The sequence below is a fragment of the Marinilactibacillus sp. GCM10026970 genome (assembly GCF_042660675.1).
Taxonomy (GTDB): Bacteria; Bacillota; Bacilli; order Lactobacillales; family Carnobacteriaceae_A; genus Marinilactibacillus.
On the sequence record NZ_JBHSUL010000031.1, the window covers coordinates 256838 to 298437 of the forward strand.

The window sequence follows — 41600 nt, forward strand, 5'->3', positions numbered from 1 at the left end:
AAAACACTTATGCCATTGAAGATATTCTAGCCGTTGCTTTACAAGATTATCTTAATGGATCAGATTTAAACGACGTGTTAGAAAGTGCGCAACAACAAGCTGAGTCTTCATTGCAATAAAAGGATTATTAGAGCCAGACTCCTTTCAATGTTTGAACGAGAGGGGTCTGAATCTTTTTGAGGAGGAAAAAGGATGACAGAACAACCCACAGTTAAAAAGAAAAAGGTTGGAAAACTTGAGAAAAAAAGAAGAGTAATGAGTTGGGCTTTTGTAATTATACCGACGATTTTTATTGTCGTATTTTATTTTTACCCAATGGTTCAATCTTTATGGTTATCTCTACATTCAGGCGCTGGAATTGCTCTGGATTTTGTAGGAATCAACAATTACAGAAGACTTTTAAGTGATCAGGCTTTTCTCACTGCAGTGAGAAATACCTTTATATTCTTTATCTTTCAAATCCCACTAATGATTTTTTTAGCTTTAGTTTTCTCAGTTATATTGAACAACAAAGCACTTAAATTTAAAGGGCTATTTAGAACGTTAGTGTTTTTACCATCTATTACATCCTTAGTTGCATACTCATTGATCTTCAAATATCTTTTTGCAAACAATGGAATTGTGAATCAAGTATTAATGTTCTTGAACCTGATCAATGATCCAATTCTTTGGTTAGGAGATCCATTCTGGGCTAAAGTTTTGATTGTTCTCGCAATCACTTGGAGATGGACCGGATATAATATGATCTTCTATTTGTCAGCACTGCAAAATGTGGATCCAAGTATTTATGAAGCAGCTAGAATTGATGGGGCTTCATCCATCCAACAGTTCTTTAAGATTACAATACCAATGTTACGTCCGGTTATTTTATTTACTTCTATTACTTCCACAATTGGTACTCTACAACTGTTCGATGAGCCGATGAACTTAACTGGTGGAGGGCCTGGTAATGCTACTACAACGATTTCGCAGTATATTTACAACCTATCTTTCCAATATACACCAAATTTTGGATATGCAGCAGCTGTTTCGTATAGTATTGTATTCTTCGTTATTATCTTAACGATCATTCAATTCAGATTGGGGAGAGAGAAAAAATGAAAAACCAAATTTTAATGAAAAAAATTCTTATGTATGCTTTTATTATCGTAACATGTGCTATGTTCTTCTTTCCATTCTACTTCTTGATGGTCAGTGTAACGAATCCTTCCATTGATGTTACAAGAGGTCAATTACTCCCTGGATCTCATTTTATGGAAAACTTGAGAACCGTACTCAACACAACTGATATTGTTAATGCGATTGGAAATTCTTCTATCGTAGCGATCGGACAAACGTTTATTGCAATCTTTATATCTTCACTAGCGGGATATGGGTTTGAAGTACATCCGTCTAAAGGTAAAGAGATTGTTTATACTTTGATTTTAGGGTCAATGATGATTCCCTTTGCAGCACTGATGGTTCCGTTATTCAGACTTTTTGGAATGATTTCAAACGTGGCACCAAGCATCGGAATTGATACCTTGGCTGGGGTTATGCTGCCTTACTTCTCAACAGCTTTTTTGATTTTCTTCTTTAGACAAAATGCCAAAATGTTTTCTAAAGAACTTTTGGAAGCTGGAAGAATCGACGGATTGTCAGAGATTGGACTTTTCTTTAGAGTCTTTATGCCAACAATGAAGACGACTTATGCTGCTGCAGGAATTGTTACTTTCATGAATTCATGGAACAATTACTTATGGCCGCTCGTAATCTTACAAAATCCTAGAAATTATACTGTACCATTAGTGATTTCTGCTCTTGGATCAGGATACACACCAGATTATGGTGCGATTATGCTGGCAATCTTAATCACTACAATTCCAACAGCATTGATTTTCTTCCTATTACAAAAATATTTTGTAGCTGGAATGATTGGATCAATCAAATAAAGGAGCTTATCAGTGAATATTTATTTCGACGAAAACACAAGTGTATTCCATTTATCGAATTCAAAAATCAGCTATCAGATTTCAATTGAAGAGCAGAAGTATTTAGCTCATCGATACTTTGGCAAAAACTTAAAACAGCATACTTTTAAGGGTGATTATCCTGTGGTTTATCGCTCTTTTGGACCAAATCCAATAGATGCTCAGCAAGCAGGATTCTCATTGAATAATCAATTACTAGAATATTCTGGAAATGACAATGGAGACTTCAGAGAATCAAGTTTCCAGATTAATTTTTCTGATGGATCCTATGTAAGTCAATTCAGATATAAGGGGTTTGAAATACTTGAAGGCAAACCAGAATTAAAAGGCCTACCGCAGTCCTTTACAAATTCAGATAATGAAGCAAAAACATTAAAAATCACTTTAGAGGATACAAGAAATAAAGTGCAGATCATCTTAATCTATACAATATTTTCTGATTACGGTATCATCGTTAGATCTACTGTGTTTAAGAATTTAAATCACGAAAGTGTCTTTTTGGATAAAGCTTTAAGCATGTCCATGGACTTTCCTCATTCGAACTTTGATCTAATTCAATTATCTGGATCGTGGGCGAGAGAAAGAGAAATGATTCGTCATAAAATCAATCGAGGCGTTACTAAGGTAGACTCCAAAAGAGGCACTACCAGTCATAACTATCAGCCTTTTGTTGCATTAGCAGATCCAAATACAACAGAACATAAAGGAGAAGTTTTTGGCGTACACCTAGTTTATACAGGGGAATTTGTCAGCAATATAGAAGTGGATGAATATAACCAGACCAGAATACAAATGGGAATCAATCCAGCCCATTTCAATTGGGAAGTTTTATCAGGAGAAGAATTTCAGACTCCTGAAACTGTTATGGTTTACAGCCCCGATGGTCTGAATGGGATGAGTCAAGAGTATCACCGATTCTATCAAAATCAGTTAATCCGTTCAAAATACACTAAAGAAGAAAGACCTGTTTTAATCAATAATTGGGAAGCAACATATTTTGATTTCAAAGAAGAAAAGTTACATGCTTTAATTGATGAAGCTGCAGTCTCAGGAGTAGAACTATTTGTACTGGATGACGGATGGTTTGGAAAAAGAGACGACGATCGCACTTCTCTCGGAGACTGGAAAGTTTATGAAGAAAAATTACCAAGTGGTTTGAAGGCTCTTTCTGATTACGTCCATGAAAAAGGTATGAAATTTGGGTTGTGGTTCGAACCAGAAATGATTTCGGAAGATAGTGATCTCTATCGAAGTCATCCTGATTGGGTATTAGGTGCTAAAAATAGACAATCTTCTGTGAGTCGAAACCAATTTGTACTTGATTTCAGTCGGCCGGAAGTTAGGGAAAATATCCTTGAGCAGATGCGCAAAGTTTTGGATGAAGTTCCTATTGATTATATTAAGTGGGACTTTAATCGAAATATGTCAGAAATCGGATCTAGAAATTCTTCTGTGCGAGATGGAGAAATCCTTCACCGTTACATTTTGGGACTATATGACATGCTAGAGACGCTTGTAACAGAATATCCCGATATTTTATGGGAGAGTTGTTCCGGAGGCGGCGGTAGATATGATCCTGGAATGCTTTATTACATGCCGCAGACATGGACAAGTGATAACACAGATGCTGCTTCAAGATTGGATATCCAGTATGGTACGAGTCTAGTTATGCCAATCAGTAGTATGGGGGCGCATGTATCCGCAACACCCAATCATCAAGTTGGACGCTCCATCTCAATGGAGATGAGAGGTCACGCAGCTATGGCTGGTAATTTAGGATATGAACTTGATTTAACAGAGCTTTCCGCAGATGAAAAAGAACAAGTTAAAACACAAATTGAGTGGTACAAAAAGCATAGAAAACTTATCCAATATGGTGAATTTACGAGACTTATCAGTCCATTTGATAAAAATCACAAAGCAGCCTGGATGTTTACAAATGAGTCCAAGTCGCAAGCTGTTCTCTTTTTCTATCAGACGATGGCAAGAGCAAATGATTCCTTTGATCAGATCCGTCTTGTTGGTTTAGATAGCGACAAGCAGTATAAACTGAGTCACACGGGTGAAGTTTACTATGGAGATGAATTGATGTATCGGGGTGTCTATATCAACCATGACCTTCATGGAGACTACCAAAGTAAAGTGATAGAAATTAATGAAGTAAAGTAAACTGAAAAAGAAACCCTGAACGTTGATTTTAAGGTTCAGGGTTTTTAAATACAGTTAAACATAAAAGCTGATCTATAGAGATTGCTGCATATAGGAGATTTTCTCTCATCATACAATGATATGATTTTATTTCTAAATTTTGTTCTGGTAAAGTTAAGTAAGAATAAAAATTTGAAAGGAGTTTTTTGATGACAAAGTATGTATTTAGGTCTCCAAGCAGATATATCCAAGGTGCGGGTGTCATTGCGGATTTGGCTAAAGAAACAGAAGCTATTGGGAAGAGTCCGTTACTCATTGCGGATGAAGTTGTTTGGGAAATCACTGAAGAGTCGATAAAAGAAAGCTACAAAGATTCAGAGATTGAATTTGATTTCGAACAGTTCAATGGCGAAGCCTCTACAAAAGAAATTGATCGGTTAGCAGATGCTGGTAAAGAACACTCTTCTGACTTGGTTATTGGTGTAGGTGGTGGAAAGACATTGGATACTGCCAAGGCCGTTTCTGATGAACTAGGAATACCTGTAGTTATCGTGCCTACTACAGCTTCAACGGATGCGCCTACTAGTGCACTTTCCGTTATTTATTCTGATGACGGTGTTTTTGAAGGGTACAAATTTTATGATAAAAATCCGGAACTTGTTATTGTAGATACAGCGATTGTGGTCAATGCTCCTTTAAAATTGTTTGCTTCAGGAATTTGTGATGCTATGGCTACTTTAATTGAAGTCAAAGCAACACTAAAGAGAAATGGAAATGCTATGGCTGGAGGAAAACCAACTTTAGCTTCTTTGGCGATTGCAGAAATGGCTGAGAAAACTTTATTTGATCATGGCTATAGTGCCTATAAATCAGTTAAAGAAGGCGTAGTAACACCCGCAGTTGATGCGATTGTAGAAGCTAATACATTATTATCTGGACTAGGGTTTGAAAATGGTGGTCTAGCCGGTGCACATGCAATTCATAATGGTTTCACAGCCATTGATGGTAAGATACATGATTTAACCCACGGAGAAAAAGTAGCATATGGTACACTCGTTCAATTAGTTCTGGAACGTAAAACTGAAAAAGAAATCTTAAAGTATATCGAATTCTTCAAAAAAATTGATATGCCAACAACATTGAAAGATATGCATCTAGAAGAGAAATCTTTTGAAGATCTAATAGAAGTTGGGAAACTTGCTACAGCTGACGGAGAAACCATGGAAAACTTGGACCCGGAAATCACTGCTGAACAGGTAGCCAATGCGATTCTGGCAGTCGATGCTTTGAGCAAGTAAGATTTATCATTAAGTAAGATGAATTAGTATATTGAATTTTTTTGAAATTAATGTTGACGTTTCCATAAACAGATGATATAGTAAATTTAAATAACAGGCATGTGACTGGTAATGCAGGCAGGACCTAATGATTCAGAATCTCACGGGGAAACCCTAGGAAATTCTATCATTATGTCCTGCCTTTTTGATTATCCTGGCCAGATAATTAAAAAAACAAATAAGGGAGATGTCAGTATGGATTATCAAAAAACCGCTAGTGAAGTTGTTGAAAATATTGGTGGAAAAGACAATGTTGCTCACTTAGAGCACTGTTCTACGAGACTTAGATTTACATTAAAAGATGATAGTAAAGCCAATATGGATAAACTTGAATTGATTGACGGCGTTATGGGCGTTAGAAAAAATGTTCAGATGCAAGTCATTATAGGTAATGAAGTTGTAGAAGTATACGACAAAGTTAAAGAAATTGTTGGGGATGTAGCGAGTTCTAGTGAGAAATCAGGCGGTCCAAAACAAAAATGGAGTGCCGTAGTACTTGATTTTATTATTGGTGTATTTCAACCAACCATACCAGCCGTAGCTGGCGGGGGTGTTCTAAAGTCTCTACTACTTTTATTTAATATGTTTGGCTGGATGAATCCAGAATCGCAAACTTATCAAGTGCTCGACTTAATCGGATCAGCCCCGCTGTACTTTTTACCAGTTATAGTTGCAATTACTGCAGCGAACAAATTAAAAGTCAATGCTGTAGTAGCTGCATCAGCAGTCGGAGCGTTACTCTTACCTGGTATGACGACGCTTCTGGGTGAAGGCGCTAGCTTATTTGGAATTGGGATTCAAGAAATTGCTTATTCTTCTCAAGTTTTCCCTGCACTTTTATTAGTATTGTTTTATGCTGTATGTGAAAGATTTTTCACAAAAATATCGCCTAAAGCGATTCGAATCTTTTTTGTACCTTTAATGTCTTTAGCGATTTCAGTTAGTGTTACGCTATTATTTTTAGGACCAATCGGTTATGTTGTTGGTGAACAATTATCTGCCCTTATCTTATTCATCTATGGTAACGTAGGATGGGTAGCTACAGGTTTATTAGCAGCTGTATTACCATTCATGGTCGTTACGGGAATGCATAAAGCCATGATTCCTTATGCAGTATCATCAATGAGTGGAATTGGACGCGAAGTCTTGTACTTGCCGGCTTCTCTAGCGCATAATATTTCAGAATCAGGCGCATGTTTTGCGGTGGCGATTAAAACAAAAGATGAAAAGTTAAGAGCGACAGCAATTTCTGCTGGAATTTCAGCTTTCTTTGGAATTACTGAACCAGCATTATACGGTGTGACGATTCTTCATAAACGTGTTTTATATAGTGTCATCATTAGTAGTTTAATTAGTGGATCATTTATCGGAATTATGGCTGTTGAAGCTTTCGCGCTGGTTGGACCTGGTTTAGCTAGTATTACAATGTTTGCTAGTCCAGATAATCCAATGAATCTTACTTGGGCTTTTGTAACTTTTGCTTTATCTCTATGTCTTTCATTTATTGCTACATTAATCTTATGGAAAGACGAAACCGAGCATGTCGAAGAAGAAAAAGAAGTATTCAACACTAATCAACGTAAACCAGAATTGATGAACAGTCCTGTTGAGGGAACAATCATCCCGTTATCAGAAGTAAAAGATGAAGTTTTTTCTAAAGGAATGGTCGGAGCAGGATTTGGAGTGAAACCATCTGTGGGTGAGTTGAGAGCGCCAGCAGACGGCACAATTAGTATGGTGTTTGAGACAAAACATGCAGTTGGTATGGAAATGAATAACGGTGCGGAAGTGTTATTCCATATCGGTATTGATACAGTTCAGCTAGAAGGTAAATATTTCGAAGCACATGTTCAAAAAGGCGATAACGTTTCTGCTGGGGATTTGCTTGTCACGTTTGATATTCAAGCTATCGAAGCAGCAGGCTTTGATACAACCGTTATCTCTGTTGTCACAAACCAAGATGACTTCGCTGTATCACAAGATGTAACAAATGAACCCGTATCAACAAATCAATCAGTAATGACAGTTTCACCAATAGGAGGATAATGAAAATGAATAAAGGATTTCCAGAAGGATTTATGTGGGGTGGCGCTATTGCTGCCAATCAAGCTGAAGGTGCATGGAACATTGATGGAAAAGGATTGTCAGTTGCAGATATTGCTACTTATAAACCAAAAGTAGATGTGAAAGACTATGCAACGCACATGAGTATAGATTTAGAAACAGTAAAGAAGGCTGCCGAAGATCCATCAGATGATATTTACCCTAAAAGAAGAGGGATCGATTTCTATCACCGTTATAAAGAGGACCTAGCGTTATTTGCAGAAATGGGTTTCAAAACATTAAGAGTATCTATAGCGTGGTCTAGAATTTTCCCAACAGGAGAAGAACTAGAACCAAACGAAAAAGGCTTACAGTTTTATGAAGACTTATTTACTGAGATGAAAAGACTAAACATTGAACCAATCGTAACCTTATCTCATTACGAGATGCCTCTATCATTGAGCTTGAAATATAATGGATGGGTTGATAGACGCGTAGTCGATGATTTCGTAAGATTTTCAAAAGCTTGTTTCAATAGATTCAAAAATCTAGTAAAATACTGGTTAACTTTCAACGAAGTGGATAGTATTCACAGACATCCATTCACTACAGCAGGAATACTTGTAGACCAATGTGCTCCGGGAAAAGCTGAACAAGAAACCTATCAAGCACTGCATCACCAATTCGTAGCTTCTGCAATGGTTACAAAAGACTGTCACGAGATTATCGAAGGTAGTCAAGTGGGTTGCATGATAACCAAGCTGACGACGTATCCAAGAACTTGTCATCCAACTGATGTTGAGTTAACGCTGAAAAAGAACCTTGAAAATAATTTCTACGCAGACGTCCATGTATTTGGAGAATATCCTAAATTGATTTTAAGAGATCTTGAATTAAGAGGGATTGAATTACACTTTGAAGATGGCGATTTAGAAGTAATGAAAAATCACACTGTAGATTTCGTATCATTCAGCTATTATATGTCATTGACAGAATCACACGACGAAAACGCAGAACGCACACCAGGAAATACCATTCTTGGCGTTAAGAATCCATATCTGGAAGCGACAGACTGGGGCTGGCAAATAGATCCTCAAGGACTGAAAATTTCTTTGCTTGAATTATATGACCGTTACAACGTTCCGTTAATGATTGTAGAAAATGGAATGGGTGCAAAAGATGAGTTAGTAGATGGCAAGATCCACGATCCATATAGAGTAGCTTACTTTGAGAGTCACTTCAAAGCGATGAAAGAAGCCATCAATGAAGGAGTTGACCTCATTGCTTATACGAGTTGGGGTGCGATTGATATTGTAAGTGCAAGTACTTCTCAAATGTCTAAGCGATATGGTTTCATCTATGTTGATGCGGATGATGAAGGAAATGGCACATATGATAGAATCAAAAAAGATTCTTTCTATTGGTATAAAGATGTTATTGAAACAAATGGTAGCGAACTTTAATAAAAATTTGAAACTGTCTGAGGAAGGGGGATTAGATTGGCATTAATAAAAAAGGTATTGAACACAAGTGTCGTGCTAATTGAAAAAGATGGAAAAGAAATTGTTGTATTTGGAAAAGGTATTGGGTTCGGTGCGAAGCCGGGAGACTCCGTTGACCAATCAAAAGTAGATCAAGTATTTTTTTCAGCTGAAAATATTCGTATGCAACAAGTGCTTGAACTACTCAGTAACATTCCTGAAATTTATTTGAATATGGTTCAAGAGATCGTTGAGTATTCCAATATTCACTTAGATACAGAATTACAGCAGAGTATTTATTTCACATTGATGGATCATATGCATTTCGCAGTGGAACGTGCTCAAAAAGGAATGAACATATCCAATCGGGTGTATTGGGAAGTAAAAAGTTACTATCCTAAAGAGTTTTTAGTCGGTGAATATGCTAGAAAACTAATTAATGAAAACCTTAAAGTCGATTTACCTAAAGAAGAATCAGCTAACATTGCTTTCCATTTAATTAACGCGCAAAGTTCTGATAATGAAAATGCAGATAGTATGAAAGTTGCTAAAATGCTCGGAAGTATTGTGAACCTAGTTCGCTATAATCTAAAAGCCAATCTTCAGACAGATTCGATTCATTATAATCGATTTATTACACACGTAAAGTTCTTTGTAGAACGATATTTATCAGACAAATTGATGGAAGAAACGGATGAAGAACTTTTTGAACAAATTTCAACGTTGTATCCAGAATCTATGAATATCTCTTTTAAAATCAAAGAATATATGCAGGAAGTCCATCACAAACCAATCCCAAAAGATGAATTAACGTATCTTGCTGTTCATATTAATAGATTATTAAAGTATTCAGAATTAAACGAATAGGAAAAAGCACATATCTTTCTATAGGTATGTGCTTTTTGATATGGAGTGTTTTCTTTGATTTTATAGATTATTATCGTTAAGCTAATTTTAAATAAATCAATATAAATTAAAGGAGACACATTAAATGAGATTAGAGAATAAAGTAGCTTTTGTAATCGGAGGAACTTCTGGAATCGGTGAAGCAACAGCGAAGAAATTTGCTGAAGAAGGGGCTAAAGTCATTGTCGGAGGCAGAAATGAAGACGAAGGAAACCGCATCGTAAATGAAATAAAAGAACAGAATAATGAAGCCATCTACAAGCATACGGATACGACAGATTTTGAAGAAATAAAAACAGTTGTTCAAGAAATCATTGATGCTTATGGAACAATTGATATTCTTTATAATGGTGCTGGTATTCATGATAGCTATAAAACGATTCTAGATACAGATGAATCTGATTATGACAAAATCATGGATGTAAATGTTAAAGGACCTTATTTAGCTTCGAAAGCAGTTTTGCCAATCTTTATTGAAAAAGGAAAAGGTACCATTATCAATGTAGGTTCGCAAGCAAGCTTTGTAGCAGGTCCTGGTGGATCAACTTACGTTACTTCTAAGCATGCATTAGAAGGGTTCACGAAGCAACTGGCGTATGACTTTGGCCGCAAAGGCATTAAAGTTAACTTATTAGCACCAGGATTTGTTGTGACACCAATGACAGAAGGTATTGATGACGAAAGACTCAAAGATATTCCTGATCAAAGAGCGGGAGAACCAGAAGAAATTGCTTCTGCAGCTGCTTTCTTAGCTTCAGATGAGTCAAACTACATGCAAGGTACATCGTTAGTCATAGACGGTGGATGGAATGTAGGTCGCTAAAAATTATAGACAGAAAAGGCTGAAAAGATTTTCAGTCTTTTTATTTTGGTCTATTTGTGAATTAAGATACATGATCAGGGTGGAAATCAGTAATGTTCAGAAAAAAACAATAATTTAAGCTTTATTTTTTATGATTAATTTGTTAAACTATTCACAAATAGAAGAGGAGGAATTAAAATGAAAAAGATGATGTCAGCGTTGAAATTTGTATTTAGAAATGGTGAAACATGGACAATTGAGAGAAGACATATTGGGGATTTATGGATTAAGCAAGTCACCACAAGTTATGGAAGAATTGGAGAAGATGATTTTCAAGAAATTCATCCTTGTGAATCTTTGAAAATAGAAATCGATAGAGAAGCTGATGCGGTTAATTCTTCAGATATTAATTTAGGCGGATTAGAAGCAGGAATGTTTGACCGTGTTAAGAAATTTCAGGATATCGAAATGATGGATATTTTATATAGAGATACTCCCAACGGACAAAAAGAATTTTGTACGGAGAAAGATCGTATCTATTTTCCTTATAAAGCAGCTGATAGTGATGGACACGATAACGAGTATCAATCTAGTCTAGTATCTCGTAATGATCAGTTGTATATCGTCATAGACCCTAAAAAGACTGTACAAGATATCTATCCTGAAAAAGGTTAAGATCAAATAAATACCATTTAAAAAAGTTTGTTCTGAAAGTTAGAACAGGCTTTTTTGTCGAAAATCGTTTAATAAGTCACTACTATTGTATTTATCCGCATAAGCAGTTACAATAAGTAAGTAGAATAAATGTGAGAGGAAGTTTTGATGAACAATTTAGGAGATTCGGTACAACTTAAACGCGGTGTTACTTTAAAAAATAGAGCAATCATGGCGCCAATGACAAACATGATGAGCTTTTTTGATGGCACAATAACGGATAATGAACTTGCGTATTATGCACTTCGAAGTGGAGAATTAGGCGCTGTAATAACAGCAGCAGCAAATGTTCAAGCTATCGGTAAAGGTTGGGAAGGCGAATTAGGTGTTCACGATGATCAGCATATTCCTGGACTAGCCAAGTTAGCTTCTTCTATAAAGAAATCTGGTACAAAAGCTATCTTGCAAATTTTCCATGGTGGTAGAATGTCTCCTAGTTCTGCACTAAGAGGAGAGCAGCCCGTTTCTGCAAGTGCTATTAAAGCAGAAAGGCCAGATGCTGTTGAACCAAGGTCACTATCTGATGAAGAAGTTGTACAGGTAATTGAAGACTTCAAAGCAGCAGCTGTTCGAGCAATTAGAGCTGGATTTGACGGAATTGAGATTCATGGAGCGAATACTTATTTGATACAACAATTCTTTTCTCCGCATTCCAATAGACGTGATGACAAATGGGGTGGGAGTCTTGAAAAAAGATTCCACTTTGTAGATAGACTTGTAGATGAGATTATTGAAACGGTTGACAATGAAACAAAAGATCCTTTTATTGTTGGATATAGATTTTCTCCTGAAGAATATGAGAATCCTGGTATTCGTATTGAAGATACACTCTATCTGATAGATCATTTAGCCGATAAAAAATTGGATTATCTACACATTTCACTTGGTGATTTCAAACAGTTCTCTAAATTTGACGAAGTTAGAGAAAAAACGATTTTACAGCAAATGCATGATAAAATTGCTGGAAGAGTTCCGCTTATCAGCGTAGGAGATATTCGAAATAGTGCTGACGCGAAAGATGCATTGGAGCATAGTGAGTTTGTCGCATTAGGTAGAGTCTTATTATCTGATCCACACTGGGCAAGTAAAGCTTTAAGTGGTAGAGATGAACAAATAAGAATAAACGTTACAGAAGAAGAACGAGAAGAATTGAAATTAAACAGCGGTGTCTGGTTGTTTATGAAAGCTATGATGTCAGATAGAATTAAATAACACTGAAACTTCGAGTGAATCGCTCGAAGTTTTTTTATTTAAAAAAATGTTGACATTTGTATTGTTAGTGCTTACAATGTAGTAGTACAGATAATTAAATAGCAAAAGGATTGTAACTGCATTGGCAGGCAACACCTAACTACTTTTTAATAGAATGAGTCTATTCTATTTTTAATAAAGTCGTTAAGGTGTATTTTTTTTGGTTGGGAGGAGGTTGTCTGTGTGGATTAAAAAGATTTTCAACAATAATATTATTCTTGCTCATGATGAGAAGATGTCTGAACGTGTATTACTCGGTAGAGGAATTGCCTTCGGGAAAAAAGAAAATGATGAAGTTGATGAGTCTAAAATCGATAAAATTTTTATTCTTGAGTCTCAAGAATTAGTAGATAAATTTGTACATTTGGTAGGGGAAATACCAACAAATCATTTGGAGCTTACAGACAAGATTGTTAAAGAAGCAGAAAAACGATTGGACGTTAAATTCAATGACAGTATATACATTGGGCTGGCTGATCACATAAATTATGCCTTGTTCCGCTTCAACAATGGTGAACAAATTCAGAATGCATTTTTGTGGGAAATCAAGAAGTTTTATCCTAAAGAGTATCAAGTAGCTTTAGATATGCTCGAAACGATTTACTATTATGAAAAAGTGAGACTTTCAGAAGATGAAGCTAGTTTTATTGCGCTTCATTTTGTTAATGGTCAGAATATGAATTTTGATGTTAATTTCAAAGGAATCAATGAAACAATTATCATTCAAGATGTTTTTAATATTATAAAATTTCATTATTCAATTGAGATAGAAGAGGATACTTTAAATTATAGTCGGTTTGTTACGCATTTAAGATATTTTCTACAACGAATAACGCGTGAGGAAAGATTCGGATCGGGTGAAAATCAACTGTTCGATCAGGTGAGTACGAAGTATAAAAAAGCGTATCAATGTGTTTTGAAAATCAATAGTTATCTAATTAAAAAGTTAGATACTGAAATGACAGTTGATGAACAATTATACTTTATTTTACACATTAATCGATTAACAAATAGAGAAAATCAAATTCGATCAAATTAAAGGATTGTAACTGTATTGGCAGGCAACACCTGAATTGATCTACATAAAAAATCTAAGGATTTTTGTGTAGACTTTTAGGTGTTTTTTTGTACTTATAAACTGGAGGAATCGCAATGGATAATAAACAACTAGCAGAAAAAATTGTATCAAAAGTAGGTGGAGCTGATAACGTCAGCAATTTGACTCACTGTATCACTAGGCTAAGATTTAACCTTAGAAATGCGGACCTGGCGGATACAGAAGGTATAAAGGAAATGGAAGGCGTAGTCGGTGCGGTATACAAAGGAGGTCAATATCAGGTCATTATTGGCCCTCACGTTCAAAGCGTTTACGATGAAGCTATCCAGATGGTAGGTGGAGAAACAAATGGAAAGGAGTCAGAACCAGAAGAAAAACCAAAGGGTATCGCACTATTTTTTGATACGATTGCAGGGATATTCACGCCAATAGTCGGAGCTCTTGCAGGATCTGGTATGGTTAAAGCCATTTTAGCTTTGTCGACTGCAATGGGATGGTTATCTACTGAATCTCAAACTTACAGTATACTAAATATAATGGGAGACGCAGTGTTTTACTTCTTACCATTCTTAATTGCTACTACTGCAGCCAAAAAATTCAAAACAAGTCCATTTTTAGCATTAGTTTTTGCCGGGATTTTACTACATCCTGATTTAACAATGATGCGAACCGAAGGTATCGAAGCAGCATTCTTAGGTATTCCAATTAGATTAGCAACTTATTCTTCTTCGGTTATTCCGATTATTTTAATTGTGTTACTTCAATCTTATATAGAAAAATTTGCTAGAAAGTATACACCGGATGTTGTAAAAGTCTTCGTTGTTCCAATGGTTACAATATTAATCGTTGCACCGATTGGATTGATTGTTCTAGGACCATTGGGATCTATTGTTGGAGAATATTTAGCAGTATTCTTTACTTTTTTAGAAGAAGAAGCTAGTTTTGTTGTTCCATTATTAGTTGGTGGACTTGCGCCTTTCTTGGTTATGACGGGTATGCACTACAGTTTAGGAGCGGCTCAGGCAGTCCAGAGATCTATAACGGGTTACGGTAGTATTCTTACTCCAGGGTTACTTTCTGCAAATATGGCACAAGGTGGAGCTGTGATGGCTGTAGCTTTTAGAACTAAAAATAAGAAAACAAAGTCTCTAGCTACATCAACAGGTATTTCTTGTTTTATGGGCGTTACTGAACCAGCACTGTACGGCGTTACACTTCAAAACAAGCGTGTTTTAATATCCACTGTACTAGGTGGAGCGAGTGCTGGTCTTTATGCAGGTATTGTAGGGTTGAAAGCATGGTCTTCTGGAACATCCAATATTTTTTCTACCCCAATTTATATGGGCGGGGATTCTATGTGGAATTTTTACCATGCAATCATTACTGTAGTGATTGGTGCCGCTGTAGGGTTCACAGCTTGTTTGTTCTTATACAGAGAAAATATGCAATCTGACACAGCTTCAATTGATAATAAAAAACAAGAAACCACAACAAACTCAAATACTGATTCAGTTTCATTGGGATCTAGTTTAAGTGAAAAAAACGAAATTTTCAGTCCTTTAGAAGGACAGATGATCCCGCTAACAGAAGTTGCTGATGATGCTTTTGCAACTGAGGCTATGGGTAAAGGTGCTGCTGTAATACCTAAGACAGGAAGTGTATATGCACCATTTGATGGTCAAGTAGCCATGATATTTAAAACTAAACATGCCATTGGTTTAAGAAGTCATACGGGTGTAGAGTTGCTGATTCATATAGGTATTGATACAGTTAAATTGGAAGGTAAATACTTCCAAGCAAAAGTAAAAGATGGAGATTCTTTTGTGAAAGGTGACTTGTTGATGAAGTTTGATAGAGAAGCTATATTAAGTGCAGGCTTTGATTTGACGACGCCTGTTATCGTAACGAATACAAATGAATATCTTGATGTCATAGAAGCTGAAGAAATAAACGTCTCCAACTTAAATAAAATGATGACAGTCGTTAAATAAGGAGGATTTATAATGAGTCAATTTCCAAAAGGATTTTTATGGGGCGGTGCTACAGCAGCCAATCAATTAGAAGGTGCCTACAACGAAGACGGTAAAGGGTTATCAGTACAGGATATCATGCCAAAGGGCGTGATGGGAAAGGTATCAGACGGCCCTGTAGAAGAAAATTTAAAATTAAAAGGTATTGATTTTTATCATAGATATGAAGAAGATATCAAACTTTTTGCTGAAATGGGCTTTAAAGTTTATAGAATGTCGATTGCTTGGACAAGAATTTTCCCAACTGGCGAGGAGACTGAACCTAACGAAGCTGGACTAGCATTTTATGATAAAGTATTTGATACATGCAAAAAGTATGGAATTATGCCACTAGTTACACTGTCTCATTACGAACCACCTTTAAATTTGTCTGAAAAATATGGGGCATGGTTAGACAGAAGAATGATTGATTTCTTTGCAAAATATGCTGAGGTGGTCATGAATCGTTACAAAAATAAAGTCACTCACTGGATTACTTTTAATGAAATCAACGTAACCGTTTTTTCTCCACTTTTAGGAGGCGGTATTTTAACTCCCAAAGAAGAATTAACAATGAGTCAAAAATATCAGGCTGCGCATCATCAATTAGTTGCGAGTGGATTAGTCACTAAATTAGCTAGAAAAATCAATCCTGCTTTCAAGATTGGGTGTATGGTTGCTTCTCAACCAAGATATGCTATGACATGTAATCCTGATGACATTCTTTATGCAATGGAGCAACAACAGGAGACGACATTTTTCGTTCATGTTCATGCGACCGGGAAATATCCGTATTATACTAAACGGTTATTCAATGAAGAGAATATAGAAATAGAAATAACTCAAGAAGATAGAGAACACTTAAGTCACACAGTAGACTACATTACCTTTAGTTACTATAATAGTCGTACAATGGCAAAAGATCCATCGCCTTACCAAACGGCAGCAGGTAATATTTATAGAGGATTGAAAAATCCGTATGTTCAATATAGTGACTGGAATTATCCAATAGACCCTCAAGGATTGCGCTATATGCTAAACTTTTATTATGAACGCTACCAATTACCATTATTTGTAGCGGAAAATGGTATGGGTAGTTATGATACGCCTATCAAAAATGAAGATGGTTCATTAACAATTAATGATGATTACCGAATTGACTTCTTTAATGATCATATTCTACAAATAGAAAAAGCAATCGAAGATGGAGTAGATGTATTTGGTTATACTGCTTGGGGCTGTATTGATTTAGTTAGTGCTGCGTCAGCTCAAATTGATAAACGCTATGGTATGATTTATGTCGACCGTCAGCCTGACGGAAGTGGTACTTTAAAACGAACAAGAAAAAAATCATTTTTTTGGTATAAAGAATTGATTGAGTCAAACGGAGCATCCCTTAAAAGATAAATAAACCCAAAAAAGTCGACCAGAAAGGTCGGCTTTTTTGGGTTATGATTAACTGAATTGGATATAAATACTGAGATCAAAGGGTTCATAATCTTTGATTATTTTTTCGTTTTCATCATCATAGTACTTATAGGGTCCACCTTTGATATAGGCAAAATTAGCAACAATTGTTGACTGTAAATAAGATAAGGTATTTTTAGTGTACTCAACCGGTAGTTTACCTAAAAATATATCATCTATATAAATATCAAGCCTATCAGCATTACTGGGAACTAATTTTACATTTTGAGTGCGATAACTCTCATACTTAAAGATTTTATTAGCAGATTTTTTTAATTCTTGAGCATTTTTACCAGCATACTTTCTTTTATTAGGATCATTTTCTATAATTTTAGTTGTGATCGTATTTATAGTATCTTGATTAGAAGTTAACTCTTTTGCGGTCAAGTGGATTTTATATTCGATTGATAAAGGAAGACTAGCCTTTTCTCTCAGTATTGGCAATTCTCTAATGAATTGTTGAGACTGATTGGACTGTTTCTTCCAAAATTTTTTTATAGCATTCATGAATCTCATAGTAGATCCTCCCTTCAATCAAGTAAGATGAAATTCATGGTATAAAAAAGGGGTGTTATCTTTAAATAACAATCCATATTTTTATATTACCTAAAATGGTTACTATCTTCAAGATTTAAGCCTTATTTGAAGGGATTAAATTCTAAAATTTGTCTCTTTATAACAACTTTTCATCTATTGAGTGATATTTGATTCTTTATGGAAAAAAGTCACTTGCTGTCTATTGTGGAATTGATTTATACTCTAAATAATAACCTTATAATAGTTGTTAGGAGGAGTCATCTTGATCAATTATTGGATCTACTTCATATTTTTGACTTTGACTTGGATATCTGCACTTTTTTATCAAGGTAATTCAGTTTTAGGATTATTTTATACAGTAATTTTTTTTACGGGATACAACCTTATTCCATTAGTTTCTGTTTTATGGAAAAAAATATTCTTTATCGGATTGCTCCTATGTACAATCTTCGCTTTTATTTCAATGGAATTAAATCCTTTTGTCTGGTTGATTTTAGTCATTCTTGCGGCTCAATTTTATGAGCTTTTCAAACCCTACATAATTTATTATCTAATCATTCTCAGTTTCTTGACTACGCTCGTTCCGGCATTTTACTTGCTAGATTTAAAGATCATCATATATCAAATCTTACTCGTAGGCTTATCGGTCATCCTGATTGCTCAGTTAAATATCCAGAAGAAACAACATATAGAAAAGTCGATTGATAATACTAGGTTGTATAATGAATTGTCAACTATCAAGCGACAACAACTCCGCAATGATGAGCTTATTCGCCTGGAAGAAAGGAATCAGATTGCTAGAGAAATTCATGATGCGGTAGGGCATAGACTCACTGCCTTGCTGATGCAATTAGAAGTCGCTCGATTACAAGCTAAAGGTAAAGAAAGCGCAGAACAGTTCAGTGCTCTCAAAAAATTAGCTCAGATGAGTCTTTTAGATACGAGAAAGGCTGTGAATACATTAAGGTCTCAAGAGCAGTCCGGTCTCCAAGCTGTGATTTTTCTGATTCGTAAATTAGAGACTGAAAGTCATTTAAGGCTTACAATGACCTTGAAATCTGGCGTTTTGAATAGTGTATTAGACAACGAACAATCTGTCACACTCTATCGTGCGATTCAAGAGGCCCTTACTAATATGATGAAACATAGTGAGCGAAAACGAGCTGAAATCGTATTTGAAGTCATCGCAGAGAGAGAATTGAAATTTTCAGTAAAACATATTCAATCTCAAAAAGCGATCGTAAAAGAAGGCTTTGGTTTAACTAATATGAAAGAGCGTTTGGAAAATATTGATGGAAAGTTGTCAATTGAAAATAATGACGATCACTTTATTGTGGTCGGTCAGTTTCCACTGGAGGTGAAGCAAAATGATTGATATTTTGATTGCTGAAGATCAGACATTAGTGAGACAAGGCTTAAAATATATGCTTGAAACGGATAAAGAGTTTAGAGTAACTGGACAGGCAGAAGATGGTCTAGAGGCAGTAGAATTATGTAATCAAAATCGGTATGATTTAATCTTACTTGATATTCGAATGCCAAAGATGACTGGACTTGAAGCGGGTAAAAAAATTCGTGACAAATGGCCAGATGCTACCATATTAATGCTGACCACATTTAATGATCAAGAATATGCTTTGGAAGCTTTAAAAAATCGGGCCAATGGCTATTTACTGAAAGACGGAGATGCAGACGAACTGATCAAGTCGGTTAGAAGTGCTTTGAATGGGGGCTTGGCCATAGAGGATCAAGTAGCAGCAAAATTGGTTCCCTCCTTATTGGAGCATCAAAGTGAACAGTTAAAAGTAGACGACACGTTGACTGAACGGGAAATAGCCATTATAAAAAGAATCGGTGAGGGTATGAACAACCATGAAATAGCAGAATCGCTTTTTCTTTCAGTTGGGACAATCAAAAATTACATCTCGACCATATTACTGAAATTAGAATTGAGAGATCGAACACAGATTGCCATTTACGCTATAAAACATCAGTTAACAAAGTAAAGAAGTGACTAAAGTCATATTGACTAATGACTAGAGACAGTAACCTTGCTGTCTCTTTTAATTTATACTGAAGACAAATAAAGAAAGGAGTGAACAAAATGTTAGAAGTACGAGAAATATCTAAATCATTTAAGAAAACGGTCGCAGTCGATCATTTAAGTATGTATATAGAAAAAGGAGAGTCTATTGGTTTGCTGGGTCCTAATGGCGCTGGTAAATCCACCACTATTTCTATGATTTCAACATTATTACCACCGGATAATGGAACGATTGAGTACAAAAATGTCAATGTTTTAAAAAACGCAAGCACGATTAGACCTGTTTTAGGTGTCGTCCCGCAAGAAATTGCACTATACGAAGAATTATCGGCTTATGAAAATATGCGATTCTTTGGGAAGATATATGGGCTGAAAGGAAATACTTTAAATAGTAAGGTTGATGAAGTCTTAAAGCTAGTTGGTTTGACAGAACGTCAAAAAGAACCTGTAAAAAACTATTCTGGTGGTATGAAAAGACGGATTAATTTAGCGGTAGCACTTCTTCATGATCCTGAGGTCCTGATTATGGATGAACCTACTGTAGGGATTGATCCGCAATCTAGAAATCATATATTAGATACGATTCGTAAACTAAACGTTGAACACAACTTAACCATACTCTATACCAGTCATTATATGGATGAAGTTGAAAAACTATGTGATCGAATCTACATTATGGACGATGGAAAAATTGTGGCTTCCGGTACAAACAAAGAGTTGAAAAGTTTATTATCGAATGAAGAAACAGTAGAAGTTGAAGTGAAAACAAAAAGAATAGAATTTGAAAAAGTATTGAAAGAACACTCTGATGTCAATCAACTTTATGAAACGACCAAAGGTTATAGATTAATTGTTTCTAAAAGGGACGAACTACTTGTGTACATCTTTCGTCAAGCCGCTCTTCATGAAGTAACGGTAACTGGAATTCAAGTCAAAGAACCGACTCTTGAAGACGTATTTTTACATTTAACAGGTAGGAAGCTTAGAGATTAGGAGGTGTTCCCATGAAAGAGTTAATAAAAAAAGATTTTCTTTTACTTTCTAAAGATAAAAGTGAATTGATCGAACTACTACTCACACCTTTTCTATTGATTTGTATTCTAGGATTTGCACTTGGAAATTTGATGAATAACAGTACTGAGAACACTATTGAGACGACTGTCGTTGGTTTTGTAAATGATCAGAGAAATGGACTAGTACAATCGGATTTTGAAGCCAAGCTAGTTGAAGAGAACTTGTCTGACCTAGAGTATCAGCAATTTTTAGAAGCATCTTTTGAATTAGACCCAGTCTTACAATTGAAGCAGTTGTTTGAACAAGAAGAGATAAAAGATCTCTTTCATTTAGAAGCTTATGAATCCATAGAGTCTGCTCAGAAAGCGTTAGAAGAAGACGATATTGGCGGTATTATACATGTGCCAGATCAATTTAGTTTAAGTGTATTGAATTCGACTTTATTTGGAGAAGAATTAAAAACAGAACTTGAAGTGATCACACAAGATCCAAATCAAATCCGATCCATTACACTGACTAGTATTCTATACAGTTTTATTCACGAATATAATTTTCAAGCATCGACCGTTCCATATGTTGAAGATACTATGATTGATGATCGTTCTCAATATGGTGAAACATTGACAGTTTCTACCGAGGAGCCTATTAGTGCCTTTCAATACTATACGTTAGGGATGGGGGTATTTTACGCTCTAAGTATAAGTACAATTATTGCAAATCGTAGCTTCAGAGAAAAAGAAACACATGTATTTGCACGAATTATGATTTCGAATCAATCCCCTTTAAGCTACCTTATGAGTAAGATGGTTTCCAGTTCACTTATTGCTTTTATGCAGTTAAGTCTTTTATTTGGCCTTTCAAATTTAATATTCGGTATCTTTTCAGGACGACCTAGTTCATTTTGGTTAGATATTGCAGTGATAACGGCCATTTATTCTCTGTTAATAGGAAGTATAACCAGTTTGCTCACCTCTATTTCACTATATGGGAATGAAATTAAGATAGTGAATTTCTTTGGATCTTTTACAGCCGTATTGGCCTTTCTTGGAGGTAGCTTCACGCCAACCGAAAACTTCTCTGATCTGATTAAAACAATTGGAGATTGGACGCCTAATGGTGCAACGTTGACTTCATATTTGCAACTGTTAATGGGATTCGAAATTCAAGAAGTTTTGCCTCTTTTAGCCAGAGTAATTGGGATGAGTATTGTCGGTTTAACTGTGGCTGTTCTATTGTTTCCGAAAAGGAGGTTGGATTAGATGTTGACTATATTTTTTATGCAATGGAAAAGGACACTTAAAAGTCCATTACTGCTGATATTATTTTTTGGACTAACTATACTGATGGTTAATGTAGTGGCAGGAACCCAAGGTGGTCAAATGCTGGAAGTAGCTGCTTACAGTGAGAATTTATCAGAAGATCAAATACAAGAAAAATTAGATAGATTAAACCAAAGTGATACGATTCGTATTCATTTAAAAGAAAAAGATCAAGTAGAAGAAGATATCAAAATGGATAAGTATGGGTTTGCGTTAGTGCTTAAAGAAGACAACTATCAGATTCTTGTAGGAAGAGAAACGCAGCAGTTACCTGTCGTAGATCAATATGTTCGTAGAGTGTATAGCGAAGAAAATCGATTAAGTAGGTTTCAAGAGCAAAGCCCAGAACAAGTCATCGAAGTTAAAGAGCACCTATTGTTAAACGCAAGCTCATTATCTGATACTGGAAATAGTATTGTAAATTTATCCGTCATGTTGGGTATGACGTTCTACTTCACGATATTTTCAATTCTTTTTCTTATGACAGATCTATTTGAAGACAAAAGAAATGGTATTTGGAACCGATTGATTTTTTCACCGGTTTCGAAAGTTAAAATCTATCTTGGACATCTTTTATTTTATGTTAGTCTAGGGATTTTACAAATCATGATCCTAATAACCTTGTTGAGTCAAATGCTATCACTTGATTTGAATATCAACTACCCCATAGCGATTTTGATTGTACTATCTTTTATTCTTTGTATCGTATCTTTAGGAATATTACTCATCGCCATAGCAAAATCTTCTTCGGGATTGATGGTCTTGATTCCCATTATCGCAACTTCTACAGCCATGCTAGGTGGAGCTTTCTGGCCACTACAAGTCATTAATAATCGGTTTCTATTATTTGTGGCAGAGTGGATGCCCATCAAACAGGCTGTATACGGCATCGTTGAAGCAACTGTTCAAAATAAAAGTTTTTTTGAAGCAATACAACCTGTTGGGATACTATTAGTGATGAGTTTATTTTTTATGAGTATAGGCATCAATATGATGGAAAGAGTTAGTGAATCTCAACTATAAAATAGACTTTGTAAAAAGTTGACTGGACTGGTCAGTAGTGGTAAGCTCTCACTATGACCAGGTTGGTCAGCTTTTTATAAATTGGAGCAGAGGTGAGTAAGAATTGAACGAAGCTTTTAGTAAATTATCAAATGAAAAAAAATCCGCTATTCTTAATGCTGCTTATAATGAGTTTGAAGAACATGGCTTTAAAAGAGCTTCTACAAATAAGATAGCTGCTAAAGCTGGAATTGGTAAAGGGACTTTGTTTTATTATTTTGGAAACAAGAAAAAACTATATCAATATCTGATCACTTCTTCTTTTGACATTGCTTATGACGAATATTTAATGCAAATTAATTTTGATGAAACCGATTATTTTGATCGTTTAGAAAGTATAACCGATCTCAAACAGAAAGTAAGCAATCTTTATCCGAATGAATTGAGTTTCTTGTCTAAACTTCTTTTAACTCCAGAGGATATGGATTGGTCGGATGTGATACAGGAGAAGCGTGAAGAATCAGAAAGATTATGGGAAAAGGTTTTGACTGAAAATGTTGATTTCAGTAAATTCAGAGAAGATTTGCCGAGAGAAAAGGTGCTGAACTTAATCAAGTGGGGACTTGAAGGATATCGTAAAGAACTGGAGCAGAAAGCAAAATCTCTTGGAAATTCAACTGTCTTTTCAGAAGAAGAAATCAAATATTTCTATCAAGAATACAACGATTATATTGCTTTATTGAAAAAAACATATTATAAATCATAGTCAGGGAGTGAGTTGTATGAGTTTAGTTTCAGTACAGGGTTTATCTAAATCATTTGGTAAAACAGAAGCTCTAAAAGAAGTCAACTTTAGTATGGAAAAAGGAGAAGTTTTAGGCTTCATCGGACCAAATGGCTCAGGAAAGTCGACAACCATTCGAGTACTTTTGGGACTATTAAAAGCAGACAGTGGGAAAGCAAGTATTTTTGACCAAGATGTATGGTCTGATTCTGTGGCGATACATAAACGTGTTGCTTATGTTCCTGGAGATGTCAATCTCTGGCCCAATCTAACTGGTGGAGAAGTTATTGACTTGTTCTTAAGTATGAGAGGACAGCAGGTAGATCATGATAAGAAATGTTCATTGATTAAAGCATTCGATTTTGATCCTACAAAGAAATGTAGAAGTTACTCTAAAGGAAATCGTCAAAAAGTGGCGTTGATTGCTGCATTTGCTTCTGATGCAGACTTATATATTTTAGATGAACCCACTTCTGGTTTAGACCCACTACAAGAACGTATTTTTCAACAACAAGTAGCAACCGTTAAAAGGCGTGGGGCTAGCGTCTTGTTATCTAGCCATATCTTATCTGAAGTTGAGCAGCTTTGTGATACCATTGCGATTATCCGTAACGGAAGCATTGTGGAAGCAGGAACACTTAAAGATCTCAGACACCTTACCAGAACAGAAATTAGGTTACAAACACAAAAATCTTTAAATCATTTAAGTGTACTCAGTTGGATTCACCACTTTGTCCAAAAAGGCAATCAAGTCGTTTTTCAAATAGACTCCAATAAAATGGATCAATTGATTCAAGCACTACAAGGGATGGACATTCAATCTCTGGAAAGTGTTCCGCCTAAGTTAGAAGATTTATTCATGCGCCATTATGAAACGACTGGAGAGGAGGAGGAATCATGAAATCTATAATGGGGTTTAATTTTTTAACTCGCTTTGTCTTAAAGAAAGAATGGAAAGTTTTGTTCCTTTGGGCGCTTGGCTGCTTGATGTTTGTTTTTGTAGGTATTTTTGCATTTGTAACCATTTATCCTTCTGCATCTGACCGAACGGCTATGGCAGCTGCCATGTCTAATCCAGCTATGGAGGCACTTTTTGGAAAACTCATCGGAGGAGACAACTATACAATTGGTGCAATGTATTCACATACGATGACTATCCTCACACTGGCACTTTTTTCAGTCGCTTCGATTCTAATGATGATTAGAAATACCAGAGCTGAAGAAGAACACGGTATGATGGAATTGATTCAATCCTTTCCTATTGGAAGACTAGCACATTCGACGTCTGCTTTATTACTGTTAGTCAGCTACAATATATCATTAGCACTACTGACTGGATGGCTCCTCCTTTTAATGGGGGATTCGAGTATGGATTTGAACGGTTCCTTTCTTACTGGCGCAATGTATGGCGCAATCGGATTATTTTTCGGAAGTCTTGCCTTACTCGCCGCTCAATTATCCAGCAATAGTAGAAGTGCTACGATGACCAGTTTTTCACTTTTGGGCGCTGCCTATGTGATTAGAATCATCGGGGATACCGGTCAAGAATATTTGACTGTTCTTTCTCCACTAGGTTTACTATACAAGTCAGAACCGTTTGTATCTAATCGCTGGTGGCCTGTTGGAATAGTTTTACTTGTATCCTTTGTTGTTTTAGCACTAGCCTTTTATTTCCAGACTAAAAGAGATTTAGGCGCTGGACTATTGCCAGATAAAACAGGTAAACATTCAGCGGCTCTTTTTTTGAAAAAACCAATAGGCTTTGTTTTTCGATTGATGAAAACACCTTTAATTGCATGGACGATAGGGTTGATTCTACTTGGGATCACTTACGGTTCGGTTATGGGAGACGTGGAAAGTCTACTAGCAGGTAATGAGCTGATTGAGCAAGTAATCAGTAGTGATCATTCTCAATCCATTGTGACTCAGTTTATTTCCGTTATTATGGGCGTGCTGGCTATAGCTGCTGTTATGCCTTCTATTCAAGTCATTATTAAATTGTCTTCAGAAGAAAAAAACGGACGCTTACAGCATTTACTTGTCGGAACGAAAAGCCGTGGTCAGACTTTACTGACTTTTATAGCGGTTAGTTTGATTTCTTTAATCGTCATTCAAGTAGTACAGATTACTGCGTTTGGAATTACGGCGAGTTTAAGTCAGGACATTCTCAGTTTTAGAGAAATTTTTGAAAATGGTCTTGTCTATTTGCCTGCTATGGCAGTGATCCTAAGTTTGTCTATCTGTCTATTTGGATGGTTTCCGAAGAAAATATCCTTGACTTGGTTAGCTCTAGGCTATTGCTTTTTTATATTGTATTTTGCCAATTTATTTGAAATACCTGAATGGATAAAAGGATTTTCCCCGTTTTACCACATCCCAGAAAGATTAGATGGCGAATACGACTTAACCGTCCTTTTATATTTAACCCTTGCTTCTGTAGCTTTTTCTGTAATAGGAATCATCGGTTTTAAAAAAAGAGATACGATTCATTGAGTAAATCAGACTTCAGTCTACTAGGACTAAAGTCTGATTTTTTTAATTTACTGCATCTGATGTAGTAATTAATTAAAAGCTTTGGTATAATCATTACAACGACAGATGCAGTAATTGTTGTCTGTTGATCTTTATTACATAAAGGGGTGGGATGAGTGATCAGTAGTGACGTAAGTAGAGGATATAATGACTCATTTATCTTATCTATTTTAAATGAAGGCGATTCCTACGGATACGAAATTTCTAAACAGATTAGGGAAAGAACAAATGGCCAGTATGTAATGAAAGAAACGACGCTTTATTCAGCCTTTACCCGATTAAAGTCTAAAGGATATATCACGTCTTACCCAGGGAAAGAAACGCAAGGAAGAAAACGAACATATTATAAGATCACGGTAGCTGGAAAAGGCTTGTTGTTAGAAAAGCAAAAAGAATGGCAGTTGACAAAATCTGTTGTAGACATATTTTTTGGAGGGGAAATATAATGAATACAATAAAAGAGTATGTAGATAAAATGTTTAAACATGTTGTAAAAACACAAGAAACTGAGCAATTGAAAGTGGATATTTTAGCAAATATGGAAGACCGATACATCGCATTAAAAGAAGAGGGGGCCTCAGAGAACGAGGCAATCGGAACTGTTATTGTGGAATTTGGTAATATTGAAGAAGTGCTAGATGAGATGGGATTAAATCATGAAAGCACATCAGACGCAATAATGGAAGAGGTCATGATTGTTGAAGAAGATGATGCTCATGAGTATATTGAGACGAGAAGAAGAGCTGGTTTAGGTATTGGATTAGGTGTTTTATCTTGTTGTACTAGCCTAGGTGGCTTGTTAGGACTGATATCAATTTTTTCTTTTGAGCCTTTTGGTGTTTTCATAGGATTGACTTGGGCGTTAATATTTGCTGTCATTGGAGTAGCGATGTTTATCATTCAAGGGCAAAAATTGTCGAGTTATGAAGACTTCAATCATCCATTTATTTTAGTACCTGAGGCAAGAACTGTTATTAAAGAGCGAATGGAAGCTTATAGAAAATCTTTTACTTTTAGTATTATACTAGGAATTGCAATCTGTGTATTTTCATTTCTCCCTGTAATATTTGCAGCAATGACGGAAGAAGATAAATTAATTGTTTTTAGTAGCGGGTTAATGTTTACACTAGCTGGAGTAGGCGTTTTAGTTTTTGTTTACACCGGATTGGTTTGGACAGGCTATCAAAACTTACTAAACAAAGGCAAATCTGTTGAAGAAGTGACCGAGGCACGAATTAAAGATCAGCGAAATACAAAAATAACGAATATTCTTGAAAATATATACTGGCCAATTTTACTAGTAATCTACTTCTCATGGAGTTACTTTTCTGGATCATGGGCTTGGTCATGGATTATTTTTCCTATAGGTGGAATTTTACAAAGTACAATTGAATCCATATTTGGTATTGAAGATTAATAAATTAGTTAAATACTAAAGGTGTAATCTAATTAGGATTATATCTTTAGTATTTTTTTGTCTACTATTATTGTAAAGAAGTAGTTGTTAACAATAAATGCAAAGTGAGATAGCTAATATAATTATAAAAAATATATAATAATTAATACGATGGTTGCTTAATTGATAACGTTCGTTACGTTACTTTGATTATTTTAGCACTGAAAAGTCTTTATATTTGCTTCTTCTCATGTCATCATTTATTGTTTAAATTAGAAAAGGTTTGTGGATCAGTAGATTACCTAGAACTCTTTCATATTAATTATTTTAAGGGGGATTTCGATTGAAATCTAAACACTCAAAGCAATTAATCAAACAAGGTTTACTATTAGGTAGTACAGGTTTACTCTTAGCTGCATGTGGTAACGGAGACGATAATTCAAGTGGTGAAACTGCTTCTGATGGGAATGACGGTAGAACAACACTGGAATTTTGGTCTTTCTGGGGATCTGGAGCTAGAAGAGATACGATTGAAGCCATCATTGAAGATTACAATGAGTCTCAAGATACAGTCACAGTTGAACATGTCTATCAGCCATGGGGAGATATCTGGACTAAATCTCTAGCAGCTATTGCCGGAGGTAATGCACCGGATGTGATTGTTCAAGATATAAATAGTGTAAAACAAAGAGCAGAAGCACAGCAAGCAACTAATATACAGGAATACTTAGATGCAGATGATATTTCAGGAGACTTTTATCCGCAGCTTTGGGAGACCGTGCTTTATGAAGATGAAGCTTATGCATTACCCTTCAACACGGATACGCAAGTATTGTTTTACAATAAAACCGCCTTTGAAGAAGCGGGGCTAGATCCAGAAACGCCACCAGCAACTTGGGATGAACTCGAAGAAATGGCTAGAGTATTAGATCAAGGAAGTGGAAATAGCTGGGAACAAATCGGATTTTATCCACGCTGGAATATTGGGGCTGATGTTTGGGCATTAAATGCAGATGGTGGAAATTCCTGGTTCGATAATAGCGGAGAAGTTGCGATCAATACACCGGAAAAAGTAGAAGCATTAGAATGGATGCTTGAGTGGCAAGATTATTATGGTAGAGATACCATCAACCAATATGAAGCAGAATTTGGTTCAGGCGTATCTGATCCTTTCATTTCCGGTTTAGTTTCTATGCGAGGACAAAATATCAACTATTATACCAACTTGGTGGAAAATGCTCCAGACGATTTTGAATTCGGCGTAGCGCCTTTACCTGAAAAAGAAGCAGGTAGTGGGCACTGGTCATGGGGCGGCGGATTTGTTTTAGAAGTTCCGGCTAATACAGATCATCCTGAAGAGTCTTACGACTTCATGAAGTACCTTTCTTCAACTGAAGTACAAGAAGAGTTTGGGATGAACAGTTTTGATATTATGGCGAATGTTGAGGCCAATGAAAACTTAAAAGAACATCCAGATCTTGATGAAATGGGTCAAATGATCTACGAACTAGCCGATTCTAATTTGGAAGTGACTACGATCACTCCGGTACCGCTTAATGCACCGGACTTTTCATCTCTTGTAAACACAGAAATTGATGCTGCTTTTCTAGGCCAGAAAACAGCCCAAGAAGCACTGGACGATGCACAGGAGTCTGTTGAGAATCTTGCTCAGTAATAAGAGAACTGAATAGTCGTTTATTATAAATGATCAATAGTAAGTGAGAAGGGGAAGATCATTTCCCTTCTCACTATTTTTTAAGGCGGTGTATACATGAAAGCGATCCATGCTACTAACAATCAGAGGAAAAATCATAAGCCTAAGTGGAATAAACGTAAAAGAAATGAAGCTTTGTGGGGACTCTTATTTGTTTCTCCATTTATTATTGGCTTTATCGGGTTTATGTTCTTACCGATGGTCTTTTCTTTTATTGGTAGTTTTACAAACTATAATATTACATCCAGAATGGATTTTATTGGTTTTGATAATTTCAGAAGAATGTTTACGAGTGACCAGTTATTCCTGACCTCTCTTTACAATACTGTATTCTACGTTGTATTGAACGTTCCGTTAACGACTGCGGGTGGGGTTTTTCTAGCTGTACTATTGAATCGAAACATTAGAGGGATTACTATCTTCAGAACGATTTTTTATCTACCAGCTATCTTATCAGGGGTTGCAGTATATGTTTTATGGATGCAACTGCTTTCTCCCTCAAGTGGTCTGATAAATACAGTATTATCTTGGGTAGGTATTGCCGGTCCTTCATGGTTGTTTGATCCGAATTGGACAAAACCTGCATTGATTCTTATGCGTTTGTGGAGTGTGGGGGGAGCAATGCTTCTGTACTTGGCTACTCTCCAAAATGTACCCACTCAATTGTATGAATCAGCTGAAGTTGATGGAGCTGGACCTATCAGAAAGTTAAGACACATCACCTTACCATTGATTACACCTATTATTTTTTATGATGTGATTACATCAACCATTGGTGCTTTTCAGATATTCCAAGAAGCTTATGTAATGACAGAAAATGGCACAGGCGGCCCAGCCAATTCACTCCTTTTTTACAATCTTCATATGTGGAATAAGGCCTTTGTTGCTTTTGATATGGGATATGCGATGGCGATGTCTCTTGTGTTATTTGCAATCGTCATTGTACTGACATTTATCAATTTGAAGCTAGCTCCTAGATGGGTACATTATTAACTAAATCAAAACAACTGAATAATTAGAGAGTGAGGAGAGGCTATGATAGAATCTTCTGAAACAAAATACGTGCAAGACGATACTTCGAGTGCATCAAAAGCTCAATCAAAATATTTTAAAAGTAAAAAGAGACAAGAACGAACTGGGAAAATACTCATCTATCTTTTACTGATCATTGTCAGCCTCGTCTTACTGGCGCCATTAGTTTGGATGTTAAGTACTTCGCTAAAACCTATGACAGAAATTGTTAGATTTCCACCAACTATTCTTCCAGAAACGTTTGTGTGGCAAAACTATATGGATACGATTCAAGCATTTCCATTTTTTAAATATATGGGCAATACTTTGTTCATAACCGTATTCGTCGTGCTCGGAAATGTTTTTTCCAATTCTTTTATAGCTTATGGTTTTGCTAAGATAGATTTTCCAGGTAAGAAAATCTTATTCGCACTTGTACTCGCAACGATGATGGTTCCAGGATTCGTTACAATGATTCCTCAATACATTCTTTTCACTAGAATCAATTGGGTAGGAACGTATTTACCACTTATTGTTCCAGCGTTTTTTGGTAGTGCCTTTAATATCTTTTTATTGAGACAGTTTTACATGTCTATCAATAATGAACTGATTGAAGCTGCACAAATTGATGGAGCTAATCATCTCTATATATGGAGTAGATTAATGATACCTTTGACCAAACCTGCACTGATTACTGTTGGAATCATGTCTTTTAATGGTGCCTGGAATGACTTTTTAGGACCATTACTTTATATTACACAGGAAGATATGTATACACTTCAAATTGGACTCCAGTCCTTCTCCAATCAATCAACGACTCAATGGAACTATCTTATGGCTGGAGCTACTTTGGTATTGATACCTAGTATATTACTCTTTTTCTTCGCTCAGAAATATTTCATTGAAGGAATGGATCTTACTGGTGGCACGAAAGGATAACTTATGGAAAGAGAAAAAAACATACCTAAACAGACTTCGGTCATTGTACGGTTCACTGAATGGTTTGCTAACTTATCCCTTTTAAATATGATATGGTTACTTTTTTGTATTCCAGTCGTAACCATTATACCGGCTACTGAAAGTTTGTTTTATGTAGTCAATCGATTGTACAAAGGAAAAGAAAAGCATCCAGTACAATTATTTCTCTCTCATTTCAAAGAGAACGGATGGAGAAATTTCAAACAAAATGGGTACTTGTTGGTCATTTACGCACTGTTTTTATTTGACTTTGTGGTGATCAGAAATAGAACCGATCTTCCAGACTGGATGTACCTATTTACGGTAGCGATAACGGTATTATTTGTATTAGTCGTATTACTTTCAGTCTATTATTTTTCTTTAAAAAATATGATTGAACTGAATACCGGAAAAAGATGGTTACTATCATTTTATCTAATATTCAAATATATACTGAGTAATCTGGGGTTAAGTCTGGCATTGGCTCTATTATTTATACTAATGTTTTTGTGGCCAACACTAGGTATTTTTTTTAGTATGAGCGTGCCTGTACTAATCAGCACATTAGTAGTAGAAAGAAATTTATCCAAATTGCATGAGAATAAATAGGTAGATTATTTTAAAGACTTTATAAGAGCGATAACGCTTATAAAGTCTTTTTTTTTGTTATCTGAAATCTGATACTATTACAGGGGATAGAAAATTAGGCTTTATTTCTGTAAACTGGATTTAGAATACCGAATACATTGACAGGAGATGGGCGTTCAAAATGAAGCGGATAATGATTGTCGAAGATGATAATGCAATCAACGAATTGCTAACGGATTTATTGAGTGACGAGTATGAAGTGATCCAAGCATTCGCTGGTTCCGAAGCTTTAAGAATAGTTGAAACAGAAAAATTGGATTTGATTGTGTTAGATTTGATGTTGCCCGGAATAATGGGAGAAGAATTTATTGTAACTTATCGTGAAAAATCTAATGTGCCGATTATAGTGATTACTGCAAAAACCGAAATGAATGTTCTAGCAAATGTTTTAGAAATGGGCGCCAATGATTACATAGCCAAACCATTTAATACGGTAGAAGTCGTTTCAAGAGTGAAAGCCCAACTGAGAGATCATCAAGATGACTTTCAGACTAATCCTATCTATAAAGTAGGAACCATAGAGATGGATGAAACGACGAGAGAAGTTAAAGTAGCAGGGAGAGTTATATCCCTTACGCAAAAAGAGTACGATTTACTAAAATGCTTTATAGAACATCCTAAAAAGGTGTTCACTAAAGCGAATCTTTTTGAAACAGTTTGGAATGAAGCTTATTTCGGTGATGATAATACAATATCTGTTCATATTTCAAGATTGAGGAAAAAGTTGTCCGAGCATAGTGGGGAAGACATTATTGAAACCGTTTGGGGAGTTGGTTTCAAGCTTAAGGTAATTGATTAGAAGAGTTAAGACTTTTGTAAGGTTTACTTCAGAAATTTGAAATCTTTCTACTTTAAAATTGGTTTTGTAAGAAAGAAAAAGGAGTGTTTAAGATGGAAAATCTGATAGAAACTGTTGGGTTAACGAAACGTTACAATAAGCAAGTAGCTTTAAATGATGTTTCGATTCATGTAAGACAAGGAGGAATTTATGGGTTGATTGGAAAAAATGGTGCCGGAAAATCAACATTTTTCAAGACACTGATGAGTTTGGCGCCAGAATATTCAGGCGAAATCTTACTATTTGGAAAGCGTTCGAATGCAGAGTTAAATGATGCACGCCAACGTATGGGATTTATGATGGGTGCGAACTTTTTCCCGTACTTGTCAGCTAGAGAAAACTTAGCTTACTATAGAAAACTAAAGGGAATCAGCGATGTCTCAGAAGTCGATCGAGTACTTAAATTAGTAGAAATGGATCAAGTCAGTAAGAAATTCAAGGCATTTTCAATGGGGATGAAACAACGCATAAGTATTGCAAATGCACTAATGGGATCGCCGGATATTATTGTTCTGGATGAGCCCATTAATGGACTAGATCCACAAGGAATAGCGGATTTTAGAAAAATTGTTCAGAAGTTGAACAAAGAACATGGAATTACATTTTTAATTTCTTCTCATATTTTGGGAGAATTGGAATTGATGGCTACTCGATTTGGCTTTATTCATGATGGTGTATTGATCGAAGAGTTGGATAGAGAAACCATTCGCAATAAAACAGAAGAAAAAGTGATCGTCAAAACAAATGATGTTGAAAAAACGGCGTATCTGCTTGAACAACATTTTGATAAAATTGACTATACCGTAAATAGCGGGCAAGAAATCGTTATTTCAAAAATGACAGATAGAGTGGATGAGATTGCACAATTAATCGTTTCGAACAATCTCAAGCTTTATAAACTAATATCACAAGAAATTTCCATACAAGATTATTATCTGAATTTGCTCGCTAAAGGAGGACAACAACATGTTTAATTTTATTCAGGCAGATTTATATAGACTAGCCCATAAAAAATCGAATTACGCCTTTTATGGTATCTTGTTTTCCCTTTTCGTCGTAGCGGTTATCCTACTTCAGGCGAGTTCTCCAATCAGTGAAGGGATTTCTAACGCGTATATAGAATTAGGTGTATTTCTATTATCTCAAGCCTTTCCGCTGTTTTTTGGTTTACAAGCTTACTCTACTGTATATATAAACGATATCTCTTCGAGCTCATACCAAAATATCTTCAGTAGTGGCTTATCCAAAACGGAATTTGTGATTGGCAAATTTATTACTTTTGTTATCTATTTATTTACAACATTTTTGATAGGTGCCATTGTATTCTTTGCTTTATTCTTTTTCTTGACGTTAAGCACAGGAGCTCAGGTAGATACTGGAAACTTAAATGATCTTACTGTAGTGGGAACGACAATCTTTTTAGGCATGATTGGTTATGCAGCTGTAGCGAATGTAGTTGCTTTTATTAGTCAAAATACTACAGTGTCTTTAATTACTTTTGGAGTCTTAATCTCAAATGTCAGCTTAACTGCATTAAATTTAATTAGTCTAGCAACAGATAAATTAGAATTTTTGAGAAAGTTCACTTTGTCTTACTATATAAACCATACGAACCAGTCTATCATAGCGGGTTTTTTACCTGATATGCCATCAAATGCAGAGCCTTTAGTTACTTGGGGCGTAACGTTACTATATATAGTTGTTGCAAGTATAATTGGAATTTTGATTCTGAACCGAATTGAGATCAAAGAAGGCAAGTAGGGTATTCATCTAAATATAGTGAAGTAGGAGGTGTTTTATGGTCATCGTTTTGCTACTCAGCTTAATTCTGAACGTTATCTTCATGATTAAGTTTTATCAAAATAGAAAGTTTAATCAGCGTATCACGAACCAACTTAAATGGATTGAACAAGGGTATGCTTTAGCTGAATTAAGAAAAAATCATTCTTCTGTTTCTCAAGATTTACTGGTTGAAGAAATTAACGGTTTAATCAAACGGCATAAACAAATTCAAATTGAATTTAATACGATTGTAAATCAGAACAAACAAATGATTTCTTCGATTTCGCATGACTTTAGAACGCCGCTTACATCAATGCTAGGATATGTTCAAATTCTTCAGACATCTGCTGAAAGTGATAAAGAAATCAAATATTTGAAGATAGTTGAAGAAAGAACAAAAGTTTTAAGTGAGTTGGTAGAAGAATTTTATCGATTAAGTTTACTTGAATCTAAAGATCTTTCTTTTGAAATGGAACAAGCTTATCCAATTATGTTGCTACAAGAACAACTAGCGCTATATCATCAAGAACTATCACAATCTTTCAATACGGTATCCATTCAGTTGATGGAAGAGACAACTAGTATTGAAACAAGTATATTGGATTTCAATAGACTTTTAGGAAACCTCATTAAGAATGCCTTTTCTCATGGAACGGAGCGATTTTGTGTTTACAATGAATTATCGGATGATAGTCTAATGATTTATATTGAAAACAAAGTAGAAAATCCAAACGCTCTTGACGTTAACAAAATTTTTGATAGAACATACAAAGGAGATAAACCAAGAACGTCTAGTTCTACAGGGCTAGGCTTATCTATTTCTAAAAAAATTGCTGAATCATTAGGATATACACTGGAAGCTGCTATCGAAGAACAGATTTTACAATTCAAGTTATCGATTCCTTTAAATGAACGTAAATAAAAACGAGTGACTCTGAGAAAGAGTCAACTCGTTTTTCGTTTATACAGTATGTTCAAGGACAATTTTTCCGTTAGTATGGCCAGTCATCAGTTGATCATAAGCTTCGCTCAATGTCTGTTCAGTTATTTCTTCATATCTATGATTGATTGTTGAGTGTATGTTTCCAGCTTCAACTTCTTTTCTCAATTCATCAAGATAATTATGTTGTTGAATCCAGTCCTCTGTTTTATAAACAGATCTCGTATACATCAACTCATAATTGAACGAGACACTTTTAGAAAAGAAGGACATCGGCAGAGCTTCACTTAATGGAAGTATAGAACAAACATGTCCTCTAGCGCTGACAATCTTACTAACTTCTTTGATATTATAGTCAGCGTTGGCTGCTAAAAAGATATAGTCTACAGAGTTGATACCAAATTCTTTTAGTTGTGGTTCGTAAGGTTTTTTGTGGTCGATAATTTTTTTCACACCAAGAGATCTCAGATGCTCTCTGGATTCATCTCGAGAAGCTGTTCCAATGACATCAATCCCATCGTTTAGAGCGATTTGCGTAGCGATTGACCCCACACCTCCAGCAGCACCTACAATGAGTAGAAGGGGCTTTTCTTCACTGTTCTTAGGGATTGTTAATTGATCATAAAAGGTCTCATAAGCCGTCAAAGCTGTTAAAGGAAGAGCAGCAGCTTCAGCAAAGTTCAAGTTTTTCGGTTTTAATGCAACCATTCTTTCATCAATTAAGTGGTAATCAGCTTGAGCACCTTGAACGTTACTGGTTCCGGGATAAAAAACGTCATCTCCAACTTTGAATAATGTAACGTCATCTCCAACCTCGACTACTGTACCAGAAACATCGCGTCCTAAAACAGTGAAACTAGTGTCATCTGCTTTTTTCATTTTCCAAGTCATGACGTCTGTAGGATTTAACGCTACGGCTTTTACTTCTACTAGAATTTCTCGATTATTTGGTGCAGGTTTTTCTATAGATCTTTTTTCAAATTGGATTGAACCATTCTTTTCTTCAGAACCTTCAAATCCATATGCAGTCATATTTTCTGACATCATTATCGTCCTTTCTGTTTATCGATACCCACAGTCTACACCTTAAGAAAAGCAAGAACAAACAATATGTGATAGAATGAAAAAATACTGAATAAACGAGGGATGGTTAACGATGAGCCAATATTTAAAAAATGCACAAAAAGTATTTGATAATAATTTCAATTTACAAAAAGAAGAAACAGTTTTAATCGTAACAGACGATAAGATGAGCGAAATTGCTCACTTCTTCTATGAAGCGGCTAAACTTAATGGAAACGAAGCGGTGCTTACCCAGTTTCCAGCAACTTATAAAAGCGGAGAAGAACCACCTAAAGCAATTGCTGAGGCACTGAAGCATGCTGATGTTGCTCTATGTGTGACTTCAGCAAGCTTGACTCACACAAATGCTAAAAAAGAAGCAGCTGCTGGTGGCACAAGAATTGGGACAATGCCTGGAATTACATTAGATATGTTAGAAAAAGGCGCGATAGAAGCTGATCCAGATACTGTTAAAAATCTCACAGCTCAGTTCACAGAAAAGCTAGAAACTGGTTCAAAAGTCAAAATCGAAAAAGATGGAGAAGTTCTTGAATTTACAATTTCTGGCAGAAGAGGCGTACCGAGTACAGGTATCTTTTGGAATAAGGGAGAAGCAGGGAATATCCCTTCTGGGGAAGCTTACATTGCTCCGATAGAAAATTCTGCAAATGGTTCATTAATCGTAGATGGTTCAATAGCTCAGTTAGGTAAAGTAGAAGAGCCCATAAAGTTAACACTGGTAGAAGGCAGATTAATAGAAGCAACTGGAGAGCAAGGATCTGAATTATTAAATCTATTAGGAGAAGACAAAGGGAGAATAATAGCAGAATTCGGTATTGGTACAAATCCAACTGCACGTATAACTGGTGTGGTTCTTGAAGATGAAAAAGTTTTTGGAACAATCCATATTGCTTTTGGAAGCAACAAGCCTTTCGGTGGTCAAACAGAAGCCGGTGTTCATATTGACTGCGTCGTGCAAAGTCCGACTGTTTGGTTAGATGAAGAAAAGATCATGGAAAAAGGACAGATTGTTTAAGAAAATTTAAGGTCTAGTCTTTAGAATGAAAAGTTATTAGAACAAAAGATTCGATAGAAAAAGAAAGAAGGAAAGCCTATGAAGAGAGCGTCAAAATCAAAATACCCTTTATTATTTGCTTGGCTAACGGTATTAGTCTGGATGGCGATCATTTTCTGGTTTTCTTCTCAGCCTGCAAGTGAATCAGCGCAATTAAGTTTTGGTGCTATGGAAGTCGGAAGTAAAGTTGTCAACCACTGGAGAGTTGTTGCAGCAGTAGGGTTTTTACTATTTTTCAATTTATTTCTCATTTGGTTAAAAAGAAGAAGTACGCCTTTGTGGGGAAAACTGCTAATCTTTATTTTGTTTGTTGTATTTTGCAGTGCAACCATCTACTTTCTTTTGACGATTGTTAGACCAAGACTAGGCATTAATGAAATAAGAGGCATGAATTATTACACATTGCATAATTTCATCAGGAAAAATGCTCACTTCTTTATCTATATGTTTCTTGGAATATTAGTGAAAAACGCGCTTTCGACTTCAGATGTTAAGGGAATCAAAGCCGTTTTAATTGCACTCGTTATTTGCGCAGTATATGCATCAACAGATGAGTTTCATCAAAGTTTTGTACCTGGAAGAACAGCATTGATATCAGATGTTCTGATTGATTCTACTGGATCATTTATTGGCATCATTCTTTATTCAATATTAGACTGGATTTCGGGTAAAAGAAGTATCTGGCAAGCTTTTTGGAATTTAAAAGCACAATAAAAAAAGCACAATCGATTAATCAAATAATCGATTGTGCTTTTAAAATAGATCCAGTTGACGAGGGGAAAGATTTTCGAAGTCTAACCCCAAAATCTTTTGTAAGGTTTTTGCATTAGGGGCTGCATGACCACCAGAGTTATTATTGAAGATGACACATACTTCATGTGAATCCTTTTCTAATGTTCTGGCCGTTTCTGCAAAAGATTCTAATTCTTTTTCTTTATATTCGTATAAAGTTCTTTCAGCACGCCAGTCCTGTATGTTTTCTCCTAACCAACCTTCATAATTACGGCCATGAAGGCGATAGATGGATAATGAAGGATGCGTCGATACTGAGATTGTTGGAACACTATTATTTGGCGTTTGAGGCTGGTCAACAATGACATTAATCATTTCCAGCTCTTTCAAAAAATGAATGGTTTTAGATTGGTTATTTTCATTGAACCAGCTTTGACTTCTAAATTCTATGGCTAAAGGCCAGTCTCCCATTAGTTTTCGAACAAGTCTAAGATACTGTACATTTTGCCTGGTACAATCAAAGTATGGCGGAAACTGAAAAAGGAACGCTTTGACTTTTCCTGCTTCAACCATTGGAGAAAAGGTTTGTTTATAAACTTTGAACATAGATTCTATACTTGTAAACTCTTCAATCCATTCCTTATGCATCGTCATAGCTTTATAAGCCTTTGGAATAAATGTGAATACAGCTGGTGTTTTCTCAATCCAGCTTTTAATGTTTTTGTCGGGGGGAATAGCATAAAAACTAGTATCTAATTCTACAACTGGAAAATGACTAGAGTAATTTTCCAATTTTTTTGATTGATCCAAAGTGATTAGTGGGTGATCACTCCAACCAGTCAATCCGATTGTTATCATAATCATTGCCTCAATTCTACTTTTATCTATTTAGTTTAACATGATATAATGGTTAGATAAACTATGTGTATTTAATTTTATTTATTATAAAGTAAGGTACTCTAAAAACCCTAATTTTATCAGTTTCCTTATACTAAGCTGTTAAAGGAGTCATTCAAATGTCTTTTTATAAATTTCTGGAAGAAAATCGAAATCAGTTAAATCAAACGGAAGAAAAGATTTTGACGTACTTAATGAAAGAAAAAAATCAAGTCGAAAAATGGACGATAAGGGAAGTTGCTCAACAATTTTATACTGTTCCCAATACAATTGTTCGAATGTGTCAAAAGCTTGGATTTCAAGGTTATGTTCATTTCAAAAATTCTTTAAAAGATACTTTGGTAGAAGAACAGTCCTTTTTAGAGATGACCGACTTAGATAGTAAGATTGTAAAGACAAAGCAATTTCTAAATGATGAGATTACAGAACAAGTGTTGGAGGCTATAAATGAGGCAGATCAAATTCTGTTCTTTGCAGTTGGATTATCTAGATTTCCAGCAGAAGAATTTAGTGAACGGCTTAAGATTTTAGGGAAGAGGAGCCAAACCTTTATTGATCCTCATCTTATGAAACACAATGCAAAACAGATGACAGACAAAGACTTAGGAATTGCACTCAGTCTAAGTGGTTCAGAGAAATCTAATGTGTTCTCTGCCACGAATCGTGCCAATATAGCTGGTGCAAAGACAATTAGTTTAACAGGTTTCTCGACTAATGAGCTTTCTAAAATAACTGACATACAACTATATGTATATAGTACTGAAATCAAAATTGAGGGTTTAGATGCATCGGATCGATTTGGTATGCACTATTTACTAAATCGATTGTTCAAGGATTATGTAGATCGATATTCGATTTAAAAAATTTAAATAGAGATAAAATTTCATATATGTATTAGCAGTGTACTTATTTCTTTTATCAGTTGCTTTTGCTTATCAACTCTGCGAAAATATAGAAAGAACTTACTATGGAGGCGATATCATGGAGTATAGACAGTTAGGTAATAGTGGACTTAAAGTTTCAGAAATTGCACTAGGTAGTTGGCTTACATACGGAAAGACAGTAGAAGATACGACTGCAGAAGACTGTATTCGACTAGCCTATGAAAAAGGTATCAACTTCTTCGATACAGCAAACGTCTATGAACAAGGTCAAGCTGAAAAAGTACTTGGTAAAGTATTGAAGGATTATCAAAGAGATCAAGTGGTTGTAGCGACCAAAGTATACTTCCCTATGGGAGATGGACCAAATGATAGAGGGCTCTCTAGAAAACATATCATTGAACAATGCGATAAAAGTCTTCAACGTTTAGGAATGGATTATGTAGATCTATATCAATGTCACAGATTTGATCCAACGGTGCCATTAGAAGAAACCTTAATGGCATTAGATGACTTAGTGAAACAAGGAAAAGTTTTGTACACAGGGGTGAGCGAATGGTCTGCAGCTCAAATTGAGAAAGCGCAGGGAATCATTGATCATAGAGGACACCACAAAATGATTTCCAATCAACCCGTTTATAATTTATTGCAACGATACATTGAATCCGAAGTTTTACCTGTTTCAGAATCTTATGGAATGGGCCAAATCGTGTTTTCTCCGTTAGCTCAAGGGGTCCTAACTGGAAAATACAAACCAAATGCCGAAATACCGAAAGACTCTAGAGCGGCAAATAAAGAAATTGGAAGCTTTGTTAATCGTTATATGGACAATGAGACCTTGGAAGCTGTTCAGAAACTAGATGCTATTGCTGATCAATTAGATTTAAGTCTCGTTCAGCTTTCTTTAGCCTGGATCCTACGTCAACCCGGCGTTTCTGCAGCAATCATTGGAGCAAGTAGACCTTCTCAAATCGAAGAAAACGTAAAGGCATCTGGAATAAAATTATCAACAGATGTTTTAGACGAAATTGATATAGTATTGAAAAATATTGCACATATCAGAACAAGATAAGCGAGTAACATAAAACGGACCCACATTCTTTCTCTAGAGTGTGTGCCCGTTTTTTTGATTATTTAGACTATTACTTATGGCTCTGTGTCAAATAGTGTTGGTAACATTAGTTACCCTTAAGAAGATTTATCGATTTCATTCGATAAGTCTTCTTTTTTTGGGCTTCATTTTTAGTGAG

Annotated in this window: 38 protein-coding genes; 35 read left to right on the top strand and 3 right to left on the bottom strand. The window is 35.6% G+C overall.

Translation table 11 applies throughout. From position 1 onward, the window contains the following. Positions 1-255: 255 nt before the first annotated feature. The 13 genes from ACFP65_RS10090 to ACFP65_RS10150 all read left to right on the top strand — a co-directional run bounded on the left by ACFP65_RS10090 (position 256) and on the right by ACFP65_RS10150 (position 17125). Positions 256-1101 (top strand): carbohydrate ABC transporter permease, encoded by an 846-nt coding sequence (locus ACFP65_RS10090; protein WP_379918317.1) that lies wholly within the window; start codon positions 256-258, stop codon positions 1099-1101. Next, on the top strand, positions 1098-1931 hold the full coding sequence (locus ACFP65_RS10095; RefSeq protein ID WP_379918239.1) for a carbohydrate ABC transporter permease: 834 nt from the start codon (positions 1098-1100) through the stop codon (positions 1929-1931). Before ACFP65_RS10090 ends, ACFP65_RS10095 begins: the two co-directional genes overlap by 4 nt. Positions 1932-1943: 12 nt before the next feature. Next, positions 1944-4139: an alpha-galactosidase gene (locus ACFP65_RS10100; RefSeq protein ID WP_379918241.1), complete on the top strand. Its 2196-nt coding sequence runs from the start codon at positions 1944-1946 to the stop codon at positions 4137-4139. Positions 4140-4327: 188 nt separating this feature from the next. Further along, positions 4328-5416 (top strand): glycerol dehydrogenase, encoded by a 1089-nt coding sequence (locus ACFP65_RS10105; protein ID WP_379918243.1) that lies wholly within the window; start codon positions 4328-4330, stop codon positions 5414-5416. Between the two features lie 234 nt (positions 5417-5650). Next, positions 5651-7501 (top strand): beta-glucoside-specific PTS transporter subunit IIABC, encoded by a 1851-nt coding sequence (locus tag ACFP65_RS10110; protein ID WP_379918245.1) that lies wholly within the window; start codon positions 5651-5653, stop codon positions 7499-7501. After that, the gene (locus tag ACFP65_RS10115; RefSeq protein ID WP_379918246.1) at positions 7501-8961 is read left to right on the top strand and encodes a glycoside hydrolase family 1 protein; all 1461 of its coding nucleotides are present in this window, start codon (positions 7501-7503) and stop codon (positions 8959-8961) included. Before ACFP65_RS10110 ends, ACFP65_RS10115 begins: the two co-directional genes overlap by 1 nt. 36 nt (positions 8962-8997) lie before the next feature. Continuing rightward, positions 8998-9846 (top strand): PRD domain-containing protein, encoded by an 849-nt coding sequence (locus ACFP65_RS10120; RefSeq protein ID WP_379918248.1) that lies wholly within the window; start codon positions 8998-9000, stop codon positions 9844-9846. A gap of 124 nt (positions 9847-9970) precedes the next feature. Next, positions 9971-10708, top strand: a complete 738-nt coding sequence (locus ACFP65_RS10125; RefSeq protein WP_379918250.1) for an SDR family NAD(P)-dependent oxidoreductase — start codon at positions 9971-9973, stop codon at positions 10706-10708. A 177-nt stretch (positions 10709-10885) separates the two neighbouring features. Next, positions 10886-11362 carry a hypothetical protein gene (locus tag ACFP65_RS10130; RefSeq protein ID WP_379918252.1) on the top strand — a complete coding sequence of 159 codons (477 nt, stop codon included), beginning with the start codon at positions 10886-10888 and terminating at the stop codon, positions 11360-11362. A 147-nt stretch (positions 11363-11509) separates the two neighbouring features. Then, positions 11510-12613: an NADH-dependent flavin oxidoreductase gene (locus ACFP65_RS10135; RefSeq protein ID WP_379918254.1), complete on the top strand. Its 1104-nt coding sequence runs from the start codon at positions 11510-11512 to the stop codon at positions 12611-12613. Between the two features lie 220 nt (positions 12614-12833). Continuing rightward, a complete protein-coding gene (gene licT / locus ACFP65_RS10140; RefSeq protein ID WP_379918256.1) occupies positions 12834-13691 on the top strand; it encodes a BglG family transcription antiterminator LicT in 858 nt (285 codons plus the stop codon). Between the two features lie 113 nt (positions 13692-13804). Then, positions 13805-15700 (top strand): beta-glucoside-specific PTS transporter subunit IIABC, encoded by a 1896-nt coding sequence (locus tag ACFP65_RS10145; RefSeq protein ID WP_379918258.1) that lies wholly within the window; start codon positions 13805-13807, stop codon positions 15698-15700. A 12-nt stretch (positions 15701-15712) separates the two neighbouring features. Beyond that, a complete protein-coding gene (locus tag ACFP65_RS10150) occupies positions 15713-17125 on the top strand; it encodes a glycoside hydrolase family 1 protein (protein ID WP_379918260.1) in 1413 nt (470 codons plus the stop codon). Between the two features lie 48 nt (positions 17126-17173). On the opposite strand, the gene ACFP65_RS10155 is transcribed toward ACFP65_RS10150, so the two are convergent. Further along, positions 17174-17701 carry a hypothetical protein gene (locus tag ACFP65_RS10155; protein WP_379918262.1) on the bottom strand — a complete coding sequence of 176 codons (528 nt, stop codon included), beginning with the start codon at positions 17699-17701 and terminating at the stop codon, positions 17174-17176. 283 nt (positions 17702-17984) lie between these two features. On the opposite strand from ACFP65_RS10155, the gene ACFP65_RS10160 reads away from it, so the two are divergent. The 18 genes from ACFP65_RS10160 (at position 17985) to ACFP65_RS10245 (ending at position 35685) form a co-directional block, all read left to right on the top strand. Next, positions 17985-19097 carry a sensor histidine kinase gene (locus ACFP65_RS10160; RefSeq protein WP_379918264.1) on the top strand — a complete coding sequence of 371 codons (1113 nt, stop codon included), beginning with the start codon at positions 17985-17987 and terminating at the stop codon, positions 19095-19097. Further along, a complete protein-coding gene (locus tag ACFP65_RS10165) occupies positions 19090-19728 on the top strand; it encodes a response regulator (RefSeq protein WP_379918266.1) in 639 nt (212 codons plus the stop codon). Before ACFP65_RS10160 ends, ACFP65_RS10165 begins: the two co-directional genes overlap by 8 nt. 98 nt (positions 19729-19826) lie before the next feature. Next, entirely contained in the window at positions 19827-20759 is a 933-nt protein-coding gene (locus tag ACFP65_RS10170) for an ABC transporter ATP-binding protein (RefSeq protein ID WP_379918268.1), read from the top strand. An 11-nt stretch (positions 20760-20770) separates the two neighbouring features. After that, on the top strand, positions 20771-22039 hold the full coding sequence (locus ACFP65_RS10175; protein WP_379918270.1) for an ABC transporter permease: 1269 nt from the start codon (positions 20771-20773) through the stop codon (positions 22037-22039). Next, positions 22040-23122 carry an ABC transporter permease gene (locus ACFP65_RS10180; protein ID WP_379918272.1) on the top strand — a complete coding sequence of 361 codons (1083 nt, stop codon included), beginning with the start codon at positions 22040-22042 and terminating at the stop codon, positions 23120-23122. It begins immediately after the preceding gene. Between the two features lie 103 nt (positions 23123-23225). Further along, positions 23226-23867: a TetR/AcrR family transcriptional regulator gene (locus ACFP65_RS10185; protein WP_379918274.1), complete on the top strand. Its 642-nt coding sequence runs from the start codon at positions 23226-23228 to the stop codon at positions 23865-23867. 16 nt (positions 23868-23883) lie between these two features. After that, complete coding sequence (locus tag ACFP65_RS10190; RefSeq protein WP_379918276.1) at positions 23884-24786, top strand: ATP-binding cassette domain-containing protein; 903 nt, start codon at positions 23884-23886, stop codon at positions 24784-24786. Further along, entirely contained in the window at positions 24783-26378 is a 1596-nt protein-coding gene (locus ACFP65_RS10195; protein WP_379918278.1) for an ABC transporter permease, read from the top strand. Before ACFP65_RS10190 ends, ACFP65_RS10195 begins: the two co-directional genes overlap by 4 nt. 155 nt (positions 26379-26533) lie before the next feature. Next, positions 26534-26863, top strand: coding sequence for a PadR family transcriptional regulator (locus tag ACFP65_RS10200; protein WP_379918280.1), 330 nt, complete (start codon positions 26534-26536; stop codon positions 26861-26863). Continuing rightward, entirely contained in the window at positions 26863-27834 is a 972-nt protein-coding gene (locus ACFP65_RS10205) for a permease prefix domain 1-containing protein (RefSeq protein WP_379918282.1), read from the top strand. The genes ACFP65_RS10200 and ACFP65_RS10205 overlap by 1 nt, the downstream gene beginning before the upstream one ends. 322 nt (positions 27835-28156) lie before the next feature. After that, positions 28157-29488: an ABC transporter substrate-binding protein gene (locus ACFP65_RS10210; RefSeq protein ID WP_379918284.1), complete on the top strand. Its 1332-nt coding sequence runs from the start codon at positions 28157-28159 to the stop codon at positions 29486-29488. Positions 29489-29584: 96 nt separating this feature from the next. Continuing rightward, entirely contained in the window at positions 29585-30520 is a 936-nt protein-coding gene (locus ACFP65_RS10215) for a carbohydrate ABC transporter permease (RefSeq protein WP_379918286.1), read from the top strand. Positions 30521-30562: 42 nt separating this feature from the next. Next, complete coding sequence (locus tag ACFP65_RS10220) at positions 30563-31477, top strand: carbohydrate ABC transporter permease (protein WP_379918288.1); 915 nt, start codon at positions 30563-30565, stop codon at positions 31475-31477. Positions 31478-31480: 3 nt separating this feature from the next. Continuing rightward, positions 31481-32104: a DUF624 domain-containing protein gene (locus ACFP65_RS10225; RefSeq protein WP_379918290.1), complete on the top strand. Its 624-nt coding sequence runs from the start codon at positions 31481-31483 to the stop codon at positions 32102-32104. A 160-nt stretch (positions 32105-32264) separates the two neighbouring features. Continuing rightward, positions 32265-32942 carry a response regulator transcription factor gene (locus tag ACFP65_RS10230; RefSeq protein WP_379918292.1) on the top strand — a complete coding sequence of 226 codons (678 nt, stop codon included), beginning with the start codon at positions 32265-32267 and terminating at the stop codon, positions 32940-32942. A gap of 92 nt (positions 32943-33034) precedes the next feature. Further along, a complete protein-coding gene (locus ACFP65_RS10235; RefSeq protein WP_379918294.1) occupies positions 33035-33955 on the top strand; it encodes an ABC transporter ATP-binding protein in 921 nt (306 codons plus the stop codon). Next, the gene (locus ACFP65_RS10240) at positions 33948-34742 is read left to right on the top strand and encodes a hypothetical protein (RefSeq protein ID WP_379918296.1); all 795 of its coding nucleotides are present in this window, start codon (positions 33948-33950) and stop codon (positions 34740-34742) included. Before ACFP65_RS10235 ends, ACFP65_RS10240 begins: the two co-directional genes overlap by 8 nt. Before the next feature lie 37 nt (positions 34743-34779). Further along, a complete protein-coding gene (locus ACFP65_RS10245) occupies positions 34780-35685 on the top strand; it encodes a sensor histidine kinase (protein WP_379918298.1) in 906 nt (301 codons plus the stop codon). A 39-nt stretch (positions 35686-35724) separates the two neighbouring features. Here ACFP65_RS10245 and ACFP65_RS10250 read toward each other — a convergent pair whose 3' ends face one another. Continuing rightward, positions 35725-36747 carry a zinc-binding alcohol dehydrogenase family protein gene (locus ACFP65_RS10250; protein WP_379918299.1) on the bottom strand — a complete coding sequence of 341 codons (1023 nt, stop codon included), beginning with the start codon at positions 36745-36747 and terminating at the stop codon, positions 35725-35727. A 112-nt stretch (positions 36748-36859) separates the two neighbouring features. Between ACFP65_RS10250 and ACFP65_RS10255 the strand changes: the two genes are divergently transcribed. Together ACFP65_RS10255 and ACFP65_RS10260 are read left to right on the top strand one after the other, a co-directional pair. Continuing rightward, the gene (locus ACFP65_RS10255; protein ID WP_379918301.1) at positions 36860-37801 is read left to right on the top strand and encodes an aminopeptidase; all 942 of its coding nucleotides are present in this window, start codon (positions 36860-36862) and stop codon (positions 37799-37801) included. Between the two features lie 78 nt (positions 37802-37879). After that, positions 37880-38554, top strand: coding sequence for a VanZ family protein (locus ACFP65_RS10260; protein ID WP_379918303.1), 675 nt, complete (start codon positions 37880-37882; stop codon positions 38552-38554). A gap of 39 nt (positions 38555-38593) precedes the next feature. Here ACFP65_RS10260 and ACFP65_RS10265 read toward each other — a convergent pair whose 3' ends face one another. Further along, the gene (locus ACFP65_RS10265) at positions 38594-39436 is read right to left on the bottom strand and encodes a DUF72 domain-containing protein (protein ID WP_379918305.1); all 843 of its coding nucleotides are present in this window, start codon (positions 39434-39436) and stop codon (positions 38594-38596) included. Positions 39437-39588: 152 nt separating this feature from the next. On the opposite strand from ACFP65_RS10265, the gene ACFP65_RS10270 reads away from it, so the two are divergent. Together ACFP65_RS10270 and ACFP65_RS10275 are read left to right on the top strand one after the other, a co-directional pair. Further along, on the top strand, positions 39589-40329 hold the full coding sequence (locus ACFP65_RS10270; protein ID WP_379918307.1) for a MurR/RpiR family transcriptional regulator: 741 nt from the start codon (positions 39589-39591) through the stop codon (positions 40327-40329). Between the two features lie 121 nt (positions 40330-40450). After that, positions 40451-41422, top strand: a complete 972-nt coding sequence (locus ACFP65_RS10275) for an aldo/keto reductase family protein (protein WP_379918309.1) — start codon at positions 40451-40453, stop codon at positions 41420-41422. The last annotated feature ends 178 nt before the right edge of the window (positions 41423-41600 follow it).

What these genes read in the sequence shown, in the direction of transcription:
- ACFP65_RS10090 (WP_379918317.1), top strand. Translation starts at nt 256, where the DNA reads ATGAGTTGGGCTTTTGTAATTATACCGACGATTTTTATTGTCGTATTT.
- ACFP65_RS10095 (WP_379918239.1), top strand. Translation starts at nt 1,098, where the DNA reads ATGAAAAACCAAATTTTAATGAAAAAAATTCTTATGTATGCTTTTATT.
- ACFP65_RS10105 (WP_379918243.1), top strand. Translation starts at nt 4,328, where the DNA reads ATGACAAAGTATGTATTTAGGTCTCCAAGCAGATATATCCAAGGTGCG.
- ACFP65_RS10110 (WP_379918245.1), top strand. Translation starts at nt 5,651, where the DNA reads ATGGATTATCAAAAAACCGCTAGTGAAGTTGTTGAAAATATTGGTGGA.
- ACFP65_RS10115 (WP_379918246.1), top strand. Translation starts at nt 7,501, where the DNA reads ATGAAAATGAATAAAGGATTTCCAGAAGGATTTATGTGGGGTGGCGCT.
- ACFP65_RS10125 (WP_379918250.1), top strand. Translation starts at nt 9,971, where the DNA reads ATGAGATTAGAGAATAAAGTAGCTTTTGTAATCGGAGGAACTTCTGGA.
- ACFP65_RS10130 (WP_379918252.1), top strand. Translation starts at nt 10,886, where the DNA reads ATGAAAAAGATGATGTCAGCGTTGAAATTTGTATTTAGAAATGGTGAA.
- ACFP65_RS10135 (WP_379918254.1), top strand. Translation starts at nt 11,510, where the DNA reads ATGAACAATTTAGGAGATTCGGTACAACTTAAACGCGGTGTTACTTTA.
- ACFP65_RS10145 (WP_379918258.1), top strand. Translation starts at nt 13,805, where the DNA reads ATGGATAATAAACAACTAGCAGAAAAAATTGTATCAAAAGTAGGTGGA.
- ACFP65_RS10150 (WP_379918260.1), top strand. Translation starts at nt 15,713, where the DNA reads ATGAGTCAATTTCCAAAAGGATTTTTATGGGGCGGTGCTACAGCAGCC.
- ACFP65_RS10155 (WP_379918262.1), bottom strand. Translation starts at nt 17,701, where the DNA reads ATGAGATTCATGAATGCTATAAAAAAATTTTGGAAGAAACAGTCCAAT.
- ACFP65_RS10165 (WP_379918266.1), top strand. Translation starts at nt 19,090, where the DNA reads ATGATTGATATTTTGATTGCTGAAGATCAGACATTAGTGAGACAAGGC.
- ACFP65_RS10170 (WP_379918268.1), top strand. Translation starts at nt 19,827, where the DNA reads ATGTTAGAAGTACGAGAAATATCTAAATCATTTAAGAAAACGGTCGCA.
- ACFP65_RS10175 (WP_379918270.1), top strand. Translation starts at nt 20,771, where the DNA reads ATGAAAGAGTTAATAAAAAAAGATTTTCTTTTACTTTCTAAAGATAAA.
- ACFP65_RS10180 (WP_379918272.1), top strand. Translation starts at nt 22,040, where the DNA reads ATGTTGACTATATTTTTTATGCAATGGAAAAGGACACTTAAAAGTCCA.
- ACFP65_RS10190 (WP_379918276.1), top strand. Translation starts at nt 23,884, where the DNA reads ATGAGTTTAGTTTCAGTACAGGGTTTATCTAAATCATTTGGTAAAACA.
- ACFP65_RS10195 (WP_379918278.1), top strand. Translation starts at nt 24,783, where the DNA reads ATGAAATCTATAATGGGGTTTAATTTTTTAACTCGCTTTGTCTTAAAG.
- ACFP65_RS10205 (WP_379918282.1), top strand. Translation starts at nt 26,863, where the DNA reads ATGAATACAATAAAAGAGTATGTAGATAAAATGTTTAAACATGTTGTA.
- ACFP65_RS10215 (WP_379918286.1), top strand. Translation starts at nt 29,585, where the DNA reads ATGAAAGCGATCCATGCTACTAACAATCAGAGGAAAAATCATAAGCCT.
- ACFP65_RS10220 (WP_379918288.1), top strand. Translation starts at nt 30,563, where the DNA reads ATGATAGAATCTTCTGAAACAAAATACGTGCAAGACGATACTTCGAGT.
- ACFP65_RS10225 (WP_379918290.1), top strand. Translation starts at nt 31,481, where the DNA reads ATGGAAAGAGAAAAAAACATACCTAAACAGACTTCGGTCATTGTACGG.
- ACFP65_RS10230 (WP_379918292.1), top strand. Translation starts at nt 32,265, where the DNA reads ATGAAGCGGATAATGATTGTCGAAGATGATAATGCAATCAACGAATTG.
- ACFP65_RS10235 (WP_379918294.1), top strand. Translation starts at nt 33,035, where the DNA reads ATGGAAAATCTGATAGAAACTGTTGGGTTAACGAAACGTTACAATAAG.
- ACFP65_RS10240 (WP_379918296.1), top strand. Translation starts at nt 33,948, where the DNA reads ATGTTTAATTTTATTCAGGCAGATTTATATAGACTAGCCCATAAAAAA.
- ACFP65_RS10245 (WP_379918298.1), top strand. Translation starts at nt 34,780, where the DNA reads ATGGTCATCGTTTTGCTACTCAGCTTAATTCTGAACGTTATCTTCATG.
- ACFP65_RS10250 (WP_379918299.1), bottom strand. Translation starts at nt 36,747, where the DNA reads ATGTCAGAAAATATGACTGCATATGGATTTGAAGGTTCTGAAGAAAAG.
- ACFP65_RS10255 (WP_379918301.1), top strand. Translation starts at nt 36,860, where the DNA reads ATGAGCCAATATTTAAAAAATGCACAAAAAGTATTTGATAATAATTTC.
- ACFP65_RS10260 (WP_379918303.1), top strand. Translation starts at nt 37,880, where the DNA reads ATGAAGAGAGCGTCAAAATCAAAATACCCTTTATTATTTGCTTGGCTA.
- ACFP65_RS10265 (WP_379918305.1), bottom strand. Translation starts at nt 39,436, where the DNA reads ATGATTATGATAACAATCGGATTGACTGGTTGGAGTGATCACCCACTA.
- ACFP65_RS10270 (WP_379918307.1), top strand. Translation starts at nt 39,589, where the DNA reads ATGTCTTTTTATAAATTTCTGGAAGAAAATCGAAATCAGTTAAATCAA.
- ACFP65_RS10275 (WP_379918309.1), top strand. Translation starts at nt 40,451, where the DNA reads ATGGAGTATAGACAGTTAGGTAATAGTGGACTTAAAGTTTCAGAAATT.